Raw genomic sequence first — 54036 nt, 5'->3', positions numbered from 1 at the left:
GCCACCGTCGAGAGAACCGAGTAGCGGTTGCGATCGAAGCTGATCAGGCAGGTGCCCGTCACCGCATGCTCGCTCTCGTTAAAGCCGTCGAACGGTCCCAGCATCGGCTGCAGTGCCGATCGCTCGATCTCCAGCGCCTGCGCCACGGTCAGCTCGCCCTGTTCCGGGTGTGCCTGTCGTTCCGCCCAGCGCTGGCACTCGGCCTCCAGCCAGCCATTGAGCTCGTCGAGGCTGGCGAACCGCAACCGGGGTTGGAAGAAGCGGCCCCGGATCGTCTGCACCTGGTTCTCGACCTGGCCCTTCTCCCATCCCGCCGCCGGCGAGCAGGCGGTGGGCTCGACCATATAATGGTCGGTCATGATCAGGAACCGCCGGTTGAAGACCCGCTCCTTCCCCGTGAACACGCTCGTCACCGCCGTCTTCATATTATCGTAGATGCCGCGGCCCGGCACGCCGCCGAAGAAAGCAAAGCCGCGCGCATGCGCGTCGAACAGCATCTCCTGACTCTCGCGCGGATAGGCCCGGACATAGACCGCCCGCGATGCACACAGCCGCATATGCGCAACCTTCACGCGCATCGGCTTGCCGGCGATCTCCACATCCTCATGGCTCCAGTCGAACTGGTAGGCCTCGCCCGGCTTGAACATCAGCGGGATGAAGGCGGTGACACCATCGCCGGCATCCTTGCGCCGGTCGGCCTTCCAGCGCGCCGCGTAGCGCCGAACGGCATCGTAGGAACCCTCAAAACCTTCGCGCTCCAGCAGATCATGTATCCGCGTCATCCGCAGTCGCTCGCGCCTGCCGCGCACCTCGTTCTCTTCCAGCAGTGTGTTCAGGCGATCCTGAAACGGCCCGATCCTAGGCAGTGGCTGAACCTTGCGCTGATAGTCGAATGCGCCTTCCGGCGCCCGGATCGCCTTGCGGATCACCTTCCGCGACACATGCAAATCCCGCGCGATCGCCTTGATCGCCTTGCCGCCGGCATACTCGCGCCGAATCCGAACCACTGTCTCCAAAATCAACATCCCGATCTCGCCGCCTGAAAATCCAGCCGGCTGCTTAAACCATCGAAATGAGGGGTCCCTTTTAGACGCCGATCACCCCGCTAACGGGGTCCTTTTTGCACGCCGATCCACATTGAAGGATTCCGGCTTATTGGCCGGACAGGCCATGAGCGATAGTTTTTGCCGGCACCTAGTGGCAAACGCCGGTATCAGGCGTGTCCATAGTTGCGAATTTCGCAGTTGCAATATTCTATGATGCAATGCACAAGAGACGGGCCTTTCAGGCATCCTCTCCCAACTATCAAGCCGCCTCCTTGTGGGCGGCTTTTTTCTACCCGAAACAGAGTCGCCGACTCGACCTGAACGATGTGATCCGGCTGACCATGTCGCAGAACTGCTTCTCGACCTCGAATCGTCTCATCCACGGACCCTATTTGTACATGTCGGGTGGATAGAGCGTCACATACTGAAAATCGCTGTTGCGAAACCGCAAGGCTTCAATCTCCTCGGGATTGCCTGCCTCGTCGACCGCGATCGACATGGCGACGTCGATGGTAAGCTCGATCTCGGTCTCCCCGCTCTCATCCTCGAACGGGATAAGCACCTTGTCCTCGGAATCATACATCGCTTCATCCCAGTTGGGATGAGTGAAAGACACCAATGCTGCGACCTCGATCGTGCCGACCACAAGGATTGATTTACCTGCCTCACTTGGTTTGAAGGCGGTGAGTTTTTTCACTTCGACCGAATTGACGGTGATCTCGTCGATCTCCGCATCCATGACGTCGCTACTGTGCAGTCCCCAATTCGTAAGTTCCTGACTGACGAGGTCGACGATCTGTTCCTCCTGCGTCTCCAGGAAGGGATCGAGTTGCGGCGCGGCCATCTCGAGGCCAAGCGCCGCGAACAGTTCGGGCAACGACTTCACCAGCGAAATATGCTTCGCAGACCCGACCGGGCCATCAAAGTCGCCATCGTTCGAAACGATGATCACCGGGCTATTTCTCGACGCCTCCTTCTTGAGGCACTCGAAGGCAAAGGCGTCGGGGAACTGGTCCTTCTTGCCGTCGCCTGAGAAGAAACCTTCCCCTGCCGCATAGGCGCTGAACACTGCCGACGGCTTCACCTCGTCGATCTGGAGCGTCTTGGCCTCCAGCGCATCGAACATCTGCGTAGTCGACTCATCGTAGATCGATTTCAGCTTTGCGCGAAGCTCCGGCCGCTTGAGCGCGGGAAGCGCAACGCCGGTCGCTCCCTCGACAATCTTCCGGAAATGCGGCTGGCTGATCTCCTTGATCGCGTCGAAATCACTCTGGATGTACTTTTTGGCAACCTCGGTGATGGTGAGATCGGTGGTCAACACCGTTATCAGACCGGCATCGACAAGATCGACGACACGGGCGATTTCAGGCCCGCCTGGTGGTTTGCCGGCACTGATGACGATGTTCGCATCCAGGAAGACCTTCGGCGTTCTTTTGGTCGTTTTCTTCGCCATCGTCAGAGTAGATCCGTGTTGAGGTCATGTTGGGCAGATGCTTGACGGACAGGCAGCATTTTCTGGAACGTAAGGCTTGGTCAGTCCGCCACCCGTCCCCTATCGAAGCATCGCTTTGAACGTGCTGCTCGCCGAGGCTCCCGCATAGGCGTCGCGCGCGAGCTGTCCCAGGATCTCGGCCGCTTTGTCGGTTGCCCGATCGAGCGCAAGTTCCTTCTGCTGCTGGAGCGAAGGCACCCTATCGATGCGGACGTAGCTCGAGCCCAGGACGGACTGCACGAGGTCGAGCGACAGGCTCTCCTGCGCCTTCATCGTCCTCGACACGAGCTCGTCTTTTGCGATCAGCATCACACCGCCGCGGCGCCTGGGCGCACGCGGCACATCCCATCGCAGCTCTCCTGCGGTCCCGACGCTGATGAGGTCGATTTCCTGGGGCGTGCGCCCATAGCGCCCAAGCGCCCGCATCAGGGCGATACTATCCGGAGCGTTCGCGATCAGTCCGCCGTCGACATAGGAATGCCCGTCGATCACATGGTCGGGGAAATAGGTTGGCGCCGCGGAGGTGGCGAGGGCAATGTCCCGTAGCGAGGTTCCTTCGAGCTTCGGTGACATGCCAGTGGTTTCGTATATTGCCGGCGCCCAGGCGCCGAAATCGACCGCGGTCACGATCAGGGGTGTCTTCAGGCCGGACAGGGGCGTCTTTCCCGCTTCGCCAAGAACGGCGTCGATCGTCTGCGCGAGGCCAGCCGCGTCATAGCGCGAGCGCGCCAGCCCCCAGCGACCGAGTAAACCCCGCTTCGGGAAGATCGCCTGGCCGTGCTTCTCAAACGCGGCGCCGATCACGGCTGGGCGAATGCCTTGGGCCAGGCCGATGGCCACGATGCCGCCGATCGAAGTGCCGGCGATGATATCGAAATGGTCTTTGATCGGCTTTCCGATCGTCCGCTCGATCTGTTCGAGGATCCGAACGGTAAAGAGGCCACGATACCCACCTCCGGTCAGCGCCAGAATGCGGAACCGTTTGGCCGGCTGCGCGCGCGCACCTTCCCTGATCCCGACGTCGCTCTCGGTCATATCAAGGGTTCACCACCGTCAGCCCGCTGACGCCGCTATGGTAGGGCTGCGGATAGTCGACGAAGACAAGATTGGTAGCGAGAGCCGAGGCAACGACCATCGTCGTCGCCTCGCTGACCGGGATCACGGCACCGGCCGGGTTGGTGGCGATCAGCTTCTGAGCCCGCAGACCAGGCCACAGCATGGCGGCCTTTTCGTCGAACGGCACGATATTATCGAAGCTGCGCACCATGCCGACATAGCCGCGCAGCGCATCGCGGTGGCCTTGGCGTTCACCCGCCGGGCTTTGCTCGATGGCCAGCAGCGCCTGCCCGAGGGAAACCGCGCTCAGGTGGATCTCTCGGGCAGGCAGCGCATCGATCGAGGCCGGCGCCTGACCCGTGATCCGGTCAAGCAGGCATTGGGTCGAAAGAAGATACATGGCCGCTTAGGCGCTGGCCTGCTGCCAGGAAGCTTCTCCGGATCGGACAGTGAATTCCTGGCTGCTGTCGTCGTCGCTCTCGACATGGACGAGCTTTCCGCGTGACGGCTGGAACTGCGTGGCGGCAAGAAATTCTCCGGCGGAAATACCGCCAGCGGCTGCCTTAATGACATTCGCCAAAGCCGCAACCGAGAGGATCACGGTCTGCTCTCCCTTGTCTTTGCCGACAAGCTGAACCGATCCGTCACGCGCACGCGCAAGCAGCTTGGTGAAGCTGTCACGCGCGGCGCGAATGGTGATAGTGGCCATCGGAGCCCGACCTTCGAGCAGTTTGCCGAGTTCAACCTCTAGCTGATGCTCTGGAAGGGAGCAGATCCTCTCGATTCCGGCTAGAAGCTGCACGTCCATACCAACCAACCTTCGCTGCCAATGACGATGGTTATAGGGCGTGGCCACAAAATGTCAATGATTGTGGCCACGGGGCAGATGCATCGATCAATGACGGCTGCGTCACTTTACCCTTCAGGTACCGGTCGGGTAAAGTGACACGGATGGCAAAACGTCTTTCGGTCGTTTCTGTGAGCGATTGGGGGATTCACAAGAGTCGTGCTTTGTGCTTGATTCGTTCCATGCTTCAGTTCGATCTCTTCGCGCCATCGATCCCAACCCCGGCGCCAGCACCAGTAGTTGGCCTGCCGGATATCGTGCGCATCATCGCGGAGCACTCGGGTCGGCCGCGCTACACCTTCATGGTGCTCGATCTCATCGCCAGGGCCGCCCGGACGAACGGGGAGGCGGGGCCTCTGGTTCGAGAAGGCGAGGTTCTGGTGCCCATCCGCGAATGGCTGGCCGCGGCGATTGCGCCGAGCGGCGCGCGTCACCACCAGCGCCGGGCCACCGCCGATAAGGTCCGGGCTGCGCTCGCAGCCAAAGGAGAATTGCCGGGCGATCCGGTGGAGGCCGCGCGCCGCGTCGACGCGGAACTCAGCGAGCGCATCCGCGAAACCGGCATGACGGCGATCAGCCGGGCGGTGTCGGAGTTGGTGAAGGCAGGACTGATCAGACGGCATTACCAGGGCTTTTTCGTGGACCATGAGAACCGCGGTGCGCAGCGTCATGCGGTCTATACGGTCACGGATGCGGTCCGCGCCGCGCTTCAGCCGAGCATCGTGACCAGCGAAAACCGGCGGCAGCCTTATGTACGAGGCGCACACGCTCAGCCTCGAGCGGCTGCGGCGCGGTAGGATCGCAGCTTCACATTTCTCGGCGACGATCGGTTCCTGCTGGTCTCTCCAAGCGCATTCAATGGGCTTGGCGTGTGCACGACCCAGCTCCACAACGAGCCCGTGGTCTATAATCGCAAACGCCATGGCCGGTTCAAACTGGATGGCCGGATGTACGATTTCCGGATGCGGCCGTCGGTGCCCAGGCGGCTGTCCAAGGAAGTCCTGCTTGTCGACCTCCTCCATAACATCGACAGGCTGCCCGAGGACAAGGTGGCCATCCTGCCGCGTGCGCTTGCCAAGGCAGGGGAGATGAATAGCGCGCAGCTCGCGCGTGCGGTGAAGGAATACGGTTCGGCTCGTGCCGAACGGCTCCTCGCGCCCGTGCTGCGACCGTCTTAATCGGAAAGTGAAGCCCCTAAAATTCGGTGCGTAATCGCCTGCGCCTCTGCGACCAGATGGCTGTTCTTTTCCCTGTACAGCAGCTGGCCAATCACCGTCTCGACAGCCTTCGGGTTGACCTTCTCGACGACTTCCAGCGCCTTGCGGCATCGCTCATGGCCGCATTCACGCAATGCTGACACGACATAGTCGTCACCATGGTGCTCGGCGATGGCAGCAAGATCGAACATGTCGCGTGGCTGCAAGTTCCAGCCCCGGAAGTAAACTTTCTTCGCTGCAATCTCGGCCGGAGTTTCAAGGTCGACCGTCCGCCCCCTCACATCGTGGCGCTCACTGGAAACATCGAGGATGGCGGACGAACAAATGAAGTCGATCTCACCCAGTTCGTCAAAGGCGAGTTTGAGCGCCTGCGTCCCGTCGCTCTTATATTCGTCCGGCCGACGGGTCATTGCGAAATCCTGGATCTCTGGATTGAGAAAAGGCAGGATTTGCGGATCATCAAGGAAGATATCGATGTCGTGGCTTTCACGATGATCGATCTGGAGCATGAGCGCCGTCCCGCCGCCGAAGCTCCACGAGGGCACGAAGCCGACGTTCTCCTCGAATTGGGCGAAGATTTCCATCGCAAGATCGAACAGGACCGGCCACTGGCTTGGGCCGCGCTCGACCATGCGTTACGCCGCCAGCGGGAGCGCGTAGCCCGAGAGGTGGGAGAACTGGTCGGCGACCGCGCAGACCTTGTCGGCGTCGACACCCATTTCCTCGACGAACTGCAGCTGCAGAGCCGGGCTTACTTCCGAGAAGAAGGAAAACACGGGCGCGTTGAAATCGCTCGCGCTCTTTGGGTCGGCGATCAGCGCAGCGAGTTGATGCGCGGAAAGGTTCGCCCCATAAGGAGCGTTCACCGTCGCCAACACCAAGCTTACCGCCTTTGCCATTTCTAACCTGTACCATGATCTCGTGGATCGTTCAGCGCATATAGCGCTTCGGCGTTATCAAAACAAGAACGGCGCCAATCCGCTATCCGGCCAGGCGGGATGTGCAAGGCCGATTCTCCGCGTAAACCGCCCTCCCCGCGTGATTTTCTCACTTACCATAATGGGAGATTATGGTAAGTACAGGGCTGCTGGAACGGCAGGGAAGGGCAAATTTTGCGGATGATGACGAACGGGGAAAAACCATGCGGCACAGATGTGTCGCGCCTTGTGCCGCATGTTTTGAGCAGAACGCCGCCGCTCGCCTCAGTCAGCGCCGATCTCGGGAACCTCGAACAGTTCGATTGCGAAATCGGCGATCTGGTCGGCGGCAAGATGCATCATGGCGATCGGCGCGCTGTCCATGTCGACCCGCTCGATCTTGTCGTCCGTCATCCGGACAATGAAGCGATCGCACTGCTCGAGCACCACCATGCGGATTCCGTCGTCATCGTCGAGCGTCAGGCGCCGGATGCTGCCTTCATAGGCGACCCAGGCACCGTTGTGGCCGCTCGTCGTGCGCACATAACCGACCGCGACATGGCCACCGGCCTCGACCTTCTCGACGATCGGCAGGAGCCATCCGAAGCGCAAGGGCGCGGTTCGGGTCGTAATCGGCTTGGCGCGCGCCATTCTCTCGCAGACCCAGCCGGTCCCAAAGGAAAGCGCCAGGCAGAACAGCAGTTCCAGTTCGATTGCGAGCGCGGAAAGCCCCGATGGGACCTGGCCGGACAGAAGTGCCTTGTAGGGATTGGGATCATAGGGAAGCGAGATCAGCGGCTTCCACGCCGCTATCGCTTCGTTGAAGGCAAAAATTCCCGCCCCGGCGGTGTGCGCAGCGAGCGCCAGCAGCACAATCAGGAAAATGGTGAGATTGGAATTGGGCCGGTCGGGCCGCGGCGACACAAAATCACTCGCCTCGCCAATACGAAGACCGAAATAACCCGCAAACCCGGGAAGCAGAAGAACCAGAGCGCCAAGCAGCGCGTAGCCGAATGTCATTCGAGATCAGGCCGTCTTGGCGAGCTTCTTGGCCTTTTCAGCACGAATCTTCGCCCGATCGATGACATAGACGCCATCGCGCTGGACGGCCGCCTCGCGTGCCTTCTTCCAGCTGCCGAAGGTTTCGCGGACCTCCCGGCCAAGGGCCAGAGCTTTTGCCGAGTTGAGCTGCATCATATCCTCCGGGAAGACATATAGCGAACGATGACCGAGAGTTCCACCAAATCCTCCCCCATGGAAATCATCGTCGTCAGGACGAACGACACTGCTCTGCCGACACGATCGCGCAAGACAGACGCCGAATCCGTCGATGTGCGGCTGCTGCGCACGATCGGGGAAATCATTCCGACCGATCTACCGCCGATCAGTCAGCTCGGTCTCGAGACGACCCTGGCGGCGATGGCCGACGCGACGAAGGCGGCGATAGCCGCCGATCTCGACTGCTGGCGCGACTGGTGCGGTGAAGAAGGCCGCAGGCCATTGCCAGCCGATCCCGAAGATATGGTGCGCTATGTAAACGCGCTGGACGCCAAAGGCAGGAAGCCCGCGACGCTGGCGCGGCGCATCGCCAGCATCGCCTCGGTCCACCGCATGCTGGGCTTGGCCTCGCCCGCCGCGCCGACCGACGCCCCGATGGTTCGCGCCGCGCTGAAGGCCATCCGCCGGCAGAGAGGCGCACTTCAGCGTCAGGCTGCGCCTCTGCGGTTAGGCAAGGCGCTGGATCACCACGCCGCCAAAGGCTTCACCCTGGCTGCGCTACTCGAAGCGTGTGGCGGCGATCTTCAGGGGTTACGGGACGCGGCGTTGCTTTCGCTCGGCTATGACGCAGGGCTCCGGGTCAGCGAGCTCACTAGGGTTGAAGCCACGCATATCGATGCGCAGGACGACGGCTCGGCGACCTTGTTCATCCCCTTCTCCAAAACCGACCAGGAGCAGGAAGGCGCGTGGGCGTGGCTGTCGGCCGAGACGATGCGCAGGGTCGCCTTGTGGCAGGCCGAAAGCGCGATCGAGGACGGGCTGCTGTTTCGCAGGGTTGGTGTCTATCGCCGGCGCGCGCGCGGCTCCGATCCGGAAACGGCACTGGCCCGAACGACCTACACCATCGGCAAGGAGGCCCTCAGTCGGCAGGGGGTCAATGGGATCTACAGGCGCGTGGCGAGTGCCGCCTACGAAATGGGGCTGGTCAACCTGAGCGCCAGCAAGCTGGCCGATGCGGTTCAGGCGCTGTCCACACATTCGCTGCGCGTTGGCCTGACCCAGGACCTCTTCGCCGCCGGAGAGGACGGAGCCGGCATTGCGCAGGCGCTGCGATGGAGTTCACCGACAACCGCGCTACGTTACGGTAGAAAGCTCGCGGTGCGAAGCAATGTCGCCGCACGGGTTCTTTCAAGAGTACGTAGCTGACCTTGACGCCTCGCCGCTCGTGGTTCGGCAGCAGAAGGAGGCATGATCTCTCCCAAATATGGAAGATAGCCTAAATATGGACTGCGCGCCCGAAGGCAGCAAGCACGCTTTCATGCATCGTTTCGGAAATGGTCGGATGCGGAAAAACCGTTTCCATCAGCTCCGCCTCGGTTGTTTCCAGTGTACGACCGATGGTGAAGCCGTGGATCATTTCGGTCACCTCCGGGCCGACCATGTGTGCGCCCAGCAGCTCGCCAGTTTGGGCATCAAATACCGTCTTGACGAAGCCTTCTGGCTCGCCGAGCGCGATAGCCTTGCCATTGCCGATGAAGGGAAAGGTGCCAATCCTCACTTCGTGACCTGCTTCCCTCGCATTTGTTTCGGTGAGGCCGACACTAGCGATCTGCGGGTGGCAATAGGTGCAGCCGGGAATGTTCCTGGGGTCCATTGCGTGCGGATGCTGACCCGCTATGGTTTCTGCCGCGATAACACCTTCATGGCTGGCCTTGTGCGCTAGCCAAGGCGGCGCCGTGGCGTCTCCGATCGCCCAGATTCCCTCGACATTGGTGCGGCATGCGCCATCGGTAACAATGTGGCCACGCTCCGTTTTCACACCCAGTGCCTCAAGCCCAACGGTTTCGGTGTTTGGGACGATCCCGATTGCCACGATGACATGGCTGTATTCGTCCGAAACAAGTTTGCCATCCCGGGCTTTGATCGCGACTGTTACGCCGGTGGCACCGATATCGAGCTTTTGGACACCTGCACCCGTCAAGATCTTCATGCCCTGCTTCACCAACGCTTTTTCCAGGAAGGTCGAGACATCTGCATCCTCGACCGGAACGATCCTGTCCAGCATCTCGACGACTGTCACTTCCGCGCCCATGTCGTTGTAAAAGCTGGCGAACTCGATGCCGATCGCGCCCGAGCCGATAACAAGCAGCTTGTTCGGCATTTCCGGCGGGTTCATCGCGTGGCGATAGGTCCAGACGCGCTTTCCATCGGCTTTCGGGAACGGCAGATCGCGAGCACGCGCGCCCGTGGCGATGATAATATTCTTCGCGGTCAACTCACTGGTCTTACCATCCGGCGCTGTGACAGAAAGCCTCCCTTTGCCGGTGAGCTTCCCCTCACCCATATAAACGGCGATCCCGTTCTTCTTCATCAGGTGCGAGACACCCTGATTAAGCTGCCTGGCAACGCCGCGTGAGCGCTTCACCACTGCATCCAGATCGGCGGTTATCTTCTCCGCGACCAGGCCATAATCCTTGGCATGCCGCATGTAGCGAAAAACCTCCGCCGAGCGCAGCAACGCCTTGGTGGGTATGCAACCCCAGTTGAGGCAGACACCGCCTAGATTCTCGCGCTCGACAATCGCCGTGTTCAACTTGAGCTGAGCGGCGCGGATCGCGGCGACATAGCCGCCGGGGCCTGAGCCAAGGACAATCACGTCGTAACTATCAGCCATGTTCGGAAATTCCTTGAGATTCAGGCCAACAGTGTCAGCGGCTTCTCAACGATGCGCTTGAAAGCGGCCATCAGTTGCGCACCGTCCGCCCCATCGATCGCGCGGTGATCGAAGCTGCCGGTTACCGACATCACCGTGGCAACGGTCAGCGCATTGTTCACTACATAAGGCCGCTTTTCGCCCGCGCCGATCGCCATGATCATGGCCTGGGGCGGGTTAATGACAGCCTCGAACTGCTTGATGCCGAACATGCCCATGTTCGACAGGCTGGCGGTGCCGCCCTGATATTCATGCGGCTGCAATTTACCGTTGCGCGCGCGCTCCGCCCTATCCTTCATCTCGCTGGAGATTGCGGCAACGCCCTTGGCGTTCGCGCCCGCGATGATCGGCGTGATCAGGCCGCCGGGGATCGATACCGCCACCGAAATATCGACGCGGCTGAACCGCAGCAGATTGTCGCCGGCAAACTGCACATTGCAGCTGGGCACTTCGATAAGGGCGGCCGCCAAGGCCTTGACCAGCAGATCGTTGACCGAGAGCTTGACACCGCGTTCGGCAAGCCCGTCGTTGAGATCGGCCCGAAGCTTCAGCAATGGATCGAGGTGGATATCGGCCGTGAGGTAGATGTGCGGAACCTGCTGCTTCGATTCGGTGAGCCGTCGGGCAATGACTTTCCGCATGTTTGACAGCTTGACGACTTCGTGTGGAATGTCGGGTTCGATCGACGGTACTGCGGCGGCAAACGCCGCGGGGACCCCCGGAGCGACGGCCGGCATCGAGGCAGGCGTCGCGCCATCAATGTCAACCTTGACGATGCGGCCATTAGGCCCGGAGCCTCTTATCGTAGAAAGATCGATGGCGCTTGCCTCCGCCAGACGACGGGCAAGCGGGCTGGCCTTGATACGGCTGGCACCAATTGCGGGTGCGGCTGACGACGCGACAGGAACAGCGGCGGGAATGGATGTAGCGACCTTGTCGGCAATCTCGGGGGCCGGCAGAAGCGCGGGAACAGCCCCTTCCCCGATAGCGGTGATATCCTCGCCTTCGGCGGCAAGCATGGCGACGACGGTCCCGACCTTCACGCCTTCTGTACCTTCGGGGATGAGGATTTTCGCGATAATGCCTTCGTCCACCGCCTCGAATTCCATCGTCGCCTTGTCGGTTTCGATTTCGGCCAGCAGGTCGCCAGACTTCACCACATCGCCCTCCTTCACCAGCCATTTGGCGAGCGAACCCTCCTCCATCGTGGGAGACAACGCGGGCATCTTGAGTTCAATCGGCATTTTCGAAACTCCGCAGGCGTCAGCGATAACGGACGCGCTTGACCGCCGCGACCACGTCATCCGCCTTGATGAGCGCGGCCTTTTCCAGATTCGCGGCATACGGCAGCGGCACGTCCTTGTTGGTGACGCGGAGCACCGGGGCGTCGAGGTCGTCGAAGCCTTCCTGCATGGCGATGGCGATGATCTCCGAGGAGATGGAGCAGACCGGCCAGCCTTCCTCCACCACCACCATCCTGTTGGTCTTGGCGAGCGACTTCAGCACGGTTTCCTTATCGAGCGGGCGGAGCGTGCGCAGGTCGATCACCTCCGCGTCAACACCTTCATCTGCCAGCTTGTCGGCGGCTTCCAGCGCGACACCGACACCAATGGAGTAGCTCACCAGGGTCACGTCACGCCCCGCGCGGGCGATGCGGGCCTTGCCAATCGGCAGGACATGATCGTCCAGCTTCGGCACGTCGAAGCTCTGGCCGTAGAGCAACTCGTTTTCCAGGAACACGACCGGATCGGGCGAGCGGATCGCGGCCTTCAGCAGCCCCTTGGCGTCGGCGGCCGAGTAAGGCGCGATCACGATCAGGCCAGGAACGGCAGCATACCAGGGCCCGTAATTCTGGCTGTGCTGGGCGCCGACGCGGCTGGCGGCGCCGTTGGGGCCGCGGAACACCACCGGGCAGCGCATCTGGCCGCCGGACATATAGTTGGTCTTGGCCGCCGAGTTGATGATGTGGTCGATCGCCTGCATGGCGAAGTTGAAGGTCATAAACTCGACGATCGGCTTCAAGCCGCCCATCGCCGCGCCTGTGCCTATGCCGGCAAAACCATACTCGGTGATCGGGGTGTCGATGACGCGGCGATCGCCGAACTCTTCCAGCAGGCCCTGCGTCACCTTGTAGGCGCCCTGATATTGCGCCACTTCCTCGCCCATCACGAAGACGCGGTCGTCGGCGCGCATCTCCTCGGCCATGGCGTCGCGCAACGCCTCGCGCACCGTGGTCTTCACGATCTCGGTGCCGGCGGGAATATCGGGATCGGCAACCGCCGCGCGGGGCGCAGGCGCCGCAACCGGCTGCGGGGCCGGCTCCGCCGCCTTGGGCGCGGGTGCCTCGACCTTGGGAGCGGGGGCGGCGGCTTGGACCGTCACGGCGCTTTCACCCTCGCCAGCGATCAGCGCGATCACCGCGCCCACTTTCACGCCGTCGGTGCCTTCAGGAATGACGATCTTGGCGATGATGCCCTCGTCCACTGCCTCGAATTCCATCGTCGCCTTGTCGGTCTCGATCTCCGCGAGGATGTCGCCGGATTTCACCGCATCGCCTTCCTTGACGAGCCACTTTGCGAGCGTACCCTCCTCCATGGTGGGAGAAAGCGCCGGCATCTTCAGTTCAATCGCCATCAATATTGCCCCACCAGCACATCGGTATAGAGTTCGGCAAGCTCGGGCTCCGGGGCCTGCTCGGCGAAGTCGGCGGCTTCCTGAACGATCTGGCGGATCTCCTTCTCCAGCGCCTTCAACTCATCCTCGGTGACGCCGGCCGCCTCCAACTCCTGCTTGAGATGCTCGATGGCATCGGACTTGTCGCGGACCGCCTGCACTTCCTCGCGCGAGCGGTACTTGGCCGGATCGGACATGGAATGGCCCCGATAGCGGTAGGTCTTCAATTCCAGGAGGATCGGCCCCTTGCCGGACAGCACCCACTGCCGGGCTTCCTCAGCAGCGCCACGGACAGCGAGCACGTCCATGCCGTCCACCTGGATGCCGGGGATGCGGAAGCTCTCGCCGCGCCGATAGAGTTGGTCCTCGGCCGACGCGCGGTTGACGCTGGTTCCCATGGCGTACTGGTTGTTCTCGATCACGAAAATCACCGGCAGCTTCCACAGCTCCGCCATGTTGAAGCTTTCGTAGACCTGTCCCTGATTGGCCGCGCCGTCGCCGAAATAGGTGAGGCAGACGCCGCCATCATCCGCATATTTATGCTTGAAGGCTAGGCCCGTGCCCAGCCCCACCTGCGCGCCGACGATGCCGTGGCCGCCATAGAAGCCATGATCGACCGAGAACATGTGCATCGACCCGCCCTTGCCGCGTGAAATGCCCGCAGCGCGGCCGGTCAGCTCTGCCATGATGACCTTGGGATCGATCCCGTAGGCCAGCATGTGGCCGTGGTCGCGATAGCCGGTGATGACGCTGTCCTTGCCCACCCTCATAGCCGATTGCAGGCCGACGGCGACGGCCTCCTGCCCGATATAAAGATGGCAGAAGCCGCCGATCATGCCGAAGCCGTAAAGCTGGCCGGCCTTTTCCTCGAAACGGCGGATCAGCAGCATCTGGCGGTAGAGTTCCAGCATCTCCGCATTGGTCGCCTGATAGCGGACGGGCTCGGCCGGACGTTCGCGATTGGAGGCGGATCCAGATGAAACCGAAGCCCGCCTTGCCGGCCCGGCTCGGCTCTCTGCCTTCACATGCTGCTCTTTGGCCACGAACCCTTCCCTTCCCCTGCCTGCTGCGCTTTCGGGGTCTGGCCATGAGATAAATGTCACATCAGTTCAAATCATAGTTCATTCGATGTATGTATAACCAATGGTGATGAATCGGATCGCGCTCTACCATCTGGAAACCCTGCTTTGGATCAACCGCCTTGGCTCGTTCAGCGCGGCAGCGAATCGCCTCAACACCACGCAACCGGGCATTTCCGCGCGAATACGCGAACTTGAGAATCACCTGGGAATTCCGTTGTTCGCGCGACAAGGGCGTAACATGATCCTGTCTGTCCAGGGCCGTGAACTGGTGCGCCGATGCGAGCAGGTGTGGCCGTCGCTTCAACAGGCCCTGCTCAATCCGGTGGACCTCAGCAGCGTGGCCGGCATCGTCCGTATCGGATCGGGTGAAATTGCGGCCGCCAGTTGCCTGTCCGCTTTCGTGAATGCGATCCGTCAGGAGATGCCAGGGCTTTCACTGGAGATCGAAATCGACCTGACATCGAAACTGATCGATGGACTTCTAAGTGGCGCGGCCGATCTGGTTTTCGCGATCGGTCCCGTTGAAATGCCCGGCATCAAGACGCGGCGGATCGGCGAGGTCGAGTTGATATGGCTCGCGTCTCCCAGCCTCGCGAACATGCTGGAGCAGCGACTCGTGCCCCCAAAAGACCTGCTGTTCTGGTCATTGGCACGAAGCTCCCCCATGCATGCGATCATGCATGATGCCTTGGGTGGACTGGGATATCATGACGGGAAGATAAACACCTGCAACGACCTGCATTCTCTGATCGATATCATCGTGTCCAGCGGCGGCGTAAGCTTGTTTCCTCTCAACATGGTGGGAGAGAAGATATCTAGTGGCGAGATCGTTCGCGTTTTCGATCAGTCACCGCCTCCTATTCTGTTGCAGGCAGCGATCCGATCTGCTGAGAAGGACCCGATCATTCTTCATATCTTCGAAATTGCCCATGCGCTGAAAACCGAAGAGGTATCGGCGCCCGCCGCTCGATAGGACCGGGTCTTCGGCCGCGCTTCCGCATGATCGTTCGTTACAGGGGCGCTGGACCGCGCCAGTTGGGCCGTGTCGGCAATGTGCCGTTCGGACGCCTGTGCAGGTCGATGCCATTGCCCCGTTGTCTGGTGAACACCATCAGCGGCACGACGGCGTCATAGGTCGTTGACGAACCGAAAAAGTCCACCGGGCCGTGCCAACGCTGCCCTTCCGCCACTTTCATCCGATAGGTTCCAGGTGGAACCGCGATTATCGCCCGATCGTTCTTGCGGACATAGACCGAGATCACATGCCGCCCGCTTTGAGGGTCGAAGAGCTGAACGACGGCGTTCGCATCGGAGGTCGTGACTGCCATCCGCGATGTCGCCCCGGCCGGATCCAATGCGGGGTTGACCGTCACGCTGCCCGTTTCGGGGAAGGGTAATCCGGGTTCACTATCCGCCAGCCAGCCTTCCCGCTTCAGCGAATGCCACACCGGGATAGCGATGAGAAACAGGCTCAACGCGAGCGACATCCAGCGCAGCATCCCGCCGGCATTACCGCGCGATCCCCTCAACCGGCCGCGCTGATAATCGAAACCGCGGTTGACGGGATCGAACCAGGCGCCCTCGACGCGCCCGGCCCGATCGTTCCATCGGGTTCCCTTCGCGCGCGCGCGATAGCGCTCGCGCATATAGTCGCGATCTTTGAGCCCCATGCCGGTTATCCCTGATATGCGGCGCTCGCCGCACCGTCGCGAAGGTCACCCACGAAACCGAGCACCGTCTGTACCGTGGGGCTTGCACCAGCGGGGATCCGCAATGTGTGATAGCCGGCCCGGGCGGTCATCGCGTCACGCTCCCGATCCTTGCCGGGATCGTGCGAACGATCGTCGATCTCGATCAAGGCGACCACCCTTCCCGTCGTGGGATCCTCGACCACAAAGTCGATGATCTTTCGCTGGAAGCGATTCCAGTCCGCTGGGGTCGGCCGCCGGCCCGGCACCGATGGAACCTTGAGGAGGGCTCCCATCGAGACCTGGGCATGGAGGCGGTACATGGGCAGGATGTGCTCGAGCGCGGCCAGCATGGCTTGCTCGCGCTGCGTCATGAATGGCCGCGCCACTGGGTCGAGCGGTTTCTGTGGAGTGAAGCCTCGGGACATTTTCGACCAGCCAAGCGCGACGATGACGCCCACCAGCAGAAGCGAGGCGAGAAATTCAAATGTGCTCATTGTAGCCCTCCGTTCAGCCCCAGCCGTCCCGGCGACCTTCGCCATTGTCGCGCAGCTTACGGCCATCGAGGGCCGACCGGCGGATGTTGAGTTCGACCTCCTCACCCTTGCGGGTCAGCTGGACATCACGCGGATCGATGTTGTTGCGCTTCGCATAGTCTTCGGCTGCCCGTTCGCTCCCGAACTTGCCAGCCTCATCGAATTCCCAACCCATCGTTCGTCTCCTTCTCTTCGCCGCAGGCACCACGCCGGCGACTTCTCCATTCACAAGTCGAGCCCGAGGCTGCGCTCGGGCAGCGGTGGCAGCGGATCGCCGCGATCGGGTTTCAGATCGGGCGGCGCTTGTGGGGCCTTCGCGGCCGGCGCAGATGCCGCGCCATCGGGCAGAGGCGGCAGATCGCTTGGAACGGGAGCAAGATCGGACAGGTTGACGCCGTCGATCGGACCGGGATCGAACTTCTCGCGGGGTTGCGCGCCCGGCCCCTTCCTGCCGTCGATATCGAGGCGGCCGAGCGTCTCGAGCGAGGAGGTCTTGTTGCCGGGATTCATGTCGAGCTGCCGCGCGAGCTTCTCCTTGTCGTCCACGACCATTGTCAGCTCGTCGCGCACGCGCGTGACCCCGACGTTGAAGAGGCGCTGGTTCGAGAGGTTGCGCTCATGCGACGACATGACGGTGATCGCCTTGTCGGTGGTGATCCCCTGGGCCATGTGCATATTAAGGCTATAAGCAAGGTCGAGCCGAGATAGCATCGGGTCACCGAGGCTGAGCGTGAGGAGCACCTTGTCCGCAGTCTCAACCTTCACGCCATCGGCATCGACGCCCACAACGCGCGCAAGCGCGGCATTGTGCAGGCCGCGCTGCTTGTCGTTGGCCGTCCAGCGGATGCGGTCCCCTTCGCGCAGCTGAAGGTCCTTCTTTTCAGAAAGCTGCAGGCGATCGCGCTGCTCGGTCGGCGACAGCTTCTGGGGATCGAAGCGTATCCTGCGCCGACCGTCCGACAGTTCGACCTTCCCGTTGGCGTGGACCTTGAGGACGTCGTAGCGTCCCGCCTTGATCCCGACGTCCTGCGCGCCGCCGCGGCCGACCTCGAGCGTCTGGCCCTGACGGTAGGTCGAGGCATAGCGCAGCTCCTCGCGCGTGGTGTTGACCCGCTCAAAGACAGTGAGATGGATCGCCTGGCCCTTGACGCTCCCTTCCGCGATCAGGCCATCTTGGATGCGCTGGTTGATGACGGCGCGCGCGTCGCGGCCCGAAGCGAAGACAGCGGTCGCCTCCCGTTCGCCAGGGGAGAGCTCGAGCCACATGTCGGCCGCAGCGGCGGCCGGCTCCCCCGCCTCGACGACACGGTCCCCCAGCACTTTCAGCGCCGCGCCGGCCTTGCCGATATTGGCGAGCGCCGCGACGGTGCGCAGTTGGTCGGTGCGTTGGCGGATATTCTGATCCATCCGCGCCATCGTGCCGCCGCCCGCCTGGATCATGGCGAAGGCCTTGCCCGCGTCGATCGAAGAGAGCTGCTGCCGGTCACCGACCAGAACGAGCTTGTCGACGCCCAAGGCTGCTGTGATCTGGTGGAGCTTGAGCATTTCGTTCGACGACACCATCGAGGTTTCGTCGACGAGAAGCATGGTACCGGCGAGCTTCTCGCGCGCAGCCTCATATCCCAGCGTGTCACGCTCGGTCACGAACCGCTCGTTGGCGAGCACGAAGGAAGCGATCGTCTGGGCCTTGATGCCCGCCCCTTCGGCGAGGTCCGCGACCATCTTGTTCTGGAAGGCAAGTCCGGTGATCCGGGCGCCCTCCTCCTCGGCGACCCGCGCGACCGCCTGGAGCATGGTGGACTTGCCCGTGCCGGCGGCGCCCTGCACCGAGACGGTACGATCGGCGGATGACAGGATCATCGTCGCGGCGGCGAGCTGCCCAGGATTGAGCGGCCGTTCGGCGGCATCCTGCAATCGCTGCGGCGCATCGGCGGCCGCCACAATTGGCTCGGACTTCCCTTTCCCCTCCTCGACGGCGGCAAGAATCTTCTCTTCGGTCCGCAGCGCCTCCTGCGTGGTCACCATGCGGCCAGTCCGGTCCGCGGCTGTCGCGACGCCCGGGATGAGCTGACGGTTCTGCACGAGCCGGTCGATCCGCCTCTCGATCAGGTCGACGGTGACGCCCTTGAGACCGAGATCGAGCGCGGTCTTGCCGAGCAGATTGACGGGCCATGCGGCCTCACGTTCGGAGAGGATCCGGACGGCGGACGCGACCGCGAGCTGCGCGCGCGCTTCCGCTGGCGACTTGACCGCGCGGGCGAGCGCATTGTCCACTAAAGGGTCCTGGGGGCGGAGCAGCGCACCCAGCGTCTGGCGGGCACCAGTTACGGCATCGACAATGGCGCGGTAGCCGCGCTCGAGAGCATTTTCCGAAGACGCCATCCCGGCGCGCGCCTCGGCTGCTGCCCGCAGGTCCTTGCCGTCGAAGCCGTGGGCAGCGGCCTGGTCGATCCAGCCCTGCTTCAGCGCGGCGCGGTCCTCGACGTCGAGCTTGGGATCGCGCGAGCGTTTGGTGATTTCGCGCAGGCCCTCCGGCGACTTGATGCCGAGCCGCGTTGCGTGATCGAGGATCTCCTCGCGGCGCTGGCTGAATTCGCCGATGACCGCCTTGGGAACGCCGGCAATCTCAAAGGTGCCATGCTTGCCCTTGAGGTCCACCTGATAGCCGATCCGCTCGAGCCCGGCGCGCAGGAAAGCATGGTAGATCGAGCCGATGATGCTGTTGTGGCTCCAGAGTTTGTCGGCGTGGAGTGCCTGCCATTTGCCATCGGGCATGCGGGTGAGGTTGGCGATGACGGCGTGGATGTGGGCCTGCGGATCGAGCGCCCGGCTCGTGTCGTGCTGGAAGAGCGCGTAGACGAGATTGCCCGTCTGGACCGGGACCTTGCGCCCCTCGATGTCGCGACGCCCTTCCGCGAGGTTCTTCTCGACCCAGGCCATGGTCGCCTTGACCGCGGCCATATTGGCGTCAAGCACGCGCTTGTCGCCGGCGACATAGGCCATGACCGAAGCCGACTTCGGCATGGAGAAGGTGAGGTCGTAGCCGGCGCGCCGGTTCTCGACCTGGGCGACCGCTTCGCCGCTTGGGAGGATACCGTTCAGCACGCCCTCGAAGGCGTCCTTCGAGACTTCTCCGGACAGGCCGATCGCCTCGGCGCCCTCCCCTCCCCAGGCGCTGATCTCGGACGAGCCCTCGACCGTGTAATAGTCGTCCTTCGCGAAATAGTTCGCGGCACCGGAAGCGGAGCGGACGCCGGCGACCGAGAGCATCAGATGCCCATGTCCATGCCGTCATCCTCGCGGCCGGTGGAGAAGTCGTGGCGCAGCTCGATCAGGGTCTGGTCCTCGACCTGTGGGCTCGTCTCCCCGTGCCGGTGGCCATCACGACGATCGTCCCGGTCGCGCGCGGAAACCGGCTGTTCCTCGCCGCTGGCGCGCGCCGCCTGCGCCCTGTCCGCGCTATGCGTGCCAGGCGTCGCCTGTTCGTCCCGGTCGTCCGCCCGCTGCGCCGCGCGGCGGGCGGCATCGTCCTCCTCCTCGACCTCGGCCGACAGGATCCGTGCGGCGAGATCGCGGGCGAGATTGGTGATCTCGGCCACTTCCTCCACGACCTGCAACGAGCCGTCGCGCCCGCCCGCCTCCCCTGCCCCGTCTTCCTCGAACACCTCCTCTCCGCGCCTTGAGCGTACCGGCCCGACATCGGGCCGTTGGACGAAGCCCTGGGCGACCTGGGGATAGTCCTTCCACTCGAGCAGGATGCGCGCGGCGGGGAAGCCGTCGGGGAATTTCACGAAGCCGTGCATCGAGGGCAGGTTGGTGATGTCATCGGCGATGACGAGTGGTTCGACCTGCTTGCGCGGGGTCAGGGTCGAAGCGTCGCGGGTGTTATTGTAGCCGTAGCTATAGGCCTCATCCATCTGGCGAACCTCGCGGTTGCCGATGTAGCGCGCGCACTGCTCGGCCGTGTCGAGATCGGCCGTCGCGAGGATGAGCTTGGAGCGGGCGAGCGAGGCGAGATTGCGTGCCCCTTGCTCGCCATAGACTTCGACCAGCTTCTCGAAGCTGTGGATGCCCAGGATCATCGCGCCGCCAAACGCGCGCGCCGTCTGGAGACCATTCTCGATCGCCGGAAGGCGATGCAGTGCGCCAAGCTCGTCGAACATGAACCAGGTGCGCAAGCTGCGGGTGCGCGGCAGCGTCATCAGCCGGTTGATCGCGAGATCCATCCACAGCGTGAGCAGCGCCCGGTTCATCGGCAGATCGACATAGTTCGACGTCACGAACAGGATCGATCCGGGCTTCTTGTCCCGCGTGATCCAGTCGCGGATCGAGAAGGATTCGCCCTCGTCGGGAAGGAAGCGAAGGACCTGCGCATTGGTGTTGAAGACGGCGCGGATCGATTCCGCCATGCGGGCCGCTTCGGGGGCAGTGAGCGGGTCGGCGATGGTGTTGGCGAGGAAGCGGTGGACGCGCTTCAGGTCGGCCGTCATCAGGTTCTCGGACAGCGCCAGATTGCTGGTCTGCCCCCGCTCCATCAGGCGAATGCACATCTCGATGAAGAGGGTGCGCGCTGCGAGCGCCCAGAAGGGTTCGGACGAACCGCCATCCGAAGGGATTAGCGCCGCCGCGGCGGCCGTGAATTCGCTGTGGGTGCGGCAATCGTTGAAGATCGACCAGGCCGGGCAGCGCGCGTCCATGGGATTGAGGATCGTGTCGCGTGTGGGATCGTAGAAGGCTTCGACATAGGCGCCGGTGAGATCGAAGATGACGGCCGTGTCCTGGCGCTCGCGCATCTGGGTGACGAGGCTTCTGAGCTCGGTCGTCTTGCCTGATCCGGTGGTGCCGATGAGCATCGCATGGGATTGTTCGGTGCGGTGCGGAAAGGGGATGCCCGCGAGCGTGTAGGGATGATGGATGCCGGCTTCCTTGCGCGCTCGGAACGGGAGCGCGAGAACCTGCCGCGAGGACAGGCCGGGGAAGAGGTCGGCCGCCTCCTCTTCGAACTTCACCCGGTTATGCTCGTTGATCTCCACCAGAAGCACGCTGCGATCAACCAGCATGGCGCCGCGTTCATGCCGTTCCTGAAGGATCGAACGGCCGCGCCGATGCGAGATGTCGACGAACCAGATGGCGGCCGGAATGGTGATGAAGACCGAGATCAGGAAAGCGCCGATGAGGCCCCGCATCGCGACGGCCCAGGCTGTGATGACCTCGGGAATATAGGGCACCGCTTTCATCACGGTGCGCATGAGGTCGCCGTTCGGCAGCGTGACGTTGACGCGCTTGTTCGGATTGAGGTCGATCCAGTTCCAGAGGGTCGCATAGACCTTCATGCAGACGAGCTGGAAACCATGCTCGTCGAGCTTGAGCGACATGATGATGAACCAGGCGGCGAGAAAGGCGAAGAACCAGAGGATGAAGGGCAGCTTGGCGCCCGAGAACCACATCAGCATCTCATGGGTGAGTAGCTGGCTGCCGCGGGTGAAATTGCCGGCATTGCGCTGCACGCGGCCGCGCGCCGAATGATGGGTGAGCGGGACGGGACGCCCGTCCGTGCGGATGTCCTCACGCGCCATGATATTGCTCCAGACGTTTGTCGGTTTCCGCGATGATGCGGTCGCGATATTCGGGGAATTGTTCGCGGATGATGATGTCGAGCGCGAGATGCTGGAACTCGCTGATGCGGGCGATCCGACGGTGGCTTGAGGTCAAGAGCTGGCCGGATCCCAGGAAGGCATCGACGGCCGCGCGCAGCAGGTCGGACGGCGTGCATCCGCGCTCCGCGGCGAGCGCTACGAGGCGATCATATTTGCTCCGGTCGAGCCGGACCGAGCAATGCTTGTAGGGAATGGTCAAACCGAGCCTCCTAGCAGGGAGGCTGGTGGGGTCTCAGAAACCGATCCGACTTATAGCGCAATCGTGTCGGTGGAGCAAGAAAATCGCATGCGCGGCGCGGAGCGTGTTCTCGTGTAACACGCTGAAATGGCCGATTTTCGTGTGTTTTGTGGGCAGCGAAATCCTGTCCCACAGCCGCACACGCACCAAGACCGCCATAAGTCGCTGGAATTGTTCCAGAACCCAATGCACCGAGGTGCGTTCGGTGTGCTTCTCTGCACCAGGGCTGATCCACTCCCCGGGGCGTCTTGTGACGCGATCAAATGGCATGGGGAAGCGCCTCCGGCGGGACGCCAGGCCGTCCGGTGGACGGAAGGAAAGCCATGGTTGCGGCAGTTGACCAACCGCTTGGCGGGCGCGCATTCCGTGCTTCCGGCATGGCCGGTGAGCGCTTATAGTGGGCCTGTTCATAGCCCGATCAGCGTGAACCGAGAGGCCCTTCATGGCACGCACATTGGAACAGGAAAGAGCAGCGATAGAAGAGGAAGGCCGCAAGCTCGAGGAGCGACGGCAACGGCTGGAAGAGAAGGAACGCGAGGCCGCGATCCAGGCTCTTGAGAAGACCGGCCTGCTGAAGCTCGACGGCAAGCGATTGGGTGGGCTCGTTGCCCGTATCCGGTCGCTCGGCATCGACGAAGTGGAAAAGCGCCTCACGGCCTGAACAGCCCCCGCCGCGACCCTTGTCGCGGCACGGGCATGGGGGGTTCGATGCCCCCCATGCCCGTAACATCGCCACACAAAAAAAGGGAGAGGCGCGTGCGCGCCCCTCCCCGTCTTGCCTCAATATTCGTCGAGCAGTCCGCCCGGCACGCTGTGGACGATCCGGTCGATGATCGTCATCGGCAGCGCGCCGTAATCGCCCTCGTCGATGGTGATGTAGCCCGCCTCGTCGTCCGCCACGACGTGCTGGTCGAAGTAGCTGTGAAGCGCGCGGCGTTCGGCGTTCGCGATGGCTGCGAAGAAGGCGGCGTTGTCGGCGGCGGCGCTGGTCGAGATCATCTGCATGGATTCGCTCCTGTCTGTCTTGAATGACAGGAGCGGCGCGTCAGGCGGCCGAGGCCGGGTCAAGGACCCGCGAAGCGGGCCGCGAAGCGGCGGTGGGGGTCACGATTTTCTTCGGCGGCCACCACGCCGAAGGACGAGCGCCTCCCCTCGATCCGCCGAAGAAAATCGTGGGGCCCCGCCGTCCTTGAGGCGGCCTCGGACGTCTGACAGAATGGGAAGACTGTGAGAGATGTTCCCTCTCGTCGGGAGACCTCGGCCGAGGCGTAGCGACGTGCGGACCGAAGGGTCCGCATGGCACGCGAGCGAGCCGGGGCATCGAGCCATCTCGTCGAAAGAACGGGACCGAGCGCGTGGCCCGGTCCCGGCTGCCGTCAGGGGTGACGGCCGCAATGGCAATAGTGTTCGTCGATGCCGGTCAGGGAGCATAGGCCGGGTCCGAAGTCGGCATATCGCTCGTCCTCGCCCGCGATGTAGCCGTGGTCATTGGCGATCTTGACGGCGTAGCGGCGCAGGTCCGGATCAAGCTTGTTGATGGCGCGTGCACAGGCCGTGGAGAACTGGCGGGCGTAGAGTTCGTACGTCGCGCCGGCGGTGGCCCGCATCTCCGCTTCGGCGAGCCGTTCCGCGTCGGCACGCAACTGTTCGAGGGTCAGAAACTGCGGCGTCTCCTTGATGCACGAACCCCCGGATAGAGCGATAGGCTGGTTCTGGATCACCACGCGATAGGCCGGGCTATCGTCCGAGAGTGCTCGAAGGATCGCGTAGCCGTTCGATCGGGCGACCTGGCGTGCGATGCGGCAAGTTAGGCGGTAGAGCCGGTCATGCTCGGCCCTGAAGAAATCCCGTTCGGTGGAGGTTTGGGCAACGCTGACTAAGCGCCCGCAGGTCTGGGTAAGTGCGAGATATCTTTCGAGCAGGCGAATGAGCCGGAAGCCAGTCGCTTGCGCTGGCCAGTAGCCCGGCTCGTGCGGTTGGACAATATGGGCGGTATCCGGCCGGACGTCGTCGATGTCGTCATCCGGATTGTCCGGCACATGGTCGTCGGGGATCCGATAGACGGTTCCGCAGTGCGAGCAGCGCGCGCGTTCGTCGACATGATCATATTGCTCGGCGTCGAAGAGGGTCGTGCAGTTTGGACAGAATGGGGTGCTGAACAGCGTGCGCAGGGAGTGGTGAAGATTGTCCATCGAAGCCTCCGTTGATGATGGTGCGCTCCCCATCTCGCATCGATGAGGATGGGCTCATCTGGACGCGGTGTTGAGGCGGTCAGGGACGGCATGGCCGCCGCGTGAGCGGGCAGCGGGGGGAGCCGATTTTGTCGCCGGGAAGCGCAGCGCGCCGGCCGGCAAAATTGGGGGGACCGCTGATCCTTGACGGCCGATCGACACCCAGCGTCATGCTTTGGCGATGAAGCCTCGTCTGATGCCGAGATGTGAGAGAGCTTGGGTCCCGTCTCCCATCTTAGGCACGTGTCCGTGCCTGCCGGCAAGGCACTGTGGCTCGCTGTTCAGACGACCCACCTTGGTGTCTTCCCATGTCTGTGATAGGTGGCTGTTTGCGCCGCGAAGGCCGTGGCGCCGGGACTGGTAATCCCGTCGAGAAAGGCAGCTCGGTGTGATCTCACGCCGGGGTGCCTGCGCATATGTCCAGGTGCCTTGGTGCTAAAAGCGTAGGCGCATGTCTCGACGTGTTACCAGCCCCGGCTCCCGCGCCTCGTGCGCGGGAGTTTTGAGCAAGGGTTCGACCTTTGCGCATTGCGGGGAGCCTGGGGATGACCAATTCGGGACGAGAGATTGTTCCCCGCCGCGCGAAAGCCGCACCGCGCACGCCGGAATCAATCGACATATATGATCCGCAGGGAATCGATTCAAACGTCCGCCGGGCCCTCGCAGTCGTGCTGATGCGTGAGGCGATGGCGGCGCTCGAGCAAGCTGGCGAGCAGATGGCGACCTGTCATTTACAGGCGGCGATCGACAGCCTCATGCGTCGAAGGACCGACAGGATCCCGCCGGAGAAGAATTGCCGGGACTAACGCATGTCAGGCCCATGCGAAGCGGGCAGCCTCGCGCTCCTGCGCGCTCGCGACGAGACGCTCTAGTCGGGGCAGGTAATGACCGACACCGCGCAGCGCCGCGCGGCTCGGCGTGGCCGGATCGGACAGCCGGGCGCGTAGGAGATCGATGGGGATGTCACCGACGCTGTCAGGCTCGATCGCGAGCGCTTCGAGCAGCGCGTAGGCATTGCCGTAGGCGAGATCGAGTTCGACGCCCTGATCGGACGTGAGGGCGACGCGCAGGATGATCTCGGCGCTGCTCGGGCAGTGATGGATCGCGATGCGCTTGCCTCTGAACTGGGCCTCCTCGACGACTGCGATGACAGTGGCCTCGTGGTCGAAAATGCCCGTGATCGCGGCGAGCGCGAGTGGACAGACGCGCGCCTCGAAGCTGTCGCCAAGATATTCGTCGGGTTCGAGCAGCGCGATGCCGATACGATCTCCTTCGGAACGGAGGAACCGGCGGAAAGCCGCAAGCTTGCGGGCTGTGATGATGGCGCTGGGCGAGGCTGTATCGTCGGCCGGCTCGGTGATGCGGAACAGGATGGACACGGGCTTGGTCTCCTCGGCTGAAAGCGCCTCGCCTCTCCCCTCTTTCCTTGGCCCTTTCGGGTATTGTCCGTGCGGCGCGCGCCAGCGCCCGGCGGTGCGCGGGGGTTCGATGCCCCCGCGCACCGCATCCTCGCAGCGAAAAAGCAGGAGAGGCCCCGGCGATTGCCGGAGCCTCTCCCGGACGCGTCACCGACGACGGCGACCACCGCCGTTCACCATGGCGGCGTAATAGTCGTCCTGGGTCCAGGGATCGAATTCGTCCCGCGACTTTGCGGTTCTGCCGGTGGGCTGGGCGGGCTGCGGCTTGGCTGACGGTTCGAGCTTCACGATGTGGAGGGGAACGCCTGCCTGCCGCAGCTTCTGGGCGAGGTTCATCTGGATGCCGGAGCCTTCGCAGACGACAGCTTCGACCGGCTTGAGGGCGAGCAGCCGATCGTTGCGGACGAAGGCGGCCTTGGCCCCCAGCCGGCGGTCGAGGCGGAACATGATGACCTTCACGCCGCGTGCTGCTGCCCATGCCTGCGCGATGGCATCGCAGCCCTTGGTCTGTGCTGTCGTGGCGAGGATCATCTCCGGGATGCGGGCCAGGATCGAGTCCAGACCCTTCCAGAGCATGTCATGATCCTCCCAGACCTGACCGCCCGAGAAGGCAACGACCGGACCTTCCGGAGCGAACTGCTCACGGCGTTCCCGCATCCGGGCGGCGAGATAGTCTCGGGCGTCGATCATCGAGGCGGTGACGCCCTTCGAGACCCGGCTGCCGCGCGTCGGCGAATAGGGCCGTCCGGTCTCGACCCGGTAGACGTCGGCGGCGTGGTCGCGCATGCATTCCATGGCATCCCGGCACCCCTGCAGCGTCTGGCAGAGCAGCTGCGCCTCCTCGATCTGCGATGCGTAGATTTCGCTGGGATCGAAGCTGCGCGCGAGTTCGCCAAGCTCCTTGGCCGCATCGTCCTCGCGGTCGCTGATGCGCTTCGCCACCACATGGAAGCTGTTGACGAAGCCCCAGGCGAGATCGCTCGCGAAGGGTTCGAGGCGGGTGTCGCGGAACACATCGAAGAGCGTCGCCATCACCATTTCGACGGCGGCTCGGCTCTGTTCCGGATCGGGCATTTCCAGTTGCTCGCTCTCGTCGACAGGCGAAAGCTTGGCGCGCTCGTCATGCTCGATGAAGGCGGCTTCGTAGAGCGGGCTACGCTGGTCGGTTCCCGTCTCGCTGGCGATGAAGCTGGCGAAATCGGCGAAGTTCGAGAAGGACTTGGACATGTTGGCCTCCGTGGCTTTTGGATGTCTCATCCACGCGATGAGGCCTTGTTCAGGACATGCGGCGGTCAGGGAGGTCGGGGACGTTAACCGGGAAGCCGGCCGCGGCCGGACCCCGGTTGACGCCGCACCAGCGGGGAGCGGGGGAACCGATTTTTTTCGGGTGGGCGCGGCAGCGGCCGCACGAAAAAATTGGGGGGACCGCTCATCCTCGACGGACTGCCAACCCCGCATGCCAAACTAGGCAGACACAAGAGAGGAATAGGGATTTCAAACCTCACCGGGGGAATCCCGCAAGCGGGTTCGTCACCCGAATGGGCGGAGACGGGCCGAAGGCCTGGCTCCGTGAGCTTGGCCGGGGCACGTGCGGTACGCGCGGGCGGCGGCTTAGCGAATAGAGCCCCGGTCCCGCCCGGCGCGAAGCGTTGGGCGGGATGCGCCGAAACCCTCTTCTCTTCTTCTTGTCCGGGCAAAACCTCGCCGGCCCGCCCGGCACTGGATGGTCACCGCAAACCTCCCCGGTGCCTGACGTCCTGGGGCGTCACGGTATCGATCACCTGGATTGAGGAGCTGGCTGCGAGGCAGTTCGATCGCCGGCTGACACGCTCGCGCCCGCATGTCCGAACGGGGCTGAGCGATAGGGCCCGGGCGCAGTGAACGCGGCTCGCGGCAGGGCGATGAACCTCACGCGGCACAAGGCGCGGCACAACCTGCGGCACGCATGAGAGCCGGGTCACGACAGGAGCCGCCGGCGTCCGGATTTCACCGGGAGGTGGGCACGGCAAGTGGAAAACGCCACCAGCGGTGGTGGCGCCCGGCTGTGCGCTCGCGCGGGCAGATGATAGTCAGGCTCGAGCGAAAGGCAGGGCGAAGCCAACGACACTCGCCGGCTTCGCCGCACGGATCAGATAGGCCTGATCCAGTCGGCCGCCGGCTGCCAGCCGATGATGTCGCTGCCGCTATCGCTGACCGCATCGGCCGAGATGTCGCGCCAGGGCGACCGCGGCCGATAGGTCGGCATATGCCGGGCGGTGAGCAGTTCGAAGGTCGAACAGGTGTAGCCGCTCAACCTGATCGCGAGCACGGGCTGGTTCTCCGGCGGTAGGCCCGTGAAGACTGAGATGAAGCCCGCGGGAACCGGATGCAGTGTCGCATCGATCATCGTGCGCGCGAGCCGGGTCTCGAGTTCACCGGCTTCGCTGCCCCAGGGATGGGCATCGATGTCGATCTGGTCGGCGGCGCCGGCCGCGGGGAGGTAGGAGAATTCGCCGGACCAGCACCGGCTCTGGGGATGGAGCGCAGCGACGTCGGCCGCGAGACCGGCATCGCCGGTCTCGGAGCGGAGCCAGTCGGCCATGCCCGGCGTGAGCTTGCCCGAAAGCTTGCGCGCGGCGGTCGGCGCCGCGTCGAGTTCGGGAAATTCGACCAGCCACCAGGCGAGCCGATGGTGAAGGACGATGCCGTAGCAATGGGCGGCGGCGGTGTTCGAAGGGGCAGGTTTGATCATGACGGTACTCCGTTCGAAAGGCGTGTGACGGGTCAGTGGACCGACCCGTCGTGCGCGAAGATGGAATGGGGAATGGTCAGCTGATGCTCGCTGGCGATCAGCGACCAGGCTGCGGCGAGATCTTCGTAATATTCGCAATCGACGATCGCATCGGCGCTCGCCTCGCCGAACTGCACTTCCTCGAAGTCGCGGACATGCGCGGCGTCGGTCGCCTCGGTGATCGCCTGGCCGAGGTGCGCGGCGATCTCGTGGCGGTTAAGGCTGTCTGCCGCGCGGCGGATGCGCTCGACCATGTTGGGGTTGGTGATCTCGACGCCCTGGGCGATTCCGGCGATGTCGTCGAAGCTGGTGAGAGTGAACATCTTGCTCTCCATCTGAAGGAAGGTGGAGGGCGGCCGCGAGCGACCGCCCGGGAGACGGTCAGAGGAACTCGATTTCCTCGGCGACGATGTCGGTGTTGTAGTAGGTGCGCCCGTCGCGCTCGTTGCGGCTGTAGCGGATCTCGCCGACCACCAGGAGCTTGTCGCCCTTCTTCTTGTTGTTGGCGACCGACTTGCCGAGGCCGTTGAAGGCCTTGACCTGATGGAACTCGTCGTAGGTTTCGGTGTAGCCGTTGTCGTCCTTCTGGACCTGGCCGTCCTTGATCACCGGCTTCGAGGTGACGAGGCTGAAGCTGACGCCGCCCTTGCTGTCCGTGCCGAAGCGGGTGATGTCCGAGGTGATGCGGCCCGAGAGAAAAACCTTGTTCATGGCCTGATGCCTTTCGCGTTTCACGCCAGCGGGCCGATCCCGCTGGGATGAACAATCGCGAAGGCCCGTGATCGAGGGGGCACCGCACCTGCGCTTCAGCGCGGGGAAACCCCCATTTTTCGAGTGGTGCGGGCAGAGGCCGTCAGGCCTCAACACGGTCGGAAAATGGCGGGTTGCGGGGATCCCGCACGGGCGTAGCGTTCATCCAGACAAGCGGATGGCCCCGCGGTGATATCGGCAAGGCGCGCGGCATGGACGGTCTTCACACGGACCCGCCACGGCGAGACACGCCGGCAGCACGACTGCAGCGCGCGTCAGACATTCATCGGTGCCCAAATGGTCGGGGACGGCCTGCGTCGCAGCTTGACATCGGCGCGCCTTCCACGGCGGCGTTACGCCGTCAGGTCATGCCGGGCGGCGCTCGGCTAGCGCCAGACACGAGAAGGGCGCGGCGCCAAGTGGTCGGGCATGATCACCGGCCGCGTGGACGGCGATGGGCGCAGGTTCTGACGCCGTCCACGCAACTCGGTCAGGCTCCATGACCATCGGGCCGCGGGGCACCGGCCTGCTTCGTCCTTGGAGCGGTCGGCGAAGCCTCGCCAGCCATGTCAGTGCTTGCGGACGAATTCCGCGCGCAGGACCAAGCCCTTGATGCCTTCGTAGCGGCAGTCGATTTCCTGAGCGTCGCCGGTCAGCCTTATCGCCTTGATCACGGTACCCTTGCGCAGGGTCTGCCCCGCCCCCTTCACTTTGAGGTCCTTGATCGTGATGATGCTGTCGCCATCGGCGAGGACGTTGCCAACGGCATCGCGGACCTCGATCGTCTCGGCGGTCCGGGCATTCACGGCTGCCTCGGCAGCGGTGATCCAGTCGCCAGAGGCTTCGTCATAGACATAGTCGTCGTTTGCGTCGGTCACGATCGATGGCGCCCTTCACGCCAGACGGGCTTCGAGCGCGCCGAGTTCGGCGGTCAAGGCGGCGGGCAGGCGGTCGCCGAAGCGCGCATAGTCACGGCGGATGCGCTCGGCCTCGGCGCGCCATTCATCGTCATCGACGGCGAGCAAGGCGGTGACCGCGTCATCCGACAGATCGAGCCCCTGCAGATCGAGGTCGTGCCTATTGGGAAGGCGGCCGATGGCCTTGTCTTCCGCCTCGACGCACCCGTCGAGCCGGTCCGCGATCCATTTGAGGACGCGGGCGTTGTCGCCGAAGCCGGGCCAGAGAAAGCGGCCATGGGCATCCTTGCGGAACCAGTTGACGTAGAAGATGCGTGGCAGCTTGGCTGGATCCGCTGCTTCTGCTCCCAGCTTGAGCCAATGCGCGAAGTAGTCGCCCATATTGTAGCCGCAGAAGGGCAGCATCGCGAAGGGGTCGCGGCGGACATCCCCGATCTTGGTCTCGGCCGCAGCCGTACCTTCGGAGGCGACATTCGAGGCCAGGAACACACCGTGCTGCCAGTCGAAGGCCTCGGTGACGAGCGGAGCGGTCGTCGCGCGCCGGCCGCCGAACAGGATCGCCGAGATCGGGACGCCCTTGGGATCCTCCCATTCGGGTGCGATGGCCGGGCACTGGCCGGCGGGACAGGCGAAGCGCGCGTTGGGATGGGCGGCCGGCGTCCCGAGATCGGGAGACCAGGCCTGGCCGCGCCAGTCCGTAAGCCCGTCGGGCGGCTCCTTCGTCAGGCCCTCCCACCAGACATCACCGTCGGCGGTGAGCGCGGTGTTGGTGAAGATCGTGTTGGCGTTGAGGCTGGCCAGGGCATTGGCGTTGGTCGTTGCGCTCGTCCCGGGTGCGACGCCGAAGAATCCGGCCTCGGGATTGATGGCATAGAGCCGGCCATCGTCGCCAAAGCGCATCCAGGCGATGTCGTCGCCGATCGTTTCGGCCTTCCAGCCTGGAATGGTTGGCTGCAGCATGGCGAGGTTGGTCTTGCCGCAGGCCGAGGGAAAAGCGGCGGCGACATAATGCACGCCGCCTTCGGGCGAGGTCAGCTTGAGGATCAGCATATGCTCAGCAAGCCAGCCGTCGTCGCGGGCCATGACCGAGGCGATGCGCAGCGCATAGCATTTCTTGCCTAGCAGGGCGTTGCCGCCATAGCCCGATCCATAGGACCAGATCTCGCGCGTTTCAGGGAAATGGACGATATATTTGGTCTCGTTGCAGGGCCAGGCGACGTCGGCCTGGCCGGGCGCCAGCGGAGCGCCGACCGAGTGGACCGCGGGAACGAATTCGCCGTCATCGCCCAGGGCTGCCAGCGCCGGTGCGCCCATCCTCGTCATCACGCGCATCGAGAGCACCACATAGGTACTGTCGGTGATCTCCACGCCGAGCGCGCTGATGGGCGAGCCGATCGGCCCCATGGAGAAGGGCACGACATACATGGTGCGTCCGCGCATGCAGCCGTCGAATAGGCCGTGGAGCGTATCGCGCATCTCATGCGGTGCGCGCCAATTGTTGGTAGGGCCGGCGTCGGCCTCGTCCTCGGCGCAGATGAAGGTGCGGCTTTCGACGCGCGCGACGTCGCGTGGATCGGATGCGGCCCAGAAGGAGTTGGGACGCTTCGCGGGATCGAGGCGGCGCAGGGTTCCGGCGGCGACGAGCTGCGCGGTAAGCGCGTCCCACTCGGCCTCGGAGCCATCGCACCAGTGGACCCGGTCCGGTTTGGTAAGGGCGGCGATCTCGTCCACCCAGGCGGCGAGGCGACGATGGCGAGTCGGGGCGGCCAGCGTTTCAGCGATAAGGGCGTCCGACATCGAAACTCTCCGAATACCTGGGCGTCGCGTCGAGCGCGCGCGGTTAAAAAGGTGGTTTGGGTGCCTGAGCGTTAGCAGTTTGATGGCGCTGAAAGCAAGTTTAGGATAGCATGATAGATACTCTACAACGCTTTTAAGCGATCCTTGACGTCATTTCTGATGTATTTTACATCATGCCGATGCTCACTCCGGCCCAGCTTCGCGCGGCGCGCGCGCTTCTCGGAATCGACCAGCGCACGCTCGCCGAGCGCGCCGGCGTATCGCTTCCCACGATCCAGCGGATGGAAGCGGCGAGCGATGGCTATGTCCGGGGCGTCGTCGACACCTTGACCAAGGTGGTCGACGCGCTCGAACGCGAGGGCATCGAACTCATCCGGGAAAACAGCGTTAGCACGAGTGGCGGGCGTGGCGTCCGGCTGCGCGATCCCACCAGCCCGACCCTGCGCGAGCCCGTGCGGCGCACGCCGGACAATGCGTCGGCGTCATAGCGATGCCTGACGGAACGGCGACATCGCATCTCTTCCGGCCGAAGCTGCTCACGGTCCTGAGCGAGGGCTACTCCTTCTCGTCGTTTCGCAAGGACGTGCTGGCCGCCGTGACGGTCGCGATCGTCGCTCTGCCGCTGTCGATGGCGATCGCCGTGGCTTCGGGGGTGTCGCCCGAGCGAGGGCTCTATACCGCGATCATCGGCGGATTCCTCGTTTCGGCCTTGGGCGGTAGCCGCTATCAGATTGGGGGTCCCGCCGGGGCTTTCATTGTTCTGGTCGCGGCGACCACGACGAAATTCGGTCTGAACGGCCTCCTCGTCACCGTGATGCTGTCCGGGGCCCTGCTGACGCTGATTGGACTTTCGCGGCTGGGCTCATTGATCCGCCATATTCCCCATCCGGTGACGGTGGGCTTCACCTGCGGCATTGCGGTGACGATCTTCTCCGGAGAAATCCGGGACCTCTTCGGTCTTCATCTCGACGGAGCGGAACCTGGCCCCCTCATCCCCAAGCTGGTGGGGCTGGGCAACGCGGCTTCGACGGTGACGCCCGCGGCCGCGGTGCTCGGCCTGGGATGCGCCGCGCTGATTTTCGTGGTGCGCCGGTTCCGGCCGAACTGGCCCGGTATGCTGATCGCGGTCGTCCTGGCTTCGATAGCTGCCGCCTGGCTGCAGCTTCCGGCAGAGACGATCGGCAGCCGTTTCGGAGAGATCCCGCGTGGGCTTCCGACGCCGCAGGCGCCGCAGCTGTCGTGGGCGCTGGTTCTCCAGCTGCTGCCGTCGGCCCTGTCGTTTACGCTGCTCGGCGGCGTCGAAAGTCTGCTGTCAGCGAAGGTCGCCGACAGCATGTCCGGGCGCAAGCATCGCTCCAACATGGAGCTTGTTGCGCAGGGGCTTGCCAATATCGTGTCCGCCTTGTTCGGAGGGATCAGCGTCACCGGCACGATCGCACGCACAGCAACCAACATTCGGGCCGGCGCGATCAGTCCGCTGTCGGGCATGATGCACGCGCTGTTCGTCCTGCTCTTCATGCTCGTCGCGGCACCGCTCGCACGGTACGTTCCGCTCTCCGCGCTCGCCGGCGTCCTTCTGGTGGTGTGCTGGAACATGGCCGAGAAGGCGGAGTTTCTGCGCCTGATCCGCAGCTGGCCCACGGCCTTGGTGCTCCTGGCGACCTTTGGGCTGACCCTGGTCAAGGACCTGACCTTCGGGATCGTCGCGGGATGCGTCGTCGCTGCGCTGCTGGCCATGGCACGACGACGGGTTCCGCAAGAGGGAGACTGAAGCCGGAATGCAGACGTGCGGGCTGCCGGGTAAATGAAAACAGGGCCCGCTTCGCGAGAAGCGAAGCGAGCCCAGCGGGAGGGTGTGCCCGGCCTGGAGGTGTGGGACCGGGCACGGGGAGGTTCAGACGGTTTCGGGCTCCTCCGCCTGCTCCGGCGCGCGCTGACGACGCTGCCGGCGTCCGCCTTCCTGCTGCTGTTCCTGCTGCGGCTCGCAGCCGAAGGCATGGCTTGCGGAGGACTGTCCGAGGCCGGCTTCGGTGCCCTGTGTGGCGGGGCCGGCGGTCTCGTCGGCGCCGGGCAGCGGCGGCAGGCCCTCGTCGGCCTTGGGCGCCATCTCCGAGGCGAGGTCGCGGCGGCGCGTCGGGCGCGACCACACGACGTTGTAGCTGCCGTCCTCCTGACGGAACGCCGACACGTAGAGCGGCGCGGCCAGGCTCGGATCCTCGATCTTGCCGTTGAGGAACGCCTCGCCCGTGCCGTTAGAGAAAAGCTCGAACAGCGCACCCACCTGCACCCACGCCCGCGATGCCGACAGCGCCAGCACCTCGTACTTCGGCGCCTTCGGATTGGCCGAGTGCACCTCGCGCAGCGCGATCGTCATGGCAATCGTCAGCGTCGCGATCTTGCCGACGAAAATGCCGGCGTCATTCTGCTTGATCGAACCGATATTCATGGGAAAGTCTCCTGAAAGCCGGTCTCGAACACTGTGTCCGAGCCAACTTCCTCCTTCCCCACTCCCCTCCTCGGCCGTTCGGCCGAGCAGGCGCGCAAGCGCCACATCCGAGGCCCGCTTCCGCGGCCTCGGGGCGAAAATGGATCTGTGAGGGGATGCCGCTGATCGCCTTAAAGCGGTCAGGCCGCCCCGGGCCGCCGGTACTGGCTGGGCGATGACAGCTACAAGGAAGCAGGCCGCTCGCTCGCGGTCCTGCTGCGGTCGAAGGCCTCGACATGGCGACGGGCGAGGTCGCGCTTTGCGATGCCGTGCCAGTAATGGTCGTCATGGCCGTCATAGTCGCCGCGACCATTGAGCCGGATCGTGTCGCCATATTGCTCGATCCGCTGGCCGTTATAGGTCAGCAGCACTTCGCCTTGGGTGACGCTGAAACGCTTGCGCTCGATGACCAGCTTGTCGGAATCATAAGGCGGCGGCTGACGCAGATAGTCGGCGCGCTGCCTGTTGGCCGCGATCGCCGTGCAGAGCCGGTCGACATGATCCGGATCGTTCGAGACGATGCTGAAGATATGAGAGCGATCGAAGAAGTTGCCGAAGAAGCTGACGGCATTCTCGACGCCTTCCAGCCATTCGCCGCGCAGATTGCGGGCGTCGCGTTCGACAAAGTCGCCATATTTTTCGAACAGACGGTTGAGCGGATGATCGCGCAGGATCTCGATCAGCGCGTCGATCGCCGCGTCGGCGGTCTCTGTGCGCAAATGGCCGTTGCTCAGGACGATGGTGGTCATGGTCGTTCCCCTTGGGACTGAACGTGGTCGGACGAGGGAGAGCCGACCGGCTTGGCCAGCTCGGCCGCGCGGCGCTCGAAGATGTCGGCGAGCTGCGCGGGATCGCTGCCGGGCCGGGCTTCGATGATGTTGTCGCGGAAGCTGACGTCGATGCCGACCCTCAAGGCGTTGCAGTGTTCGACGGCCTCGCGGCATACATCTGCCGGGTCGCAGCAGGCTGGGGCGCTGGCTGCCAGGACCTTCCATCGCAGGCCTGAAATTACGATCATGTGATCCTCCATGTCGGAAGCGGTAGGTCAGCGGGCCGCGACCGATGGCATGCGGTCACAGCAACGATCGCGGTAGCGCGTGGGCGAGTGCTACGTGCGTGACCCCGGTCAGACTTCAAGATAGCAATCATGGGCGAGGCAGAAGGCCTCGGCGACGGATTCGCCCTCGCACAGCAGCCGCGGTTTCCGCGAACCGCCCCAGACAGGGCGCGGTAGGTCGTCGCCCATGGCGAAGCGCCAGCGGGTCGGACCGTTGGCGGCCTCGAGGATGAAGCCGGTCTCGCTCGCGTCGAACCGCAGGATTGTGGGCCTTTCGGCTCCGAAGTCAGGCATGTCGAGGATCTGATGTTGACCGGCATAGCGATGCTCCCAGGGCGGGAAGTCCGCGAGCTGATCGGGATGCACACCGAGGATTCGCTGATCGACAGCGATCGCAAGTGACCGATGGTCCGGCGCTGGCCGTATCTCCTCGCGCGTGAGCCAGATCCATCCGTCGGAGTAGGTCAGCGGCAGCACCATCCATGATCCCCCGTTGCATTGCCAGCCCGCGAGGCCGACCCCGCCTTGTCCATAGCTCCCCAGATGGCTCGAAAAGGCGGTCAGCGTCCGGTCGATGGGCCACTGCGGCGGCATCGGTCCAATCAGCGAACTGCCGCGCACGGCGCGAAACGAGCCGCGGTCCAGAACGTCCCAGCGGTCGGCCTTGCGGCACAGCGAGTCACGGCGGCGGGACAGATCGAGCACGCGGCGCGCTTTGTGGATCGGATCCTCGCCATGGCGAACGCCTACCTTGACGGTGAACGCGAACGAGGCGGCGCTGGGCCTGTCGGTTTCGGGACAATCGAGATCGAGAATGACCTCATGGCGTATCGGGGAGTGGGCCTTGTCCGGTTCCACCGTAAGCGTGGCGTTCCATTCGAGCCTGCGGCGCTCATACCAGCCTTGCAAGAGGATCCAGCTGCGCGCACGGTCCGTGTTCCCGGCCTCGGCGTGCTCGAGAATCCAGTGAGGGACACGCGCCGTGAAGGCGACATGATAGGTCGACATGGAGAATCCTCCTTGGGATGGTCGGTCTGGGGGGTCAGGAGGGAGCAGGCGCGGACCGGTTGCCTGCGCGTGCGTGGTCAGGCGTATTGCGGCCGGACTTCGGGAAATGCCGGCGGCGCCGTCCATTCGAAGACGATGGCGGCATAGCGCCCACCGTCGTAGAGGACGGAATCGACGCGGCGGCGGTGGCGCTGTAACCGCTCGAGCAGGCGATTGGCGCGATCGGCAAGCTGGACGGCGCGGGTCTCGGTGGGCGCGAGCGCCAGCAATCGAGCCAGTTCGCCGGTATCGTACCACCAGGCACCTTCTTCAGGCCCACCATAGGCGCGGTCGATCTCGTAGAGAGCGATGATGAAGCGCATGGGCGGGCTCCTTCAGGAGATCGGCGCCGGCATGGCCAGCCATTCCGGCTGATCATGGGCGATGGGAACGTCGAAACGGCCGGCCTCGGCTTCGGAGAACACGGTTGCGGTGCTTAGCTCGCCAAAGCCCGTGTCATTGTTCCAGAACAGCAGACCCTCTTCAGCATCTCGCGTGGTGAGGACGTAGCCGTCGGCGCCTTCACGGTGCTCGCGCGAAAGCGCCCGCTCGAGGAGCTGGGCCGATGAGGCGAATTCGAAGCGATCCTCGCGGATCACGACATAGCCGCCGCCGAATTCGCCAGGGCGCAGGCGGTCGCAATCGAGGCAATATTCGAAGCCGGCCGGCAGCGCGGATTTCGCGACCTTCTGGATCAGTTGCGCGGCGGTTTCTACGTCGAACTGATCGCCATGGAGCCAGACCTTGCACCGCCCTGTCCCATCCGACGGATCGACCTGGACGGAGAAGCCGAGCCGTGGATAATCGGGATCGCTCAAGATCGCGAGGAAGCCGCCGAAGGGATCGGAGTCGATCGGGGGAAAACAGGCGGCGAAGCCCGCGCCAAGGTCGGCATAGGCTGCAGCGCGCTGATCGGGTGCGAGGCGGGAATCGCCAACGATCTCGGCAGCCTCGCCGACATGCCGGAAGATTTCGGCCTCGGCATCGGTGACAGCGAAGGTGAAGCTCGCCTTGGTAAAATGGTTGGCCATAATGGCTCCTCAGGAAGGGCGTGCGGCGCAAGGCCGGTCCCCGGCCTCGGAGACAGGCCCGGCCGCCATCCTCTTCCCCCCTTCCCTCCCCGTGCGCGGAGCGCGGACGGCAGAAGACGTGCGGAGAAGCTTCTCGGCCTCGGTCAGCGATGGTCGGAAGGCCCGGCCGGCGTCACCGCCGGGTTGGCGCGTTCAGCTCGTACGCTTGCGCCGGCGGGGAGGCCCGACATGGTCGGCCGACACTTCGAGATCCACCGCGAGCTGGGTGAGCGTACGGTGCGCACCCAACCGCTGGAGCCCGTCCATGCGCCCGTCGAGCTTTATGGTCTCGATCCGCGAGCGAACGAGCGAAGCGGCGACGCGCAGCGTGTGGGGATCAAGCTCGGCCATGGGACTCGACAATAGCGCCGATAGCGTCCCGATGCGAGCGCTCAGCCATCCTCGTCGGCGAAGTCGCGCCAGCGCCCGACCAGTTCGATCATCTCGGCCTTGCGACCGAAGGCATCGGGGTAGATCGCACCTTCATGCTGGCCAAGAAATCCAATGATGGTCGTGATATGGGTCGCGATCGTCGCATCGACACCGAAGAGATCGGCGATGGGAAAATGACCGCAATCCTCGCCATTCCACCAGGCGAGCAGGAAGTTGGCGGCGCGGCGCGCCTGGCCCGTGTCGGACCGGGCAAGATCGATCAGGCGATCGAGAGCTTTTCCCGCAGCGGCCTTGCCGAAGGGTGCCGCGGTCACGCCGGCCGCGTTTCTTCATTGAAAGCGTCCGCTGCTACCGGAGGACGAGCAGCTGCAACATTTTTGCGATCATCTGCATTGAAGTCGGGGAGGCGCAGCACTTCCCGCCTGGATGTGTCGCCTGCTTTCGGATCTTTGTGCCGAGACTTCATGGTCTGTCACCTCAAATCAACTTCGGCTCAGCGCCAGTTCAATGCCAGGGATTTAGGAGGTTGGCCGGCGTGCGCTCGAAATCCGCAACGTTGCGGGTAACAAGCGTCATCGAATGCACAACCGCCGTCGCGGCGATCAGACCATCCCGCTCCGGTTGGGGATCCGGCACATGCAATGCGGCGCACCGCATCGCGACTTCGGTGTCGATCGGGATGATGCGATCATCGAACGCCGCCAGCACGTCGGTTTGAAACCATGTCCGCAAAATGCGGCCGGTAGAAGCATCGACGCGCTCCTTGGCTAAAATGCCTAGTTCAATTTCGAGGACCGATATGACCGAAATGTAGCACTGGTCGACATCGGCTTCGTCCGCCCAGGATGTCACCTCGGGAGGCAGCCGTTCAGGTCTGCGAAGCGCGGAGATGACGTTCGTATCTAGGAGAAACATCAATCCAGATCCGCCGGTCGGACGATATGATCCAGCTTGCTGGGTTCGAAGTCAAAGTCAGCATCGTCGCCGGCTTGCGCCAAGGTCGCGAGCAAGCTGCGGGGCTTCTTGCCCTGCCGTCGATGATAATCCTCGATCGTCATGAGCACATGGGTGGGCCTGCCCCGTTCGGTGATATAGACAGGGCCCTTGCGGGCAGCTTTCTTTGCCCGGCTCGCACCTTGGTTGAAGTCACGACTTGAAATGGTTGTCATGTTCATAAGAGCCTCGCACTTGGGCATGTAGCCATGTTACTACAATTGCGTCGCTGGAGCAACCCGGCACATGTTTTCAACATCTGGATCCAATCCCGGTGACCCGGCCGGGTTGCCCCGAAGAATCCACGGCATCGGCTGGATGAGCCGCGCCCAGTCAGCGAAGGAGGGAATACGGCCAAGATCCTCTTGGACGTGCTGTTCCCCGATCAACCGCACCGGGATATCCCGTCCATCAGCGTTTCGGATCGTCACGCCGAAGACCGTCTCGAGCATGAATATGCCCTCTGCATGGTGGCGCAAGGAACGGTGGCGGGGGTCCGCGACGATCTTCTTCGACTCGTCGAACCATTGGTGGAGGGGCAGATAGTCCTCGGCCTCGCCGCCCCAGCGCTTCACGGAGCTGAGCGCGTGATAATAGCAGTGCGACATCGCCTATAGCTCCGCCTCGGTCGTGTCATAGTCGATGAACCGGCTGTTGTGCGTGAGGGTCACCGCGCCGCTGGCGACGTCTATGGCGATGGTGCCATAAGCGCCCTCCCCGTCCTCCCAGCCGGCGTGCCGCGCGCAGATGGCGTTGTCGACGAAGGCGCTCAGAGCATCCTCGAGGTCGATCGTGCGGGTCGACACTTCGCCGCTATAGGCGAGGCTATGGTGATCGCAGAGGATGCGCGGCAGCGCGATCTCGCCTTCCAGCGTGTAGGCATTGACATCACCGACGCTGCCTTGGTCGCCGCCGCCATCGTAGTGGATTTCGACACGGACAATGCCATGATCGAGCAGATGCGGGAGGAAGGCATCCTTGCAGCGCGCCTCGACTGTCCGCACGGCGGACAGGGCCGCCTGCAACTCGGCCTCGATCGGATCGGTGATGGCGGCATCGGCAGATTGATCTGTCGCGGTCATGGTCAAATCTCCTCGGGGAGGCGCTGTGCGGCCTCGGCGCTGCGGGGATAGCCTGCAGCCAGATTGCGGTGGAGTATCGCGAAGTCGGCGACCGGGAAGTGTCCGTCGGGGCCGGGCCGCGTGGCGAGGAGCGCCCCCATGACGATGTCGTCGATCGAGCTTCGCTCGACCTTGGGGGCCTCCCCGTCCTCATAGCAGACCGGCGCGGCGAAGCCGGCCTCGATCCAGCTGCCAAGGCCGTTCTCGACGGTCTCCGCATAGGTGGCGACGGTGGAATCGCGCCGCGTGGCGCTTGCATCGACCTTGAGACCGAGCGTGTAATAGACGCCGAAATCGTGCCGGTTGGTCAATGTGAGCAGCGCGCAGCCGTCAGGCGGCGGACCGAAACGGGCGATGATTGCCGCGCGGTAGGTGGCGACCTCAAGGCGGTTCAATCGCTCGAAGTCGGATGTGTGCCCGAGCTGGGCGCAATCCTCGTTCGCTGGCGCGCCGCCCAGATCGATGATGTCGGACATGGCCTTCTCCAATTCGGTGAGCAACCAGCCCAAGCCCCCTCTCCTCTGCGGCCGCACGGCCGGGGAAATTGCGAAAAGCCCCCGCTCCGCGAAGAGCGAGGGCCTTTCGTGACTTGGCGTGTGCGATCAGCCAGCGAAGGCATGGCTTGCGGAGGACTGTCCGAGGCCGGCTTCGGTGCCCTGTGTGGCGGGGCCGGCGGTCTCGTCGGCACCGGGCAGCGGCGGCAGGCCCTCGTCGGCCTTGGGCGCCATCTCCGAGGCGAGGTCGCGGCGGCGCGTCGGGCGCGACCACACGACGTTGTAGCTGCCGTCCTCCTGACGGAACGCCGACACGTAGAGCGGCGCGGCCAGGCTCGGATCCTCGATCTTGCCGTTGAGGAACGCCTCGCCCGTGCCGTTAGAGAAAAGCTCGAACAGCGCACCCACCTGCACCCACGCCCGCGATGCCGACAGCGCCAGCACCTCGTACTTCGGCGCCTTCGGATTGGCCGAGTGCACCTCGCGCAGCGCGATCGTCATGGCAATCGTCAGCGTCGCGATCTTGCCGACGAAAATGCCGGCGTCATTCTGCTTGATCGAACCGATATTCATGGGAAAGTCTCCTGAAAGCCGGTCTCGAACACTGTGTCCGAGCCAACTTCCTCCTTCCCCACTCCCCTCCTCGGCCGTTCGGCCGAGCAGGCGCGCAAGCGCCATTTCCGAGGCCCGCTTCAGCGGCCTCGGGGGGTTTAGGAGCGAGTGCCGAAGAGACTCAATTTGGCTCGCGTCTGGTGGACGCCGTCCACCATCCCGATGGTCGCGTGCCGGTCGGCGGCGAGGGACGCCGCCAGCGTTTCGGGAATGTCCGCATAGGCTTCGACGACGCGGATCGCGGCCTCGGGGGTCGGCAGTTCCCCCGGCTCCGTGCCGAGCCAGATCGTTGCTTCGCCCTCGTCGGGCTCGTCTTCGGTGGGCGTGAAGACTTGCGCGAAGAAGCTCTGCAGCGGGCGATCCCATCCGATCACCGCCTTGATGACACCGTTTCCGGGCCTCGGCTTCAGTTCGTAGCGGCTCATGTCTGGCTCCTGCGGATACGATGGTTGACGTGCCGGGCCGCGCCTTCGGCGCTGCGCAGTGCCTTGCGAACGGCCCTGGCGGCACGCGGGGCGCCGCTCCTGGCGAGAAGGTTACGCGCGGCGCGCAGATGGTCAATCGCCTCCGCCACGGCGGCGCGATCGGCCGGCGCCGCTCGTTTGATGGATCGCATGGCTTGGTCCTCCAATTATGCCGTCAGGATGCCGCCACCTGGTTGGTGGGCTGGAGCTCGATGGCGATCGCGTCGCGGCCGATCACCGCCGAGAACTGCCGGCCTTCGGGCACGAACCATTGGGCGCGATAAGCGATGATCGCCCGCAGGCGCTCGACGAGCGCGGCATCGTCGCCGAGCAGAAGGCGGGTAGCCATTTCCCTGGCGTCGAGAAGGAAGCGGTCGTTTTGGGTCTCCCAGCTATCAGCGTCGCGATCGTCGCTCGCGCAGAAGCAAGCGGCTTCCAGCAGATCAACCAGCTCCTCGGGCGAGACGGCGTCGCGAGAGCCCAGCAGGATATTCGCATCTTCGAAGGTCCAGAACAGGCCATCGTCATATTCGATGACGACAGGTGCCGGGACGGTAATCGTTTCGGGCTGCGGACCTGTGATTTCAAGCACGAGGTCGAGCCGTTCGACCGGGCCGCTTTCGAGACCGGGTAGCTCGGTGCAGTCGAAGACATGGGCGCGGCCATCGCGCTCGATCTCGAAGCGGAGCGCGGCGATGCGCTGCAGTGCGTCGTACCAGCTATATCCGGCCATGGCAGTGTCGGGGTCAGCCAAGCGTCCTCTCAGACGGCCATCGCGGGCAAGCGCGAACGCCGCGCATTGTTCGAGTGGCGGACCGAAGTCATCGACGAGCATCAGGTTATCGGCGGGGATGAGCCCCTGACTCTCGCGCCCGCTGTTCTGGTCGGCAGTCGCCGGGATCCATGCCCGCAAGAGCGGCGTCGCCTCGGGCAGATCGACGCCAAGCTGGGCGGCCTCGGTCCACTGCGCATGAGACAGTCGATGGCTGCCGAGCGAGGCGATGTGCCGGTAGATCGTCTTGAGCACCCTATTGCGAAGCGCTTCGAGGGCGGCGTTTTCGACCATCTCCTTGCGGGCCGGCAGGACGAGCTGCAGGGCCGGCGCATCGACGATATCGACCCGGGCCCACCAATGGCGATCCTTCTCGTCGACTGACGGCAGGACGCAAGGAACCGTGAGGCCGTGAAAATTGATGCGCGGTTGATGGGGCGTCGTGCGCCCGTCGGTGAACAGGCCGATCCGCACGCCATCGACCTCCTCGACCACATCGGCCCCGGCGAGCCAGTCGGCTTGCGTAAGGGGTACGCCGTTGAAACGGATCGGTGTGGGACAATAGCGCGCCGCGCCGCTGGCCACTGCTTCGAGATTCCTAGTGCAATCGTCGTCGAGCAGAAGACGGATTGCAGTTCCGAAGCCATGATCGCAGGGGGCGACAGCTATCGGTGCGCCCGATTCCCAATGGTCTGGTCCGATGGTGATAGCCCAGCCCTCGCCCGGACCGCGCGGGCAGGAGCGGATTTCGACATGGCGACCGGCAAGGCTGAAGACGCCCATGCCGGCAGGGTCTTCGCGCCGCGCGATGTTGTCGTCCCAGCCCGAGCGCCCGAGCGCCAGGATCACGGCGGGATCGGCGATACCCGCGCCGTCATCCGCGATGACAAGCCAGCTCTGCCCGTCGGCCTCGGCAACATCGAGATCGATGACCGTCGCGCCGGCTCTGCGCGAATTCTGGATGAGCTCAGCCAGGGTGTCGACCAGCGTGTTGTTGAAGAGGCGCGTCACCTTGGTGATCGCGGCGGGATCGACCTGGCTGTGGATGACGGTGGGAAGGGGCATCGGGGTCTCCTGGACAAGAGCGGACCTGCTCCCCCGGCCCTCCCCTTCTCCCCTTTCGCAACCGATCAGGCACAGCGGCGCTGGTCTCGGCCTCGGTCTCGATGTGGACGTAGCGCTCGCCGTTCGGACGCCGCTTGCGGATATGGAGTTTCCTCGGGACGGCGATTTCGGATGGGAGGACCAGAGCGCGCGGTCAGGTGCCGGACGCGATCTGGTTATCGTACAGTGGCCGGTCGTCCGGACGCCACTCGCCTGGAAGCCAGATACGGCCGTTGTAGCTGATGCGGCCGACAGGCATGTGTTCGAGGAGCAGGGTGGCTTCAGGGAACATACTTGCGCCCAGGCCGTTCATGTCCCGCCGATCGCAGTAAAGGCGCGAGGCGTCAGCCCAGTCAGCCGCCCAGATGTCGGGATAGCCCTTCTGCACGATACGGAATGGTCGGCGCCGACGCGGAGGGCTCTGGCAGACGGCGCCGCCCTTGACGATGAGGGCCATGTCTCACGCGGCCTTTTGCACTATCCACTCGTACAGCAGATGGGCGTCCGGCTCATATTCCGATCCGATCGAGATGCGAACGAACTTGCCATCGCACGCGAAAGCCGACGCCCGCGGGAAACCGAGATAGGATTTGCCTTCGAGGATCAGATCGCCCGAGCGCACCTTGGTGATCGTCCGCGTGGTCCCAATTGCGCGATGCCCTGCCGGCGCATCGACCAGTTTGAGGGCGTCGCCCGCTTTTACGCGCTTCTTGAAGGCGGCCAGCGATACGATCGCGTCGACCGGATTCTTCAGTCCGTTGCGTTTCGCGAGCGCCGACCAATAAACCTGTCCAATGCGCGCTTCGCAGTAGAAGGAGCAGGACCAGAAGTCCTGTAGAGGGTTGGTGCGGGTAGTTCCGAACCGCTCCATCTGGTCGCGGATCGCGACCTGCGCGGCCTCCTGAGCGTCACGCCCGGTCAGATCCTCGGGCCAGTCGAGGATCTCAGCGGTGATCTTGCGTCCTCCCGCGAATTTCTGGGTCTGGATCGCAAAGGACGCGTTCGGAAAGCACCGCGCCAGATGCGGTTCGATGCGGCCAGCGAGGGTCGCAAGATTATCACTGGGACGATAGAGATCGCCCTGATAATGGAAGTTGCCTCGATCGTCATATGGGGTCTGGCTATAGAGGCGCGCGGGCGCGCCCGACGAAGTGGTGTCGGTCATTACATATTTCCTCGGATGATTGGTTTTCCGCCGTTCGCGGGCGGAGAATGTCAGGCGCCCGGAAGAGACGCCTCGATTTCGTTGGTGAGAGGCTCTTCACTCAATGCAGCTTCATTTGCTTAAGCAGGTGAAGGAGAAAGAGCCCCTCAACGAAGCTGTCCGCCATAAATTTTCTCGATGAGACAGTTGCGCGGCCCAATCGCCACGCCATCCATGAGTTTCTTTCTCCCTCCCTTTGACTTGCACGCCGAATGACGGCACGTATCTGTTTACGCTTGCGCAATCACGCATGGGTCAAGACCAGTCTATCCAAACAAAAGAAGGAACCTGCATGGCCGAGGCCGAACAGTCGGACGTGATGTCTCTGACCGTGGCGCTGCTCAGCGCCTATTTTGCGAACAACACCGTGCCGAGCAGCGAACTGCCCGCGCTGGTCGAGGGAACTCGAAAAGCCTTGTTGGGCGATGCACCAGTGGTGTCGCCAGCCCCTGAAGAGACAGTGTCCGCGCCGGTGTCAGTTGAACCAGCGGCTGTGCCGCCGACACCAGCCCCCGAGTTCAAGCCAGCGGTGACGGTAGATGCAAGCCTTGCGTCGCCCGATCAGATACTGAGCCTGATCGACGGCAAGCCTTATAAGTCCCTGAAACGCCATCTCTCGACTCACGGCCTGACGCCCGCAGAATATCGCGCGCGCTATGATCTGCCCGCGGACTATCCCATGGTCGCACCCGGTTATTCCGCCGCGCGCCGGGAGGCCGCCCTGAAACTTGGTCTTGGCGGCAAGCGGAAGGACGTCGCCGCTAATCCGGCGCTAGCCGAGGCGGGCAGCGAAGCCCCGGCAGCCGAAGTGGCGCCTGCGGAAGTGGTCGCGGAAGTGCCCGCGCCGGTGCGCAAGGCTCGAGTGAATGCCTCTGCCCCGGCAACTAAGGCGAAGCCCAATGCCGTAGCCGGGAAGGGCAAGCCCAGCGCTGTCGCCGAGACCGTTGCGGCGCCGGCAGGCGAGCCGGCCCCAACGCCCGAAGCGACTGCCAGCGAAGCTGCGCAAGTGAAGGCGACGCCCGCTCGCGGGCCGCGCGCGAAGGCAGCCCCTGCAAAGGCCTCGCCAAAAACGTCGAACGCCAAGGCCGCCATCGGCAAAGGGAAACCGGCAGCGGCTGTCGAGCCTGCAAAGCCAAAGCGCAGCCGTGCGACGAAAGCTGACACCCCGCCGACAGCACCGGTCGAAATCGCTCCTGCTGAAACGGCCTCGGCAGAATAATGCTATGGTCCGAGCGCGGTGACGCAACCGGACCATCACCGTTCACAGGGGTGGCGAGCCACCTGCTTTAGCACAGGGAAACGACCTTCATAGGTAGCGGGATCGGAACGCTGTACCCGGTGGCAAGATTCACGAAGGCGCCGGCGTGGCCAATCGACCCGCGTCCGAGCAGATCGAACAGGAGCGCCAGCGCGTGGCTCGCAAGCACCCGGTTGACGAAGAGCGACTGGCGCTCGAGCGCCTCGGCGACCGAACAGGAGGGCGCATCGTCTTCGGCCAGGCCCTCGTCGGCGAGTTCGGGAAAAGCCTCGAGCACCGTTGGAAGGCGATTATCGTCGCGGCCGGTTCCACGGCCCGGGCATCCGATCAGATATTGGCCGTCGCTGGCGCGGTTGCCGAGGTCCAACCAATAGATGGGCGGGTTCCGCGCATCCTGCAGCGCCGCGCCCAGCGCGCGGCGGGCCGAGGCCGTGTCGACGCAGCTGATGAGCACATGGCTGTTGTCGACGCCGATCGCTCCGGGTGCGCGGCCGTGGACCGCCTTCCAGGCCAGACCATGGGCAAGGTTGATCCGTTCGGTCAGCGTCCTCGCCTTCGAATTGCCGAGATCGCAGCGGTAGAAGGGCTGGCGGCCGAGATTCGCCTCGGTGACGATGTCTTCGTCGACCACGGTGACCTCGAGCGAGCGTGAGGAAATTGCGCGCAATGCGGTATCGAGCGAGGCGAGCCCCATCAGCATTTGCGCTCCGTTTCCACCGCATCCCACGAGCAGGATTCGGACAGCGCTGTTGTCGAAGGCGGCGGGAAGATAGTGGCGCTTGGGGCTCTCAGGCTGCATGGATTGTCTCCGGAAAATGGACTGCGCGGTACGGCCAGGAACATGCCGCCCGCGCAGAGCCGCGCTGCCATGACCGGGCCAGCGGGATCGTGGAGCCGGCCGATGACGAGCGAAATTTTCGTAGCGTGGGCGTCGTCCGCATCGTCGGTCGCGCTGAAATAGGCGGGCCCCCGCCCGTGGCTGTGGATGTCGCAGACCATGTGCCAGCCCGGCTCGCAGACCGGGGGGCGATAGACGAGGCGTGTCGGCGTGGCGTCGTCGATTGCCGGAAAATCGACCGCGAACGTGTTGGTCGTCTCGTTCCAGAGGATGAAGGCCGCAGCCTCGTTGGGCAGAGCCGCCCGGAAGTGATCGAGGATCGCAGCCAGATGCTCGCCAGGGATCAGTCCGCAGCGCAGGTCGGCCTTGGGTGACCCGATGCTGCCATAAGGAAGATAGGCGGCGATCGGCGGCGTCACCGGCGCATCGAGAGCAAGCCATGGCCGGCGCAGGATGAGCATTACGCCATCCTTGCCCACCGCAAGGCCGTGGCCGGCACGGCTGCCGCGAAGCGCGTCGAGTGCCGGCGAGCCACCGCTCGATGGCACCGGATAGCAGGGCACGACAGCGAGCAGTGCCGCCGCGGTCGGATCTTCGGCGATCATGATCATCTCCCTGCCGCTGCGGCAACGAGCATACCGACCGTGACCGCATCAGCGGCGGGACGGACTTGCCGCTGGCCGGCGGCAGGATGGAAGGATCGGAGCCGCTTCACCGGAAAACGACGCGCGCCGCGCGCGGCAAGATCGTCCCAGAGCCTGACCAGGCCGCCCTTCCCCGTGACCGTCCGCTCCTGGCCGGGGTTGGGGTGAGTTGACCAGCTGTCGAACACCGCGCGCTCGAATTCCGAGATGGCGGCAACGCCCAGTGTTTTCGGCCTCGGGATGTTGCCCCAGCACAGCCGGCCTTGGATGAAGACGTTGAGGATCGGCGAATGGAGCACCGGCGTGTCGGCGGCAGGGCGCTCGCTTGCGGCAAGCGCGTAAACGCCGAGGCCGGAGCGCGTGGCGACGAACAGATGGGCCGGGTATGGCACCGCGACGGTAGTGCGCCGTGCGAGCGCCCGAAGGCCATCGGGGGGCGACGACAGCGCAAAATAGGCTTGGCGCACCTGCTCCGGCACCCACCAGGCGAGGACGTCCGGGTGGGAGACAAGCACATTGGCCGGCAGGATCTCTGGAACCGCGGTCCGGCCCAGCGCCTCTGTCCATTGGCGCAGCTGTGCCCGCGACAGGGGCACGCCGGCGGCGATCGTCGGACGCCCGTCCGCATCGTGCTCGACGGCATGCATGCTGGCGAAGGCCGCCGCATCCGGCCTTGGAGCGCCATAAGGGCTGGGCGTGCGGGGCGTTCCCGCCTGATAGAGCAGAACGGCGTTGGTCAGGACGAGACCGCCGCCAGTGGTTTCGAAGTGGCTGCTGTGATCGGACATGACGGCCTCACGGATTGGGTGGGTCGAAGCGGACGAGGTCCTGGGCGGCGAGCAGGAACTGGACGCCGAGGCGCAGGCTTGCGAACCAGTCGTCGATCCGGCTGACATCGGGCAGCGGGCAGATGCCGCAGACGTCCATGAAGCCCATTTCCATGCCGTGGCGGGCGACATCGTCGAGCTCGCGCGCGAACTCATCGAAAGGCACGAGCGTCAACGGCGGCAGGGACGAGCATTCCTCGATCCCCGGCACATATTCGTAGAGAATGTCGGTATCGAAGTGCCAGGCGTTGCGGTCCGATGGCAGCCGCTTGAGCGCCTTGTGCGCGTCGCGAAGCTGGCAGAGCGCCTCGCGCAGGCCCTTCGGAAGGGCGGCCGGTTTCGCCGCGTTCGCGCCGATCATCCAGTCAGGCCGGCGCGCGTTCATCTCCGAAGGCATGGTCTGCTCTTCGAGTTCCTCGGCGCTGAGGCCGTGATAGGCGATCAGGCTCTGGCGCGCGCCCTCGTCGTCGATCTCCCCGTCCCAGTAATACATGGAGATTTCGTCGAAGAGGTCCTGGTAGCCGAAGATCGGGAGCGCGGTGCCGAGGGTTTCGCCGAGCGCCGCATAGGCCGCGGCACGCCAGGGGGTGGGCGCCTCGCCGGTTTCGATCCAGCCGAGATCCAGCTGTCCGAGGCTGTCACACGCGACCGCGATCGCCGGCGGGTTGGCGTCTTCGCCGGTGAGGACCGCGATCCGCAGGTCGACGATTTCGATCGGGTCCAGGATCTCGAGCACGGCAGCGTTGAAAACCTGCTCGATGCGGCGGCGGGCACTCACACGGGTGTATTGCTTGGCGCTCGGCTCTCGCCCCGCGACCCAGCGGCCGATCAGCTTGTGGTGATTGCTGAGGGGCTGGTCGAAGGTCGCGGGAATGTCGGCCGATAACGCGACCGTTCGCCCCGCGAGGTCAACCGAGGGGCGCGAGCCTGAGACCGGGAGGAGGCTGGAGCGGCTCCGGCGCTTCGCCTTTGCCGTTGTCGGGATCGGGGAGGATCCGCGCGTGAAGCGCCTTGGCCTGGGCGCTGCAGGAAGGCTGGGGGAACTCGCTCGTGTTGCCATCGTCGTGCTCGATCCATTCGAGGAGCGTCTTGCGCGGTGCGGCGGGGATCGGCGCGTCGTTGCCGCAGGGCACGATCAGCCCTTGGTGCCGACGGCGCGGCGATATTCGGTGACGTGGGCGGTGCCCGACACGCCGGCGTCCACCGCCTCGGCAGTGAGAATCGCCGGGTAGAGGGTAGCATGATAGGCGCGCAGAGCTTGGCGGTCGTCCGCAAGGTGCGGCGGCACGGGCAGGTCGATGCCGTCGTAGCGATAGGCGCGGGTGAGCTGGTTGATCTGCATGGCTGGCCTTCCGGGCTGGTGGTGATCGGGAAGTTCAAGGGCGGCGCGTCACCAGAGGCTGGCGGGCTCCTCGGCCTTGGCATCGACCGGCGGGCTGCTGGGAGCCGGCGTCTTCGGTGAGGCTGCAGGCGCGGGCGTCTTGGGCGCAGCCGCCTTGGCTTTGGCTGCCTCGGCGGCGGCCGCCCGTGCGGCTTCGGCAGCCTGTCGCTGCTCCGCGATCTGATCGGCAAGGGTGCGGCGCGAGGCGATGAGCTGGCCGAGCGCGCCGTCAGGGCCCCGGGCGAGCTCCGCATCGATTTCTGCGGCGGTCGCCGTGATCGAGATCGGCCGGGTTTCGCTGGCCTCGAGATTGTCCTTTGCGCCTTCGGCCTTGCGCGGAAGGATGGTCAGGGTGACCGTGTCGTTGGCGCCGGCGACAAGATCGAAGCCGAGCGAGTAGCGGGCGAGCATAGGAAGAAGGCTGGAGATCAGCATGGCGTTCGGTCCTTGTGTGAGATTGGAGAAGCGGGTCAGGCGGCTTGTCGGGAGAGCGGCTCTTCGGCTTGGGCCGGCACGGGGGGCGGGCCATATTGGCCGTCGAGCGTCATCGAGCTCGGCAGGCGGCCGGCCCAGTCGAAGCCGGTGGCGTTGAGCATGCCAGCGATCAGGTCGGCCTTCTTCGCACTGAGCAGCTTGGCGAACGCCTTTTCGCTTACATGCGCGACGAGGCCGCACTCCTGGGCGATGAACCTGAGTTCGTCCTTGGTGTAGCGCTCGAGGAATGTCTTATCGACCTGCCAGACATCGCGCAGGTCGACGTCGAAGGTCCGGGCGAGGTCGGCGACATGGCCGAAGGTGAGCACATCCTTGGCATAAGCGGCGCCGATCGCGGAAAGCACCTTCTCGGCCTGAGCCTCGGGCAACGCGCGGATCTCCGCGATCTTGGCGCTGTAGGCGAGCTCCGGGAACGAGGCGCCCACCAGCAGGCCGGCGCGGGCCTTCAGCGTCTCCGGTTTGATCTGCGAGAGCGTGCCCGACATCGCGGCGACCAGGATCGCGGTCTGGGCGTGCGCGGCATTGCCGGCGAGCGCACGGGCGAGCGCGGTGCGCCACGTCGCCTCGCGCAGGTCGCTGGTGCGGCCGGCGATCGACTTGACGGTGACCGTTGGCTTGTGCGCCTGGACTATACTGCCCTTGGATTGAACGACAGTGGGCGGCGTGGATGCGGGCGTGGCTGCCGTGCCCGAAGGCGAGGCGCGGTCGCCTGCCTCTTCCTGATCGTCCGCTTCCGGCGGGCTCTGGTCGATGGCGTCGTCTTCGTCGTCATCCTGTTCCTCGTCCTCGATGTCGTCTGCGGGCGGCGGCGCCGCTGCCTTGGCCGCGGCAGCGGCGCGCTCCTGCTCCTCGCGTTGGGCGGTTTCCCACGCCTCGGTCTTGAGCTGGAAGCAGCCCGGATTGGTGCAATGGCCGTCATCGACATGGGTTTCGAACAGGGTTCGCTGTGCGGCCGAGTTGAACGGACAGGTGGTGCAGTCGGTCTTGTCGAAGCACGCCGCGCCGAGATTCTGGGTGACGCGCATGAGGAGGTCGCGGGTCTTGCTGACATCGAGACCGGAGCCCAGGATGGTCTCGAGGGCCTTGTCCTGCTTGTCGGCGGGGATCGCGGCGAGGAGTTCAGCATGGCCGACCTTGATCCGCCGTTCGTCGAGCGCAAGTTTGACCGCCTCGGAGAGTTCGGCGAGCGCCAGGCGGCGATCGAGCTTGGCCCGCGACCAGCCCAGACGCCGCGCGGCCTCGGCGCGATCGTTACGGCATGCGGCGAGCACGCGAACGGCCGCGTCCGCTTGTTCCGTCTCCGAGGCGTCGTCGCGATTGTCGTTCTCGTCGATTGCCGCCTCGAGGGCCTCCTGGTCGGTCATCTCGCGGATGATCGCGGGCACCTCGCCGTCGGAACCGAACGCTTCCAGCGCCGCCCTGTACCGGCGCTCGCCGGCGACGATGGCGTAGCTATCGTCCGAGCTGGGTGCCGGACGAACCAGGATCGGCTGCAGGATGCCACGAATGCGGATCGAAGCGACGAGATCGTCGTGCTTTTTCCGGTCGAAATAGCGACGCGGATTGTCGCCCTTGACGATGCGCGAGAGCGGCAGCGTGGCGCAGCTCGGTTCTGGAGTGCTCAAGACGGATCTCCTCGTGGAATGGGAAGGCCGGGTCGGCCGGGGTCGCGTGCCTTCGGTTCTGCGAGCCTCACGCTCGCCTTCCCCCTCCCCTCGCGCGGCCCGGAGGGCTGGAAGAGCGCGCAGTCGATTTCGAAAGGTTGGATTTGCCCGCGGACGCGGTCAGTAATCGTCGGCGAGCATGACGGTGAGGACGCGCCGAGTGATCGAGGCATCTGCCGGGTCTTCGGAGCCGCACTCGAGCGCCATGTCGTAATAGATCCTATGCAGATCGGTTTCGGCTATTCCGTTGAACCGTCAACTTTCGCGGAGAACGTCTCATGGAGAACCAGTCATCGGATTATTGCGTTCAGACCTCTGTCATTGTCAGCGTCGAACTCAGCAAACGCACTTGGCTTGTGGCATCGCTTACGCCAGGTGCGGCTAAGATCTCGCTGCGTACGATTCCCGCGGGCGACAGCGCAGCCCTACTCGGTCACCTTCGCAATCTCGAAAGCAAGACGGGCGAGCGTATTGGTAAGCCCGCCGCCATTCGCCTATGCTTCGAGATCGGCTATGATGGCTTCTGGCTGGCACGACTGTTGCGGGCAAATGGCATCGATACTTACGTTCTTGATCCTGCCAGCTTCCTTGTATCGCGCCGCGGCAAGCGCGTGAAGACTGACCGCATCGACGCCGAAGCCATGATCGGTATCCTCAAAGCCTATCTCGCAGGTGACAAAAGCGTGTGTCGTGTCGTGGATGTGCCAACGCCGGATGAGGAAGATGCGCGCCGAGTCATGCGCGAGCGTGGCGATCTTGTGCACGAGCGCACCCGGATTATTTCGCGAATTAGGGGACTACTGGCCTTACAAGGCATCCAGTCGGTCAAAGCGATCAGCGGCGGTGACTGGTCAAAGCAACTCGACGATATGCGTACCGGCGATGGACGGCTGCTGCCGCCAAACCTTCGTCGCCAGATTGAGCGGTGCTTCGGTCGCCTCGAGCTGCTCAATGAACAGATCAAAAGCATTGAACGCGACCGCGCCGATGTGGTTCTGGACGAAGCCTCGACGTTTCCGTGCCGCGAAAAAGCGATCCGTCTCGAGCAACTCAAGGGCATCGGTGCCAACAGCGCAGTGATGCTTGTTGCCGAGGTGTTTTGCCGCAAGTTTGAAAGCCGACGACACGTCGCTGCTTTTCTTGGGCTGGCCCCCGCGCCCTACGCGAGTGGAGACGTCTCACGCGATCAGGGCATTAGCAAGGCTGGCAACCACGGAACGCGCGTTCTGATGGTGGAGCTTGCGTGGTGTTGGCTACGATATCAGCCAAGCAGCGAGTTGGCGGTTTGGTATCGCAACCGCTTCAAGGGAAACGGCGGGCGCGCGGCCAAGGTCGGGATTGTGGCGCTCGCCCGAAAATTGCTAATCGCGCTTTGGCGCTTCGTGGAAACCGGACTGGTCCCGCAGGGCGCCGAGCTCCGCGCCGTCTGATGCCTATGTTGCAACAGGCTCAATAAGGCGACGCGGGTTGGTGCGATGCGTGACCGGGAAGATTGATGGCGCCTAGAAACGCCCAGTAGTAGTTTGGTCCGCATCCGCCTTTGCTCGATCCGAGGATGTGAATACGGATTATGGTACGCGGCTTCGGCCTCGACCGGATACAAGTCTATGCACGGATTGTGCATCAGCTGACCTCGGAACGATCGAAGCCAATCGATGGGATCTGAATACGGCGGCAATGGAGCCGGAAGCCTCACGGGAAAGGATACACAGAATGTGTTCTTGACTGTCCGGCGTCAGCGCCAATGGCACAGATTTGAGGTTGTGAATTAAGGAGGATTTGGGCTTCGTCGTAGTGACGAAGGAACGAAGATGAAGCCCAAATCCTCCTTGAAAAAATCGGTGAAGGCT

General features: G+C 64.1%; 64 protein-coding genes and 1 pseudogene (1 of these 65 only partly in view). 9 read left to right on the top strand and 56 right to left on the bottom strand.

Features of this window, described 5'->3' with window-relative positions; genetic code table 11:
• The 5 genes from istA to KAY22_RS02200 all read right to left on the bottom strand — a co-directional run.
• Positions 1-1025 carry the 5' portion of an IS21 family transposase gene (gene istA / locus KAY22_RS02220; protein WP_041378971.1) on the bottom strand. 490 nt of this gene lie to the left of the window's left edge, so only the first 1025 of its 1515 coding nucleotides appear in the window; its start codon is at positions 1023-1025; its stop codon lies beyond the left edge, outside the window.
• A 409-nt stretch (positions 1026-1434) separates the two neighbouring features.
• The gene (locus tag KAY22_RS02215; protein ID WP_011950412.1) at positions 1435-2499 is read right to left on the bottom strand and encodes a PIN domain-containing protein; all 1065 of its coding nucleotides are present in this window, start codon (positions 2497-2499) and stop codon (positions 1435-1437) included.
• Positions 2500-2598: 99 nt separating this feature from the next.
• On the bottom strand, positions 2599-3573 hold the full coding sequence (locus KAY22_RS02210) for a CBASS cGAMP-activated phospholipase (protein ID WP_011950413.1): 975 nt from the start codon (positions 3571-3573) through the stop codon (positions 2599-2601).
• Between the two features lies 1 nt (position 3574).
• Entirely contained in the window at positions 3575-3994 is a 420-nt protein-coding gene (locus KAY22_RS02205; RefSeq protein ID WP_011950414.1) for a hypothetical protein, read from the bottom strand.
• A 6-nt stretch (positions 3995-4000) separates the two neighbouring features.
• On the bottom strand, positions 4001-4402 hold the full coding sequence (locus KAY22_RS02200) for a hypothetical protein (protein WP_017184757.1): 402 nt from the start codon (positions 4400-4402) through the stop codon (positions 4001-4003).
• Between the two features lie 221 nt (positions 4403-4623).
• On the opposite strand from KAY22_RS02200, the gene KAY22_RS02195 reads away from it, so the two are divergent.
• The gene (locus KAY22_RS02195; RefSeq protein ID WP_017184756.1) at positions 4624-5238 is read left to right on the top strand and encodes a hypothetical protein; all 615 of its coding nucleotides are present in this window, start codon (positions 4624-4626) and stop codon (positions 5236-5238) included.
• Between the two features lie 72 nt (positions 5239-5310).
• Positions 5311-5619, top strand: coding sequence for a hypothetical protein (locus KAY22_RS02190; protein ID WP_011950416.1), 309 nt, complete (start codon positions 5311-5313; stop codon positions 5617-5619).
• On the opposite strand, the gene KAY22_RS02185 is transcribed toward KAY22_RS02190, so the two are convergent.
• The 4 genes from KAY22_RS02185 to KAY22_RS02170 form a co-directional block, all read right to left on the bottom strand.
• On the bottom strand, positions 5616-6290 hold the full coding sequence (locus tag KAY22_RS02185) for a nucleotidyl transferase AbiEii/AbiGii toxin family protein (protein WP_011950417.1): 675 nt from the start codon (positions 6288-6290) through the stop codon (positions 5616-5618). The two genes, KAY22_RS02190 and KAY22_RS02185, sit on opposite strands and share 4 nt — an antisense overlap.
• 3 nt (positions 6291-6293) lie before the next feature.
• Entirely contained in the window at positions 6294-6536 is a 243-nt protein-coding gene (locus KAY22_RS02180; protein WP_242496070.1) for a hypothetical protein, read from the bottom strand.
• Between the two features lie 324 nt (positions 6537-6860).
• Positions 6861-7499: a hypothetical protein gene (locus tag KAY22_RS02175; protein WP_241763696.1), complete on the bottom strand. Its 639-nt coding sequence runs from the start codon at positions 7497-7499 to the stop codon at positions 6861-6863.
• A gap of 102 nt (positions 7500-7601) precedes the next feature.
• Positions 7602-7772: a hypothetical protein gene (locus KAY22_RS02170; RefSeq protein WP_017184755.1), complete on the bottom strand. Its 171-nt coding sequence runs from the start codon at positions 7770-7772 to the stop codon at positions 7602-7604.
• A gap of 57 nt (positions 7773-7829) precedes the next feature.
• Between KAY22_RS02170 and KAY22_RS02165 the strand changes: the two genes are divergently transcribed.
• Entirely contained in the window at positions 7830-8999 is a 1170-nt protein-coding gene (locus tag KAY22_RS02165) for a tyrosine-type recombinase/integrase (protein WP_017184754.1), read from the top strand.
• A gap of 70 nt (positions 9000-9069) precedes the next feature.
• Here the strand turns inward: KAY22_RS02165 and lpdA are convergent, their stop codons facing one another.
• From lpdA to pdhA, 4 genes are read right to left on the bottom strand one after another with little or no spacing between them, the layout of a single operon-like run.
• Positions 9070-10467: a dihydrolipoyl dehydrogenase gene (gene lpdA / locus KAY22_RS02160; protein ID WP_011950421.1), complete on the bottom strand. Its 1398-nt coding sequence runs from the start codon at positions 10465-10467 to the stop codon at positions 9070-9072.
• Positions 10468-10487: 20 nt separating this feature from the next.
• Positions 10488-11750, bottom strand: a complete 1263-nt coding sequence (locus tag KAY22_RS02155; RefSeq protein WP_011950422.1) for a pyruvate dehydrogenase complex dihydrolipoamide acetyltransferase — start codon at positions 11748-11750, stop codon at positions 10488-10490.
• Positions 11751-11769: 19 nt separating this feature from the next.
• Entirely contained in the window at positions 11770-13140 is a 1371-nt protein-coding gene (locus KAY22_RS02150; protein ID WP_011950423.1) for a pyruvate dehydrogenase complex E1 component subunit beta, read from the bottom strand.
• On the bottom strand, positions 13140-14222 hold the full coding sequence (gene pdhA / locus KAY22_RS02145) for a pyruvate dehydrogenase (acetyl-transferring) E1 component subunit alpha (protein ID WP_011950424.1): 1083 nt from the start codon (positions 14220-14222) through the stop codon (positions 13140-13142). Before pdhA ends, KAY22_RS02150 begins: the two co-directional genes overlap by 1 nt.
• 100 nt (positions 14223-14322) lie before the next feature.
• On the opposite strand from pdhA, the gene KAY22_RS02140 reads away from it, so the two are divergent.
• Positions 14323-15234, top strand: a complete 912-nt coding sequence (locus tag KAY22_RS02140) for a LysR family transcriptional regulator (RefSeq protein ID WP_011950425.1) — start codon at positions 14323-14325, stop codon at positions 15232-15234.
• A 37-nt stretch (positions 15235-15271) separates the two neighbouring features.
• On the opposite strand, the gene KAY22_RS02135 is transcribed toward KAY22_RS02140, so the two are convergent.
• The 6 genes from KAY22_RS02135 to KAY22_RS02110 are packed head-to-tail and all read right to left on the bottom strand — an operon-like array spanning position 15272 to position 22341.
• Complete coding sequence (locus KAY22_RS02135) at positions 15272-15931, bottom strand: hypothetical protein (RefSeq protein ID WP_011950426.1); 660 nt, start codon at positions 15929-15931, stop codon at positions 15272-15274.
• 5 nt (positions 15932-15936) lie between these two features.
• Positions 15937-16446 (bottom strand): DUF2726 domain-containing protein, encoded by a 510-nt coding sequence (locus KAY22_RS02130; protein ID WP_011950427.1) that lies wholly within the window; start codon positions 16444-16446, stop codon positions 15937-15939.
• Between the two features lie 13 nt (positions 16447-16459).
• Positions 16460-16660 carry a hypothetical protein gene (locus KAY22_RS02125; protein WP_011950428.1) on the bottom strand — a complete coding sequence of 67 codons (201 nt, stop codon included), beginning with the start codon at positions 16658-16660 and terminating at the stop codon, positions 16460-16462.
• A 50-nt stretch (positions 16661-16710) separates the two neighbouring features.
• Positions 16711-19755, bottom strand: a complete 3045-nt coding sequence (gene mobF, locus KAY22_RS02120; protein WP_011950429.1) for a MobF family relaxase — start codon at positions 19753-19755, stop codon at positions 16711-16713.
• Positions 19755-22061 (bottom strand): type IV secretion system DNA-binding domain-containing protein, encoded by a 2307-nt coding sequence (locus tag KAY22_RS02115; RefSeq protein ID WP_011950430.1) that lies wholly within the window; start codon positions 22059-22061, stop codon positions 19755-19757. The genes mobF and KAY22_RS02115 overlap by 1 nt, the downstream gene beginning before the upstream one ends.
• Positions 22051-22341 (bottom strand): hypothetical protein, encoded by a 291-nt coding sequence (locus KAY22_RS02110; protein WP_011950431.1) that lies wholly within the window; start codon positions 22339-22341, stop codon positions 22051-22053. The genes KAY22_RS02115 and KAY22_RS02110 overlap by 11 nt, the downstream gene beginning before the upstream one ends.
• 481 nt (positions 22342-22822) lie before the next feature.
• Here KAY22_RS02110 and KAY22_RS02105 point away from each other — a divergent pair, with 481 nt between their 5' ends.
• Positions 22823-23041 carry a hypothetical protein gene (locus KAY22_RS02105; RefSeq protein ID WP_026002696.1) on the top strand — a complete coding sequence of 73 codons (219 nt, stop codon included), beginning with the start codon at positions 22823-22825 and terminating at the stop codon, positions 23039-23041.
• Positions 23042-23160: 119 nt separating this feature from the next.
• Here KAY22_RS02105 and KAY22_RS02100 read toward each other — a convergent pair whose 3' ends face one another.
• The 9 genes from KAY22_RS02100 to KAY22_RS02060 all read right to left on the bottom strand — a co-directional run bounded on the left by KAY22_RS02100 (position 23161) and on the right by KAY22_RS02060 (position 32263).
• Positions 23161-23385 carry a hypothetical protein gene (locus tag KAY22_RS02100; RefSeq protein ID WP_011950432.1) on the bottom strand — a complete coding sequence of 75 codons (225 nt, stop codon included), beginning with the start codon at positions 23383-23385 and terminating at the stop codon, positions 23161-23163.
• 371 nt (positions 23386-23756) lie between these two features.
• Positions 23757-24572: a hypothetical protein gene (locus KAY22_RS02095; protein ID WP_011950433.1), complete on the bottom strand. Its 816-nt coding sequence runs from the start codon at positions 24570-24572 to the stop codon at positions 23757-23759.
• An 851-nt stretch (positions 24573-25423) separates the two neighbouring features.
• Positions 25424-25990, bottom strand: coding sequence for a hypothetical protein (locus KAY22_RS02090; RefSeq protein ID WP_017184750.1), 567 nt, complete (start codon positions 25988-25990; stop codon positions 25424-25426).
• A gap of 186 nt (positions 25991-26176) precedes the next feature.
• Positions 26177-27256, bottom strand: coding sequence for a DUF2493 domain-containing protein (locus KAY22_RS02085; protein ID WP_011950436.1), 1080 nt, complete (start codon positions 27254-27256; stop codon positions 26177-26179).
• Positions 27257-28157: 901 nt separating this feature from the next.
• Positions 28158-28760, bottom strand: coding sequence for a hypothetical protein (locus KAY22_RS02080; RefSeq protein WP_011950437.1), 603 nt, complete (start codon positions 28758-28760; stop codon positions 28158-28160).
• A 32-nt stretch (positions 28761-28792) separates the two neighbouring features.
• Positions 28793-29122 carry a hypothetical protein gene (locus KAY22_RS02075; protein WP_011950438.1) on the bottom strand — a complete coding sequence of 110 codons (330 nt, stop codon included), beginning with the start codon at positions 29120-29122 and terminating at the stop codon, positions 28793-28795.
• Positions 29123-29180: 58 nt separating this feature from the next.
• Complete coding sequence (locus KAY22_RS02070; protein ID WP_011950439.1) at positions 29181-29510, bottom strand: single-stranded DNA-binding protein; 330 nt, start codon at positions 29508-29510, stop codon at positions 29181-29183.
• Positions 29511-30118: 608 nt separating this feature from the next.
• On the bottom strand, positions 30119-30427 hold the full coding sequence (locus KAY22_RS02065) for an alkylphosphonate utilization protein (RefSeq protein WP_011950440.1): 309 nt from the start codon (positions 30425-30427) through the stop codon (positions 30119-30121).
• 15 nt (positions 30428-30442) lie between these two features.
• Positions 30443-32263: a phosphoenolpyruvate carboxykinase (GTP) gene (locus tag KAY22_RS02060; RefSeq protein WP_011950441.1), complete on the bottom strand. Its 1821-nt coding sequence runs from the start codon at positions 32261-32263 to the stop codon at positions 30443-30445.
• Positions 32264-32442: 179 nt separating this feature from the next.
• Here KAY22_RS02060 and KAY22_RS02055 point away from each other — a divergent pair, with 179 nt between their 5' ends.
• Positions 32443-32751 (top strand): helix-turn-helix domain-containing protein, encoded by a 309-nt coding sequence (locus tag KAY22_RS02055; RefSeq protein WP_049771328.1) that lies wholly within the window; start codon positions 32443-32445, stop codon positions 32749-32751.
• Between the two features lie 2 nt (positions 32752-32753).
• Entirely contained in the window at positions 32754-34034 is a 1281-nt protein-coding gene (locus KAY22_RS02050) for a solute carrier family 23 protein (protein ID WP_011950443.1), read from the top strand.
• Positions 34035-34157: 123 nt separating this feature from the next.
• Here the strand turns inward: KAY22_RS02050 and KAY22_RS02045 are convergent, their stop codons facing one another.
• The 19 genes from KAY22_RS02045 to KAY22_RS01955 all read right to left on the bottom strand — a co-directional run bounded on the left by KAY22_RS02045 (position 34158) and on the right by KAY22_RS01955 (position 45040).
• Positions 34158-34709 (bottom strand): DUF736 domain-containing protein, encoded by a 552-nt coding sequence (locus KAY22_RS02045; RefSeq protein ID WP_011950444.1) that lies wholly within the window; start codon positions 34707-34709, stop codon positions 34158-34160.
• A 221-nt stretch (positions 34710-34930) separates the two neighbouring features.
• On the bottom strand, positions 34931-35497 hold the full coding sequence (locus KAY22_RS02040) for a hypothetical protein (protein WP_011950445.1): 567 nt from the start codon (positions 35495-35497) through the stop codon (positions 34931-34933).
• The gene (locus KAY22_RS02035; RefSeq protein ID WP_011950446.1) at positions 35494-35766 is read right to left on the bottom strand and encodes a hypothetical protein; all 273 of its coding nucleotides are present in this window, start codon (positions 35764-35766) and stop codon (positions 35494-35496) included. The genes KAY22_RS02040 and KAY22_RS02035 overlap by 4 nt, the downstream gene beginning before the upstream one ends.
• A gap of 108 nt (positions 35767-35874) precedes the next feature.
• Positions 35875-36813 (bottom strand): hypothetical protein, encoded by a 939-nt coding sequence (locus KAY22_RS02030; RefSeq protein ID WP_011950447.1) that lies wholly within the window; start codon positions 36811-36813, stop codon positions 35875-35877.
• A gap of 77 nt (positions 36814-36890) precedes the next feature.
• Complete coding sequence (locus tag KAY22_RS02025) at positions 36891-37175, bottom strand: hypothetical protein (RefSeq protein ID WP_011950448.1); 285 nt, start codon at positions 37173-37175, stop codon at positions 36891-36893.
• A 12-nt stretch (positions 37176-37187) separates the two neighbouring features.
• Positions 37188-37883, bottom strand: coding sequence for a hypothetical protein (locus KAY22_RS02020; RefSeq protein ID WP_011950449.1), 696 nt, complete (start codon positions 37881-37883; stop codon positions 37188-37190).
• 192 nt (positions 37884-38075) lie between these two features.
• Positions 38076-38273, bottom strand: coding sequence for a hypothetical protein (locus KAY22_RS02015; RefSeq protein ID WP_017183644.1), 198 nt, complete (start codon positions 38271-38273; stop codon positions 38076-38078).
• A gap of 41 nt (positions 38274-38314) precedes the next feature.
• On the bottom strand, positions 38315-38629 hold the full coding sequence (locus tag KAY22_RS02010; RefSeq protein ID WP_011950450.1) for a hypothetical protein: 315 nt from the start codon (positions 38627-38629) through the stop codon (positions 38315-38317).
• A 190-nt stretch (positions 38630-38819) separates the two neighbouring features.
• Positions 38820-39230, bottom strand: a complete 411-nt coding sequence (locus tag KAY22_RS02005) for a type II toxin-antitoxin system VapC family toxin (protein ID WP_011950451.1) — start codon at positions 39228-39230, stop codon at positions 38820-38822.
• Complete coding sequence (locus KAY22_RS02000) at positions 39230-39490, bottom strand: type II toxin-antitoxin system Phd/YefM family antitoxin (protein WP_017183643.1); 261 nt, start codon at positions 39488-39490, stop codon at positions 39230-39232. Before KAY22_RS02000 ends, KAY22_RS02005 begins: the two co-directional genes overlap by 1 nt.
• 33 nt (positions 39491-39523) lie before the next feature.
• On the bottom strand, positions 39524-39916 hold the full coding sequence (locus tag KAY22_RS01995) for a hypothetical protein (protein ID WP_017183642.1): 393 nt from the start codon (positions 39914-39916) through the stop codon (positions 39524-39526).
• 3 nt (positions 39917-39919) lie between these two features.
• Complete coding sequence (locus KAY22_RS01990) at positions 39920-40390, bottom strand: DUF6878 family protein (RefSeq protein ID WP_011950454.1); 471 nt, start codon at positions 40388-40390, stop codon at positions 39920-39922.
• Between the two features lie 2 nt (positions 40391-40392).
• Positions 40393-40905 (bottom strand): hypothetical protein, encoded by a 513-nt coding sequence (locus KAY22_RS01985; protein WP_026002487.1) that lies wholly within the window; start codon positions 40903-40905, stop codon positions 40393-40395.
• A 126-nt stretch (positions 40906-41031) separates the two neighbouring features.
• The gene (locus KAY22_RS01980) at positions 41032-41496 is read right to left on the bottom strand and encodes a DUF736 domain-containing protein (RefSeq protein WP_296619446.1); all 465 of its coding nucleotides are present in this window, start codon (positions 41494-41496) and stop codon (positions 41032-41034) included.
• Between the two features lie 137 nt (positions 41497-41633).
• Complete coding sequence (locus tag KAY22_RS01975; RefSeq protein WP_011950457.1) at positions 41634-41960, bottom strand: hypothetical protein; 327 nt, start codon at positions 41958-41960, stop codon at positions 41634-41636.
• Positions 41957-42151 carry a hypothetical protein gene (locus KAY22_RS01970; protein WP_017183246.1) on the bottom strand — a complete coding sequence of 65 codons (195 nt, stop codon included), beginning with the start codon at positions 42149-42151 and terminating at the stop codon, positions 41957-41959. The genes KAY22_RS01975 and KAY22_RS01970 overlap by 4 nt, the downstream gene beginning before the upstream one ends.
• A gap of 23 nt (positions 42152-42174) precedes the next feature.
• Positions 42175-43836 (bottom strand): ATP-binding protein, encoded by a 1662-nt coding sequence (locus tag KAY22_RS01965; protein WP_011950458.1) that lies wholly within the window; start codon positions 43834-43836, stop codon positions 42175-42177.
• A gap of 193 nt (positions 43837-44029) precedes the next feature.
• Complete coding sequence (locus tag KAY22_RS01960; RefSeq protein ID WP_017183247.1) at positions 44030-44332, bottom strand: hypothetical protein; 303 nt, start codon at positions 44330-44332, stop codon at positions 44030-44032.
• 3 nt (positions 44333-44335) lie between these two features.
• Entirely contained in the window at positions 44336-45040 is a 705-nt protein-coding gene (locus KAY22_RS01955; protein WP_011950459.1) for a hypothetical protein, read from the bottom strand.
• A gap of 289 nt (positions 45041-45329) precedes the next feature.
• On the opposite strand from KAY22_RS01955, the gene KAY22_RS01950 reads away from it, so the two are divergent.
• The gene (locus KAY22_RS01950; RefSeq protein WP_232332931.1) at positions 45330-46298 is read left to right on the top strand and encodes a MucR family transcriptional regulator; all 969 of its coding nucleotides are present in this window, start codon (positions 45330-45332) and stop codon (positions 46296-46298) included.
• A gap of 67 nt (positions 46299-46365) precedes the next feature.
• Here KAY22_RS01950 and KAY22_RS01945 read toward each other — a convergent pair whose 3' ends face one another.
• The 9 genes and pseudogenes from KAY22_RS01945 to KAY22_RS01905 form a co-directional block, all read right to left on the bottom strand.
• Positions 46366-47136, bottom strand: coding sequence for a PRTRC system ThiF family protein (locus KAY22_RS01945; protein WP_011950461.1), 771 nt, complete (start codon positions 47134-47136; stop codon positions 46366-46368).
• A complete protein-coding gene (locus KAY22_RS01940; protein ID WP_017183250.1) occupies positions 47031-47786 on the bottom strand; it encodes a PRTRC system protein A in 756 nt (251 codons plus the stop codon). Before KAY22_RS01940 ends, KAY22_RS01945 begins: the two co-directional genes overlap by 106 nt.
• The gene (locus tag KAY22_RS01935) at positions 47783-48607 is read right to left on the bottom strand and encodes a PRTRC system protein B (protein ID WP_011950463.1); all 825 of its coding nucleotides are present in this window, start codon (positions 48605-48607) and stop codon (positions 47783-47785) included. The genes KAY22_RS01940 and KAY22_RS01935 overlap by 4 nt, the downstream gene beginning before the upstream one ends.
• Before the next feature lie 7 nt (positions 48608-48614).
• Entirely contained in the window at positions 48615-49424 is an 810-nt protein-coding gene (locus KAY22_RS01930) for a hypothetical protein (protein ID WP_230461523.1), read from the bottom strand.
• A gap of 130 nt (positions 49425-49554) precedes the next feature.
• Positions 49555-49779, bottom strand: a complete 225-nt coding sequence (locus tag KAY22_RS01925) for a hypothetical protein (RefSeq protein WP_129927365.1) — start codon at positions 49777-49779, stop codon at positions 49555-49557.
• Positions 49780-49781: 2 nt separating this feature from the next.
• Entirely contained in the window at positions 49782-49988 is a 207-nt protein-coding gene (locus KAY22_RS01920) for a PRTRC system protein C (RefSeq protein ID WP_041380136.1), read from the bottom strand.
• Positions 49989-50036: 48 nt separating this feature from the next.
• Complete coding sequence (locus KAY22_RS01915) at positions 50037-50462, bottom strand: PRTRC system protein E (protein ID WP_011950465.1); 426 nt, start codon at positions 50460-50462, stop codon at positions 50037-50039.
• Between the two features lie 35 nt (positions 50463-50497).
• Positions 50498-52147 carry a PRTRC system ParB family protein gene (locus KAY22_RS01910; protein ID WP_011950466.1) on the bottom strand — a complete coding sequence of 550 codons (1650 nt, stop codon included), beginning with the start codon at positions 52145-52147 and terminating at the stop codon, positions 50498-50500.
• 159 nt (positions 52148-52306) lie between these two features.
• Positions 52307-52408: pseudogene (locus tag KAY22_RS01905) on the bottom strand (DUF3768 domain-containing protein); the annotation flags it as partial.
• Positions 52409-52464: 56 nt separating this feature from the next.
• On the opposite strand from KAY22_RS01905, the gene KAY22_RS01900 reads away from it, so the two are divergent.
• Entirely contained in the window at positions 52465-53616 is a 1152-nt protein-coding gene (locus KAY22_RS01900) for an IS110 family transposase (protein ID WP_011950467.1), read from the top strand.
• Positions 53617-54036 lie beyond the last annotated feature (420 nt).

The organism is Rhizorhabdus sp., assembly GCF_018006725.1.
GTDB lineage: Bacteria > Pseudomonadota > Alphaproteobacteria > Sphingomonadales > Sphingomonadaceae > Rhizorhabdus.
The sequence above is the reverse complement of the archived record's forward strand: the minus strand, read 5'-3'. Positions and strand labels throughout refer to the sequence as shown.

Excerpts from the sequence above, each read along its gene's own strand:
- KAY22_RS02070 (WP_011950439.1), bottom strand. The coding sequence starts at position 29,510 with ATGAACAAGGTTTTTCTCTCGGGCCGCATCACCTCGGACATCACCCGC.
- KAY22_RS01995 (WP_017183642.1), bottom strand. The coding sequence starts at position 39,916 with ATGTCGCACTGCTATTATCACGCGCTCAGCTCCGTGAAGCGCTGGGGC.
- KAY22_RS02020 (WP_011950449.1), bottom strand. The coding sequence starts at position 37,883 with ATGGCCAACCATTTTACCAAGGCGAGCTTCACCTTCGCTGTCACCGAT.
- KAY22_RS02115 (WP_011950430.1), bottom strand. The coding sequence starts at position 22,061 with ATGGCGCGTGAGGACATCCGCACGGACGGGCGTCCCGTCCCGCTCACC.
- KAY22_RS01970 (WP_017183246.1), bottom strand. The coding sequence starts at position 42,151 with ATGCGATCCATCAAACGAGCGGCGCCGGCCGATCGCGCCGCCGTGGCG.
- KAY22_RS02035 (WP_011950446.1), bottom strand. The coding sequence starts at position 35,766 with ATGATCGTAATTTCAGGCCTGCGATGGAAGGTCCTGGCAGCCAGCGCC.
- KAY22_RS01965 (WP_011950458.1), bottom strand. The coding sequence starts at position 43,836 with ATGCCCCTTCCCACCGTCATCCACAGCCAGGTCGATCCCGCCGCGATC.
- KAY22_RS02080 (WP_011950437.1), bottom strand. The coding sequence starts at position 28,760 with ATGATCAAACCTGCCCCTTCGAACACCGCCGCCGCCCATTGCTACGGC.
- KAY22_RS02100 (WP_011950432.1), bottom strand. The coding sequence starts at position 23,385 with ATGCAGATGATCTCGACCAGCGCCGCCGCCGACAACGCCGCCTTCTTC.
- KAY22_RS01975 (WP_011950457.1), bottom strand. The coding sequence starts at position 41,960 with ATGAGCCGCTACGAACTGAAGCCGAGGCCCGGAAACGGTGTCATCAAG.
- KAY22_RS02195 (WP_017184756.1), top strand. The coding sequence starts at position 4,624 with ATGCTTCAGTTCGATCTCTTCGCGCCATCGATCCCAACCCCGGCGCCA.
- KAY22_RS01920 (WP_041380136.1), bottom strand. The coding sequence starts at position 49,988 with ATGCAGATCAACCAGCTCACCCGCGCCTATCGCTACGACGGCATCGAC.
- KAY22_RS02055 (WP_049771328.1), top strand. The coding sequence starts at position 32,443 with ATGCTCACTCCGGCCCAGCTTCGCGCGGCGCGCGCGCTTCTCGGAATC.
- KAY22_RS02140 (WP_011950425.1), top strand. The coding sequence starts at position 14,323 with ATGGTGATGAATCGGATCGCGCTCTACCATCTGGAAACCCTGCTTTGG.
- KAY22_RS02085 (WP_011950436.1), bottom strand. The coding sequence starts at position 27,256 with ATGTCCAAGTCCTTCTCGAACTTCGCCGATTTCGCCAGCTTCATCGCC.
- KAY22_RS02170 (WP_017184755.1), bottom strand. The coding sequence starts at position 7,772 with ATGATGCAGCTCAACTCGGCAAAAGCTCTGGCCCTTGGCCGGGAGGTC.
- KAY22_RS02205 (WP_011950414.1), bottom strand. The coding sequence starts at position 3,994 with ATGTATCTTCTTTCGACCCAATGCCTGCTTGACCGGATCACGGGTCAG.
- KAY22_RS02030 (WP_011950447.1), bottom strand. The coding sequence starts at position 36,813 with ATGTCGACCTATCATGTCGCCTTCACGGCGCGTGTCCCTCACTGGATT.
- KAY22_RS01980 (WP_296619446.1), bottom strand. The coding sequence starts at position 41,496 with ATGAATATCGGTTCGATCAAGCAGAATGACGCCGGCATTTTCGTCGGC.
- KAY22_RS01955 (WP_011950459.1), bottom strand. The coding sequence starts at position 45,040 with ATGACCGACACCACTTCGTCGGGCGCGCCCGCGCGCCTCTATAGCCAG.
- lpdA (WP_011950421.1), bottom strand. The coding sequence starts at position 10,467 with ATGGCTGATAGTTACGACGTGATTGTCCTTGGCTCAGGCCCCGGCGGC.
- KAY22_RS02210 (WP_011950413.1), bottom strand. The coding sequence starts at position 3,573 with ATGACCGAGAGCGACGTCGGGATCAGGGAAGGTGCGCGCGCGCAGCCG.
- KAY22_RS01990 (WP_011950454.1), bottom strand. The coding sequence starts at position 40,390 with ATGACCGCGACAGATCAATCTGCCGATGCCGCCATCACCGATCCGATC.
- KAY22_RS01900 (WP_011950467.1), top strand. The coding sequence starts at position 52,465 with ATGGAGAACCAGTCATCGGATTATTGCGTTCAGACCTCTGTCATTGTC.
- KAY22_RS02025 (WP_011950448.1), bottom strand. The coding sequence starts at position 37,175 with ATGCGCTTCATCATCGCTCTCTACGAGATCGACCGCGCCTATGGTGGG.
- KAY22_RS02105 (WP_026002696.1), top strand. The coding sequence starts at position 22,823 with ATGGCACGCACATTGGAACAGGAAAGAGCAGCGATAGAAGAGGAAGGC.
- KAY22_RS02095 (WP_011950433.1), bottom strand. The coding sequence starts at position 24,572 with ATGGACAATCTTCACCACTCCCTGCGCACGCTGTTCAGCACCCCATTC.
- KAY22_RS02060 (WP_011950441.1), bottom strand. The coding sequence starts at position 32,263 with ATGTCGGACGCCCTTATCGCTGAAACGCTGGCCGCCCCGACTCGCCAT.
- KAY22_RS01960 (WP_017183247.1), bottom strand. The coding sequence starts at position 44,332 with ATGGCCCTCATCGTCAAGGGCGGCGCCGTCTGCCAGAGCCCTCCGCGT.
- KAY22_RS02005 (WP_011950451.1), bottom strand. The coding sequence starts at position 39,230 with ATGTTTCTCCTAGATACGAACGTCATCTCCGCGCTTCGCAGACCTGAA.
- mobF (WP_011950429.1), bottom strand. The coding sequence starts at position 19,755 with ATGCTCTCGGTCGCCGGCGTCCGCTCCGCTTCCGGTGCCGCGAACTAT.
- KAY22_RS02130 (WP_011950427.1), bottom strand. The coding sequence starts at position 16,446 with ATGAGCACATTTGAATTTCTCGCCTCGCTTCTGCTGGTGGGCGTCATC.
- KAY22_RS02075 (WP_011950438.1), bottom strand. The coding sequence starts at position 29,122 with ATGTTCACTCTCACCAGCTTCGACGACATCGCCGGAATCGCCCAGGGC.
- KAY22_RS02040 (WP_011950445.1), bottom strand. The coding sequence starts at position 35,497 with ATGACCACCATCGTCCTGAGCAACGGCCATTTGCGCACAGAGACCGCC.
- KAY22_RS02155 (WP_011950422.1), bottom strand. The coding sequence starts at position 11,750 with ATGCCGATTGAACTCAAGATGCCCGCGTTGTCTCCCACGATGGAGGAG.
- KAY22_RS02135 (WP_011950426.1), bottom strand. The coding sequence starts at position 15,931 with ATGGGGCTCAAAGATCGCGACTATATGCGCGAGCGCTATCGCGCGCGC.
- KAY22_RS01985 (WP_026002487.1), bottom strand. The coding sequence starts at position 40,905 with ATGTCCGACATCATCGATCTGGGCGGCGCGCCAGCGAACGAGGATTGC.
- KAY22_RS02000 (WP_017183643.1), bottom strand. The coding sequence starts at position 39,490 with ATGAACATGACAACCATTTCAAGTCGTGACTTCAACCAAGGTGCGAGC.
- KAY22_RS02045 (WP_011950444.1), bottom strand. The coding sequence starts at position 34,709 with ATGAATATCGGTTCGATCAAGCAGAATGACGCCGGCATTTTCGTCGGC.
- KAY22_RS02185 (WP_011950417.1), bottom strand. The coding sequence starts at position 6,290 with ATGGTCGAGCGCGGCCCAAGCCAGTGGCCGGTCCTGTTCGATCTTGCG.
- KAY22_RS02200 (WP_017184757.1), bottom strand. The coding sequence starts at position 4,402 with ATGGACGTGCAGCTTCTAGCCGGAATCGAGAGGATCTGCTCCCTTCCA.
- KAY22_RS02050 (WP_011950443.1), top strand. The coding sequence starts at position 32,754 with ATGCCTGACGGAACGGCGACATCGCATCTCTTCCGGCCGAAGCTGCTC.
- KAY22_RS01915 (WP_011950465.1), bottom strand. The coding sequence starts at position 50,462 with ATGCTGATCTCCAGCCTTCTTCCTATGCTCGCCCGCTACTCGCTCGGC.
- KAY22_RS01950 (WP_232332931.1), top strand. The coding sequence starts at position 45,330 with ATGGGTCAAGACCAGTCTATCCAAACAAAAGAAGGAACCTGCATGGCC.
- KAY22_RS02165 (WP_017184754.1), top strand. The coding sequence starts at position 7,830 with ATGGAAATCATCGTCGTCAGGACGAACGACACTGCTCTGCCGACACGA.
- KAY22_RS01945 (WP_011950461.1), bottom strand. The coding sequence starts at position 47,136 with ATGCAGCCTGAGAGCCCCAAGCGCCACTATCTTCCCGCCGCCTTCGAC.
- KAY22_RS02125 (WP_011950428.1), bottom strand. The coding sequence starts at position 16,660 with ATGGGTTGGGAATTCGATGAGGCTGGCAAGTTCGGGAGCGAACGGGCA.
- KAY22_RS01935 (WP_011950463.1), bottom strand. The coding sequence starts at position 48,607 with ATGTCCGATCACAGCAGCCACTTCGAAACCACTGGCGGCGGTCTCGTC.
- KAY22_RS02150 (WP_011950423.1), bottom strand. The coding sequence starts at position 13,140 with ATGGCGATTGAACTGAAGATGCCGGCGCTTTCTCCCACCATGGAGGAG.
- KAY22_RS01940 (WP_017183250.1), bottom strand. The coding sequence starts at position 47,786 with ATGATCATGATCGCCGAAGATCCGACCGCGGCGGCACTGCTCGCTGTC.
- KAY22_RS02015 (WP_017183644.1), bottom strand. The coding sequence starts at position 38,273 with ATGGCCGAGCTTGATCCCCACACGCTGCGCGTCGCCGCTTCGCTCGTT.
- KAY22_RS02215 (WP_011950412.1), bottom strand. The coding sequence starts at position 2,499 with ATGGCGAAGAAAACGACCAAAAGAACGCCGAAGGTCTTCCTGGATGCG.